The 57,671-nt window shown below is 72.1% G+C and carries 44 protein-coding genes and 7 tRNA genes (1 of these 51 cut by a window edge); 36 read left to right on the top strand and 15 right to left on the bottom strand.

The window, feature by feature from the left end:
• Positions 1–282: the 3' portion of an adenylosuccinate synthase gene (locus tag ACZ37P_RS06850; protein ID WP_391130413.1), read on the top strand. The gene continues 1,002 nt to the left of window position 1, outside the view; only the last 282 of its 1,284 coding nucleotides appear in the window; its start codon lies beyond the left edge, outside the window; it ends in the stop codon at positions 280–282.
• Between the two features lie 83 nt (positions 283–365).
• Here ACZ37P_RS06850 and ACZ37P_RS06845 read toward each other — a convergent pair whose 3' ends face one another.
• Entirely contained in the window at positions 366–2,108 is a 1,743-nt protein-coding gene (locus ACZ37P_RS06845) for a serine/threonine-protein kinase (RefSeq protein WP_467345203.1), read from the bottom strand.
• Positions 2,109–2,352: 244 nt separating this feature from the next.
• On the opposite strand from ACZ37P_RS06845, the gene ACZ37P_RS06840 reads away from it, so the two are divergent.
• Positions 2,353–3,039: a GntR family transcriptional regulator gene (locus ACZ37P_RS06840; RefSeq protein WP_401314282.1), complete on the top strand. Its 687-nt coding sequence runs from the start codon at positions 2,353–2,355 to the stop codon at positions 3,037–3,039.
• A 53-nt stretch (positions 3,040–3,092) separates the two neighbouring features.
• The gene (locus ACZ37P_RS06835) at positions 3,093–3,743 is read left to right on the top strand and encodes a hypothetical protein (RefSeq protein WP_188284155.1); all 651 of its coding nucleotides are present in this window, start codon (positions 3,093–3,095) and stop codon (positions 3,741–3,743) included.
• A 107-nt stretch (positions 3,744–3,850) separates the two neighbouring features.
• Here ACZ37P_RS06835 and ACZ37P_RS06830 read toward each other — a convergent pair whose 3' ends face one another.
• Complete coding sequence (locus tag ACZ37P_RS06830; protein WP_467345202.1) at positions 3,851–4,597, bottom strand: SLATT domain-containing protein; 747 nt, start codon at positions 4,595–4,597, stop codon at positions 3,851–3,853.
• A gap of 236 nt (positions 4,598–4,833) precedes the next feature.
• Between ACZ37P_RS06830 and purD the strand changes: the two genes are divergently transcribed.
• From purD to ACZ37P_RS06810, 4 genes are all read left to right on the top strand, one after another.
• Positions 4,834–6,081 carry a phosphoribosylamine--glycine ligase gene (purD, locus tag ACZ37P_RS06825; protein WP_355336130.1) on the top strand — a complete coding sequence of 416 codons (1,248 nt, stop codon included), beginning with the start codon at positions 4,834–4,836 and terminating at the stop codon, positions 6,079–6,081.
• Between the two features lie 195 nt (positions 6,082–6,276).
• Positions 6,277–8,088, top strand: coding sequence for a hypothetical protein (locus ACZ37P_RS06820; protein WP_355336132.1), 1,812 nt, complete (start codon positions 6,277–6,279; stop codon positions 8,086–8,088).
• A 520-nt stretch (positions 8,089–8,608) separates the two neighbouring features.
• Complete coding sequence (locus ACZ37P_RS06815) at positions 8,609–10,093, top strand: N,N-dimethylformamidase beta subunit family domain-containing protein (protein WP_391042664.1); 1,485 nt, start codon at positions 8,609–8,611, stop codon at positions 10,091–10,093.
• A gap of 155 nt (positions 10,094–10,248) precedes the next feature.
• A complete protein-coding gene (locus ACZ37P_RS06810) occupies positions 10,249–11,151 on the top strand; it encodes a phosphoribosylaminoimidazolesuccinocarboxamide synthase (RefSeq protein ID WP_401850845.1) in 903 nt (300 codons plus the stop codon).
• Positions 11,152–11,217: 66 nt separating this feature from the next.
• On the opposite strand, the gene ACZ37P_RS06805 is transcribed toward ACZ37P_RS06810, so the two are convergent.
• The 4 genes from ACZ37P_RS06805 to ACZ37P_RS06790 all read right to left on the bottom strand — a co-directional run bounded on the left by ACZ37P_RS06805 (position 11,218) and on the right by ACZ37P_RS06790 (position 12,105).
• Positions 11,218–11,293 (bottom strand) — tRNA-Gly (locus ACZ37P_RS06805).
• 156 nt (positions 11,294–11,449) lie between these two features.
• A tRNA-Gly gene (locus ACZ37P_RS06800) sits at positions 11,450–11,525 on the bottom strand.
• Positions 11,526–11,574: 49 nt separating this feature from the next.
• A tRNA-Gly gene (locus ACZ37P_RS06795) sits at positions 11,575–11,646 on the bottom strand.
• A 141-nt stretch (positions 11,647–11,787) separates the two neighbouring features.
• Positions 11,788–12,105, bottom strand: coding sequence for a histone-like nucleoid-structuring protein Lsr2 (locus ACZ37P_RS06790; RefSeq protein ID WP_188284161.1), 318 nt, complete (start codon positions 12,103–12,105; stop codon positions 11,788–11,790).
• A gap of 403 nt (positions 12,106–12,508) precedes the next feature.
• Between ACZ37P_RS06790 and purS the strand changes: the two genes are divergently transcribed.
• The 10 genes from purS (at position 12,509) to ACZ37P_RS06740 (ending at position 25,172) form a co-directional block, all read left to right on the top strand.
• Positions 12,509–12,754: a phosphoribosylformylglycinamidine synthase subunit PurS gene (gene purS, locus ACZ37P_RS06785; RefSeq protein ID WP_093716007.1), complete on the top strand. Its 246-nt coding sequence runs from the start codon at positions 12,509–12,511 to the stop codon at positions 12,752–12,754.
• Complete coding sequence (purQ, locus tag ACZ37P_RS06780) at positions 12,751–13,431, top strand: phosphoribosylformylglycinamidine synthase subunit PurQ (protein ID WP_355336137.1); 681 nt, start codon at positions 12,751–12,753, stop codon at positions 13,429–13,431. Before purS ends, purQ begins: the two co-directional genes overlap by 4 nt.
• Entirely contained in the window at positions 13,428–15,677 is a 2,250-nt protein-coding gene (gene purL / locus ACZ37P_RS06775) for a phosphoribosylformylglycinamidine synthase subunit PurL (protein ID WP_391130439.1), read from the top strand. Before purQ ends, purL begins: the two co-directional genes overlap by 4 nt.
• A gap of 276 nt (positions 15,678–15,953) precedes the next feature.
• On the top strand, positions 15,954–16,349 hold the full coding sequence (locus tag ACZ37P_RS06770; RefSeq protein WP_355336141.1) for a hypothetical protein: 396 nt from the start codon (positions 15,954–15,956) through the stop codon (positions 16,347–16,349).
• Between the two features lie 100 nt (positions 16,350–16,449).
• Positions 16,450–16,977, top strand: a complete 528-nt coding sequence (locus ACZ37P_RS06765) for a DinB family protein (protein ID WP_467345196.1) — start codon at positions 16,450–16,452, stop codon at positions 16,975–16,977.
• A gap of 690 nt (positions 16,978–17,667) precedes the next feature.
• Entirely contained in the window at positions 17,668–18,129 is a 462-nt protein-coding gene (locus tag ACZ37P_RS06760; RefSeq protein WP_355336145.1) for a hypothetical protein, read from the top strand.
• 245 nt (positions 18,130–18,374) lie between these two features.
• A complete protein-coding gene (locus tag ACZ37P_RS06755) occupies positions 18,375–20,309 on the top strand; it encodes a tetratricopeptide repeat protein (RefSeq protein WP_467345195.1) in 1,935 nt (644 codons plus the stop codon).
• Positions 20,310–20,440: 131 nt separating this feature from the next.
• Positions 20,441–22,903, top strand: coding sequence for a protein kinase domain-containing protein (locus ACZ37P_RS06750; RefSeq protein WP_467345194.1), 2,463 nt, complete (start codon positions 20,441–20,443; stop codon positions 22,901–22,903).
• The gene (locus ACZ37P_RS06745; protein WP_467345193.1) at positions 22,890–24,329 is read left to right on the top strand and encodes a serine/threonine-protein kinase; all 1,440 of its coding nucleotides are present in this window, start codon (positions 22,890–22,892) and stop codon (positions 24,327–24,329) included. The genes ACZ37P_RS06750 and ACZ37P_RS06745 overlap by 14 nt, the downstream gene beginning before the upstream one ends.
• Positions 24,330–24,365: 36 nt before the next feature.
• Positions 24,366–25,172, top strand: coding sequence for a hypothetical protein (locus tag ACZ37P_RS06740; protein WP_467345192.1), 807 nt, complete (start codon positions 24,366–24,368; stop codon positions 25,170–25,172).
• 27 nt (positions 25,173–25,199) lie between these two features.
• Here the strand turns inward: ACZ37P_RS06740 and ACZ37P_RS06735 are convergent, their stop codons facing one another.
• Positions 25,200–26,156, bottom strand: coding sequence for a TIGR03564 family F420-dependent LLM class oxidoreductase (locus tag ACZ37P_RS06735; RefSeq protein ID WP_467345241.1), 957 nt, complete (start codon positions 26,154–26,156; stop codon positions 25,200–25,202).
• 253 nt (positions 26,157–26,409) lie between these two features.
• Between ACZ37P_RS06735 and ACZ37P_RS06730 the strand changes: the two genes are divergently transcribed.
• The 5 genes from ACZ37P_RS06730 (at position 26,410) to purM (ending at position 33,182) form a co-directional block, all read left to right on the top strand.
• Positions 26,410–26,778, top strand: coding sequence for an effector-associated constant component EACC1 (locus ACZ37P_RS06730; protein WP_355336154.1), 369 nt, complete (start codon positions 26,410–26,412; stop codon positions 26,776–26,778).
• A gap of 4 nt (positions 26,779–26,782) precedes the next feature.
• Positions 26,783–29,443, top strand: coding sequence for a caspase, EACC1-associated type (locus ACZ37P_RS06725; RefSeq protein WP_467345190.1), 2,661 nt, complete (start codon positions 26,783–26,785; stop codon positions 29,441–29,443).
• 36 nt (positions 29,444–29,479) lie between these two features.
• The gene (locus tag ACZ37P_RS06720; RefSeq protein ID WP_391159390.1) at positions 29,480–30,286 is read left to right on the top strand and encodes a maleylpyruvate isomerase family mycothiol-dependent enzyme; all 807 of its coding nucleotides are present in this window, start codon (positions 29,480–29,482) and stop codon (positions 30,284–30,286) included.
• A gap of 226 nt (positions 30,287–30,512) precedes the next feature.
• Entirely contained in the window at positions 30,513–32,030 is a 1,518-nt protein-coding gene (gene purF / locus ACZ37P_RS06715; protein ID WP_355336160.1) for an amidophosphoribosyltransferase, read from the top strand.
• A gap of 54 nt (positions 32,031–32,084) precedes the next feature.
• On the top strand, positions 32,085–33,182 hold the full coding sequence (gene purM, locus ACZ37P_RS06710) for a phosphoribosylformylglycinamidine cyclo-ligase (RefSeq protein ID WP_355336161.1): 1,098 nt from the start codon (positions 32,085–32,087) through the stop codon (positions 33,180–33,182).
• A gap of 108 nt (positions 33,183–33,290) precedes the next feature.
• On the opposite strand, the gene ACZ37P_RS06705 is transcribed toward purM, so the two are convergent.
• Positions 33,291–33,542, bottom strand: a complete 252-nt coding sequence (locus ACZ37P_RS06705) for a DUF3073 domain-containing protein (protein ID WP_355336163.1) — start codon at positions 33,540–33,542, stop codon at positions 33,291–33,293.
• A 244-nt stretch (positions 33,543–33,786) separates the two neighbouring features.
• Entirely contained in the window at positions 33,787–34,956 is a 1,170-nt protein-coding gene (locus ACZ37P_RS06700) for a Leu/Phe/Val dehydrogenase (RefSeq protein WP_355336165.1), read from the bottom strand.
• 234 nt (positions 34,957–35,190) lie between these two features.
• Here ACZ37P_RS06700 and ACZ37P_RS06695 point away from each other — a divergent pair, with 234 nt between their 5' ends.
• The gene (locus ACZ37P_RS06695; protein ID WP_355336167.1) at positions 35,191–36,036 is read left to right on the top strand and encodes a DUF8083 family protein; all 846 of its coding nucleotides are present in this window, start codon (positions 35,191–35,193) and stop codon (positions 36,034–36,036) included.
• A 577-nt stretch (positions 36,037–36,613) separates the two neighbouring features.
• The gene (gene bldC / locus ACZ37P_RS06690; RefSeq protein ID WP_003949541.1) at positions 36,614–36,820 is read left to right on the top strand and encodes a developmental transcriptional regulator BldC; all 207 of its coding nucleotides are present in this window, start codon (positions 36,614–36,616) and stop codon (positions 36,818–36,820) included.
• A 654-nt stretch (positions 36,821–37,474) separates the two neighbouring features.
• Here bldC and ACZ37P_RS06685 read toward each other — a convergent pair.
• The 5 genes from ACZ37P_RS06685 to ACZ37P_RS06665 form a co-directional block, all read right to left on the bottom strand.
• Positions 37,475–37,549, bottom strand: a tRNA-Asp gene (locus ACZ37P_RS06685).
• A gap of 103 nt (positions 37,550–37,652) precedes the next feature.
• The gene (hrpA, locus tag ACZ37P_RS06680) at positions 37,653–41,606 is read right to left on the bottom strand and encodes an ATP-dependent RNA helicase HrpA (RefSeq protein ID WP_467345188.1); all 3,954 of its coding nucleotides are present in this window, start codon (positions 41,604–41,606) and stop codon (positions 37,653–37,655) included.
• A gap of 136 nt (positions 41,607–41,742) precedes the next feature.
• A tRNA-Phe gene (locus tag ACZ37P_RS06675) sits at positions 41,743–41,816 on the bottom strand.
• A gap of 4 nt (positions 41,817–41,820) precedes the next feature.
• Positions 41,821–41,895 (bottom strand) — tRNA-Asp (locus ACZ37P_RS06670).
• A 200-nt stretch (positions 41,896–42,095) separates the two neighbouring features.
• The gene (locus ACZ37P_RS06665) at positions 42,096–42,728 is read right to left on the bottom strand and encodes an ATP-binding protein (RefSeq protein ID WP_355336171.1); all 633 of its coding nucleotides are present in this window, start codon (positions 42,726–42,728) and stop codon (positions 42,096–42,098) included.
• 24 nt (positions 42,729–42,752) lie between these two features.
• Here ACZ37P_RS06665 and ACZ37P_RS06660 point away from each other — a divergent pair, with 24 nt between their 5' ends.
• The 9 genes from ACZ37P_RS06660 (at position 42,753) to ACZ37P_RS06620 (ending at position 53,638) form a co-directional block, all read left to right on the top strand.
• Positions 42,753–43,625, top strand: a complete 873-nt coding sequence (locus tag ACZ37P_RS06660) for a helix-turn-helix domain-containing protein (RefSeq protein ID WP_355336173.1) — start codon at positions 42,753–42,755, stop codon at positions 43,623–43,625.
• Positions 43,626–43,629: 4 nt separating this feature from the next.
• Positions 43,630–43,860 carry a DUF397 domain-containing protein gene (locus tag ACZ37P_RS06655; RefSeq protein WP_355336175.1) on the top strand — a complete coding sequence of 77 codons (231 nt, stop codon included), beginning with the start codon at positions 43,630–43,632 and terminating at the stop codon, positions 43,858–43,860.
• A 45-nt stretch (positions 43,861–43,905) separates the two neighbouring features.
• Positions 43,906–44,742 (top strand): SAM-dependent methyltransferase, encoded by an 837-nt coding sequence (locus ACZ37P_RS06650; protein ID WP_355336177.1) that lies wholly within the window; start codon positions 43,906–43,908, stop codon positions 44,740–44,742.
• A gap of 368 nt (positions 44,743–45,110) precedes the next feature.
• Positions 45,111–46,235 (top strand): LacI family DNA-binding transcriptional regulator, encoded by a 1,125-nt coding sequence (locus ACZ37P_RS06645; RefSeq protein WP_391159396.1) that lies wholly within the window; start codon positions 45,111–45,113, stop codon positions 46,233–46,235.
• Between the two features lie 333 nt (positions 46,236–46,568).
• A complete protein-coding gene (locus ACZ37P_RS06640; RefSeq protein ID WP_355336180.1) occupies positions 46,569–48,179 on the top strand; it encodes an FAD-dependent oxidoreductase in 1,611 nt (536 codons plus the stop codon).
• Positions 48,180–48,290: 111 nt separating this feature from the next.
• Positions 48,291–50,510, top strand: coding sequence for a hydantoinase/oxoprolinase family protein (locus tag ACZ37P_RS06635; RefSeq protein ID WP_467345186.1), 2,220 nt, complete (start codon positions 48,291–48,293; stop codon positions 50,508–50,510).
• The gene (locus ACZ37P_RS06630; protein ID WP_467345184.1) at positions 50,507–51,208 is read left to right on the top strand and encodes a hypothetical protein; all 702 of its coding nucleotides are present in this window, start codon (positions 50,507–50,509) and stop codon (positions 51,206–51,208) included. Before ACZ37P_RS06635 ends, ACZ37P_RS06630 begins: the two co-directional genes overlap by 4 nt.
• A gap of 4 nt (positions 51,209–51,212) precedes the next feature.
• The gene (locus tag ACZ37P_RS06625) at positions 51,213–52,505 is read left to right on the top strand and encodes a TRAP transporter large permease (RefSeq protein ID WP_355336186.1); all 1,293 of its coding nucleotides are present in this window, start codon (positions 51,213–51,215) and stop codon (positions 52,503–52,505) included.
• A gap of 98 nt (positions 52,506–52,603) precedes the next feature.
• Entirely contained in the window at positions 52,604–53,638 is a 1,035-nt protein-coding gene (locus tag ACZ37P_RS06620) for a glycoside hydrolase family protein (protein WP_391042710.1), read from the top strand.
• Positions 53,639–53,725: 87 nt separating this feature from the next.
• Here the strand turns inward: ACZ37P_RS06620 and ACZ37P_RS06615 are convergent.
• Positions 53,726–53,801, bottom strand: a tRNA-Glu gene (locus ACZ37P_RS06615).
• 113 nt (positions 53,802–53,914) lie between these two features.
• Here ACZ37P_RS06615 and ACZ37P_RS06610 point away from each other — a divergent pair.
• The 3 genes from ACZ37P_RS06610 (at position 53,915) to ACZ37P_RS06600 (ending at position 57,578) form a co-directional block, all read left to right on the top strand.
• The gene (locus ACZ37P_RS06610; protein ID WP_355336196.1) at positions 53,915–54,265 is read left to right on the top strand and encodes a metallopeptidase family protein; all 351 of its coding nucleotides are present in this window, start codon (positions 53,915–53,917) and stop codon (positions 54,263–54,265) included.
• A gap of 209 nt (positions 54,266–54,474) precedes the next feature.
• Positions 54,475–55,029: a hypothetical protein gene (locus ACZ37P_RS06605; protein ID WP_355336197.1), complete on the top strand. Its 555-nt coding sequence runs from the start codon at positions 54,475–54,477 to the stop codon at positions 55,027–55,029.
• Positions 55,030–55,259: 230 nt separating this feature from the next.
• Positions 55,260–57,578, top strand: a complete 2,319-nt coding sequence (locus ACZ37P_RS06600) for a DEAD/DEAH box helicase (RefSeq protein WP_467345183.1) — start codon at positions 55,260–55,262, stop codon at positions 57,576–57,578.
• Positions 57,579–57,671: the final 93 nt, after the last annotated feature.

The following is a 57,671-nucleotide window of genomic DNA, read 5'->3' as shown; positions in this document are numbered from 1 at the left end:
ACCGGCTGGGAGCAGATCCCGGTCTGCGTCGCGTACGAGATCGACGGCCGCCGGGTCGAGGAACTGCCCTACAGCCAGTCCGACTTCCACCACGCCAAGCCGGTCTACGAGTACCTGCCCGGCTGGACGGAGGACATCAGCAAGGCAAAGTCGCTCTCCGACCTGCCGAAGAACGCGCAGGCGTACGTGAAGGCGCTGGAGGAGATGTCGGGCGCCCCGATCTCCGCGATCGGCGTCGGCCCCGGCCGTACCGAGACGATCGAGATCAACTCGTTCCTCTAGAACGGCCCCAGGCCCCAGGCCCCGGTTCCACAGGTAAGCCCCGCCCACCCAGGTGAGCGGGGCTTACCTGTGTCCGTACGCGGTCACTGGTCGACCTTGGTGTACGTCAGCGGCGCCTTGCTCGTGTCGAGGTTGTCGCGGCGCAGATGGGTGTCGTCCACCAGGGTGAGCGTGGTGCCGTCGCCGGGGCTGCACGAGGACGCGGGCGTCCCCGTCACCACCTGCGACGGGCTCAACTCGACCGGCGGGCCCACCGAGACGACGTGCATGGACCAGAAGCAGGCGTAGGAGGCGCTGTCGCCCGACAGTTCCACGGAGCCGTCCGCCTTCACCGTCAGCGTCCGGGTGTTGTCGCCCGCGTCGTCACTGGTGAAGGAGGTCCGCCAGGTGCCGACCATGCCGCTGGGCACCGCCGCGTTCGCGGGGTCCGCCTGGCCCGGCGACGTCCGCGCGGGACCCGAGACCGGCGGGGACGTCGGACCGGTGGGTGTGCTCACACCGGGGTCCGGATCGGCCGTGTTCTTCGTGCCCCCCTGGCCCGCGATGTACGCCGTCACGCCGCCCGCGACGACCACCAGGGCGACGATCGCCGCGATCAGCGGCCCGCGCCGCGTCTTGCGCGGCCCGCCCGCGTCCGGCCCTGCCGCCTGCGGTTGCGTGTACGTCGGCGGGGGCGGCGTCGGACCGGCCGGTGCCGCACCGGCCGGGGGCGCGTACGAGCCGTAGGTCGGTGAGTACGCGGTCGGCGGCGGTTGCCTGACCGGGGTCGCGCCGTCGGTGCGCGCGCCGGTGCCCGAGAGGTGGCCGGGGTCCGCCCGTGTCGGCGTGGGGGCGCCCGGTCCGTCCGCGGCCACGACCCCCACGTCCAGCTCCGTGGGCGTGGGGGACTCCGCCGCCGCCTCCACCTCCAACAGCCGCACCGCGTGCCGTCCGAGCTGCGCCACGATCGCGCCGGACAGCCACGGCTCGGCGGTCGAGTCCTGCGCCGCGCTGTCGTCGCTCCCGCCGTCCGCCTCGCCCAGCCGCTCCAGCACCCGCGCCAGCGAGGGCCGCTCCTCGGGCTCCTTCACCAGACAGGCGGCCACCAACTCGCGCAACCCGTCGGGCACTTCGTCCAGGTCGGGCGGCTCCTGCACGATCCGGAACATCTGGGCGTGCACACCGCTGGCCGCCGCGCCGAACGGCTGGAGACCGGTCGACGCGTAGGCCAGCACCGAGCCGAGGCAGAAGATGTCGCAGGCGGGCGTCACCCGGTCGCCGCGCACCTGCTCGGGCGACATGAAACCGGGGGAGCCCACCATGGCGCCGGTATAGGTGAGGGAGCCGCCGTCGACGACCGTCTCCAGGGCGCGCGCGATCCCGAAGTCGATCACCCGCGGACCGTCGATGGTGATCATCACGTTCGAGGGTTTGAGATCGCGGTGCACCAGACCGGCGGCGTGGATGTCGCGCAGCGCGTGCGCGAGCCCGGAGGCGAGCACCCGCACCGAACGCTCCGGCAGCGGACCGTACTCCTTGACCACCTGGCTGAGCGAGGGCCCCGCCACATAACCGGTCGCCACCCACGGGACCTCGGCCTCGGTGTCGGCGTCCAGCACCGGCGCCGTCCACTTCCCGCCCACCCGGCGCGCGGCCTGCACCTCACGGCGGAAACGGGTGCGGAACTCCTCCTGGGACGCCAGTTCGTCGCGGACCAGCTTCACCGCCACCGTGCGCCCGCGCTCGGAACGCGCCAGGTAGACGATGCCCATCCCGCCCACCCCGAGCCTGCCCAGGAGGCGGTACGCGCCGATCGACCGCGGATCGCCGGACCTCAGCTCGTCCATCGTCGCTCTTCCCCGTCCCGCTCCGCACTGTGCGGCTCCGTCCCGGCACCGCGCTGCCGCCCACCCGTACGGCGAAGAATAAGCGTATGAACGGCAGGGGGTCAGAGGTGTTCCCCGTTCCGCTCGCCGCGCATACGCGTACGGGCTTCGCATATCGTGTGCGGCAGTCACCCGCGCGTACGAACGTACGAATCACCGGAGTACGTGGGCGCGCGCGACGCACAAGGACGACGAAGGAGACGGCATGCCGGACGGCGGCGTATCGCCTGTGCGGCGCAGCAGTCTGCGCCAGCAGATCGCCGACGCCCTGCGCGACGAGGTGCTGACCGGACGGCTCCAGGCCGGCCGCCACTTCACCGTCAAGGAGATCGCCGAGCTGTACGGCGTCTCCGCGACCCCCGTCCGCGAGGCCCTGGTCGACCTCGCGGCACAGGGACTGCTCGAAGTCGAGCAGCACCGCGGCTTCCAGGTCCGCCGTTTCACCGCGCAGGACTTCCGCACCCTCACCGAAGCGCGGCTCTTCGTCGTCGAGGCGTCCTTCCGGCGGATGGCCGAGGTCGGCATGGGCGACGTGCCGCCCGACGCCATCGCGTCCGTGCGGCGCCGCGCCGAAGCCGCCGCCCGCGCCGCCCGCTCCGGTGTCCTCGACATCCTCATCGGCTGCGACCTGCGCTTCTGGCGCGAGTTGACCGCCCTCGGCGGCAACCCGCACATCTGCGAATTCCTCGACCGCATGCGCACCCAGACCTGGATCTACGCCGTCCCCCACCTGCGCGCCCTGCACGACACCGCCGGGGTCTGCTGGTCCGACCACGTCGCCCTCGTGGACGCCGTCGCCGCACGCGACACCGCGACCGCCCGGCAGCTCACCCTGGAGCACAGCGACCACACCAGCGCCCTCATCGAAAAGCTCGTCCCCGCCCGGCCATGACGCGACCGGCACGGGCGTTTTAGGCTGTACGCCCCCGACCGGATGGAGTGTTCGTGGCCTGCGACTTGTGGCTGGTGCCCCTCGTGGACGTGCTCTGCCACAGCCCGGAAAACCCCTTCTCCGAGGAACTCGCCCGATACGACAAGGCGTTGAACGACGCCGGACAGCCGCCCGTCCCCGTCTACAACTACATGCCGGGGCTGTCGGGCGACGTCGGCCCGATCGCGTGCTTCGACTACGACGCCCTGCACTTCCTGCGCCGCGCCTATCTGCTCAGCCTCCAGGGGCTCGAGGTCACCCCGGTCGACGCCCTCGGCGGCGACTACGAACAGCTCCTGGAGATGTTCGAGGCCACCGCCCAGCGGTCGCACCTGGTCTGGCACTACGACCACGCGGGCGCGTACGTCCCCCTCGACTTCCCCCAGCCCGTCGTCAACGACGAACTCCTCGAAGGCGGCGGCCCCCTCGGCTCCAGTCACGGGCTGCTGCGCGAACTCGAATTCGTGGCCCCCGTCATCGGCATCGACCCCGCCAACCCGCCGCTGCCGCCCGCGCCGCCCGAACACCACACCACTCTTGAGGAGCCGGCCGTCTCACCGGTCGTGGGCAACGGGCCGTTCGCGCGGGAACACCACGTGTGGCTCGGCCTGCACGCGGCGGCGACGCGGAGCCTGGGCCAGGGCTCGATGATCGTCTTCAGCTAATCGCACCGGGCTCCTTGGCGAGCCGCACCGGGCTCCTTGGTGAGCCGCACCGCGCTGCCTGGCGAGCCGCACCCGGCCACCCCGGCCACTTGACGAGCCGCCCCCGGCTACCTCGGGCTCTCCGGCGGCCGTTGGCGCGGCATGTTGGGGCGCGTGCTCGGGTGCGCCAGGCGCGGACCCGGCGGCGGCTCCTGGCGGCTCGGCCACCAGGCGGCGGACTGGGTGCGCAGCGGAGCGCCGGAGGTGTGGCCGCCGAATTCGACGATCCAGTCGGACGTCTCCATTCGGACGAGGTCGGCCAGGTCGTCGCAGAAGCGGCGCAGGATGGCCAGACAGCGTTCCGCGGCCTCGGCGGCGGTGCCCTCGGTGGGGCCGAGGACCTCGCGGACGCTCTCGGAGGCCCAGTCGAAGCGCAGGGACTCCAGGCGGCGCTGGACGGCCTGGGCGGTGGCGACGTCGCGCATCCACCCCGAGGTCAGGCCGAAGAGGCGGTCGGTGCCGAGGCAGACACCCGCCAGGAGCAGCGCGAGATAGCCCCAGCTCGCGCTGGTGTCCGCGGTGCCGGTCAGCTCCACCAGCGGCAGGGCGGCGCCGGCGGTGCCGAAGAGCACGGCGCCCAGACGCAGGGCGCGGGCGGCGCGGCGCTTGCGGATACGGTCGTCGAGGTACCAGTCGGCGGTGCGCAGGGCGCCCGTCTCGGCCCAGCGGTACAGCTCCGCCAGGCGTTCCGCGGGCTCGCCCCAGTCGCCGAGCGGGAACGGCAGCGCCCGCAGGTCCTCGTGCTGATGGTGCAGCGCCCGCCGCTGAGGCTCGTCCCGAGGTGCTTCCTCGGGAAACATGTCCGGCTGGCTCACTGCACGCTCCCTCGTATGGCCCCAAGGGCCCCTCGTGGACCTCATATGCGGCTTTCGGCACCGGATGTCCGGCCCGGTGGTGAAGCACTCTTCTTACCGCCGAACGGCTGAGCGCGGGGTAGCGATCTCCGGATATCCGCCCATACGGGCAGCGTGATCAGGTATAGGCCGATGAATGCGGTCGCTCGAAAGAGTGAGGGCGGCCCGCCGCCCCGCGGCCCACTACCCTGGTGCGCGTGAAGGTCCTTGTCATCGGCGGCGGCGCCCGCGAACACGCCCTGTGCCGCTCCCTCTCGCTCGACCCCGACGTCACCTCGCTGCACTGCGCGCCCGGCAACGCCGGAATCGGCGAGGTCGCCGAGCTGCACCAGGTCGACGCCCTCGACGGCGCGGCCGTCGCAGAACTCGCCGTCTCCCTCGGCGCCGACTTCGTGATCGTGGGGCCCGAGGCCCCGCTGGTCGCCGGGGTCGCCGACGCGGTACGGGCCAGCGGCATCGACTGCTTCGGCCCGTCGGCGCGGGCCGCGGAGCTGGAGGGCTCCAAGGCGTTCGCCAAGGACGTGATGGCGGCGGCCGGGGTGCCGACCGCGCGCAGTTACGTCTGCACGACGGCCGACGAGGTCGACGTGGCGCTCGACGCCTTCGGCGCGCCCTATGTCGTCAAGGACGACGGGCTCGCGGCGGGCAAGGGCGTGGTCGTCACCGGCGACCTGGCCACCGCCCGCGCGCACGCGCTGAGCTGCGACCGGGTGGTCATCGAGGAGTTCCTCGACGGCCCCGAGGTGTCGCTGTTCGCGGTCACCGACGGCGAGACGGTCGTACCGCTCCAGCCCGCGCAGGACTTCAAGCGGGCGCTGGACGACGACGAGGGCCCCAACACCGGCGGTATGGGCGCCTATTCGCCGCTGCCGTGGGCCGACCCCAAGCTCGTCGACGAGGTCGAGCGGACCGTGCTCCAGCCGACCGTGGACGAGCTGCGCCGCCGCGGCACGCCCTTCGCGGGCCTGCTCTACGCCGGTCTCGCCATCACCTCGCGCGGTGTGCGGGTCATCGAGTTCAACGCGCGCTTCGGCGACCCCGAGACGCAGGTCGTACTCGCCCGGCTCAAGACGCCGCTGGCCGGACTGCTGCGGGCCGCGGCCACCGGGCAGCTCGCCGCCTTCCCGCGGCTGCGCTGGAGCGACGGCGCGGCGGTGACCGTGGTCATCGCCTCGTACAACTACCCGGACACCCCGCGCACCGGCGACCCGATCTCCGGGCTCGCGGACGTCGCCGAGAAGGACGAGCACGCGTACGTCCTGCACGCGGGCACCCGGGAGGACGACGGGCGGATCGTCAGCGCGGGCGGCCGGGTGCTGTCGGTCACCGCGACCGGTTCCGACCTCGCCAAGGCCCGTGACCGGGCCTACCGCGCGGTCGACCGGATCGGTCTGGACGGTGGCCACCACCGTACGGACATCGCCGCGAAAGCGGCCGGTCTCTGACCAAAGCCACTCCAAGGAGTGATGACTCGGCCATAAGGCTGACTCCTTCCCGGCGCCGAACTAGGGTGCCCCGAAAGCGCACTGCGGGACATTGCGGCAATCAGCCGTACGGCCATTGCGATGTCCGTGGGCGGTGCGACAGTGGGGGGAGGCCGCCATCGGGGCGGTCACCACAGCGCAGGGGGTGAGTCGCCGATGGCCGGAGAAGCAGGTGAGGCGGTCGCGCGCTCCCGTGCCCTGGCGGTGCTCCGGGTCCGGGGCGCCGCGCTCGGCGCGGCCCTGCTGCCCGCCGCCGTCGCCGTCGTCCTGCACGCGGGCGGCGCGACCGGCCGGATCGGCTCGCGCTGGGACGGTGTGCGCTGGGGGATGACCGGTGGCGCGCTCGTGGTGCTGCTGGTCGCGGCGGCCGTCGCGGCGGTGATCGTACGGGCCAGGCCCGCGGTCAGTCCCGCGGTGCCGGTGGCCGAGACCGCCGCGCCCGACCTCTACCGGATGGTCCGCGACCTGGCGGAGCGGATGGAGGTGCCCGCGCCGTCGGCGATAGAGCTGACGCCGGACTGCGACAGCTGGCTGGAGGAGCGCAGGGCCGACCGGCCCGCGGGCCGCAAGGCCAGGAAGGCCGCCAGGGAAGAGGGCAGGCGGACCGCGCCCGTGCTGGTGATCGGCTCGCCCTTCATGTGGTGGATGCGGATCGCGGAACTGCGCGCGCTGCTCGCGCCCGTGGTCGCGGGCACGGGACCCGCCGCCGATCCGGAGATAGCGGCCGCCCGCCGCTTCGTGCGCGGCCTCGACGCGGCGGCCGGAGTCGCCGCGCACGGCCGCGAGGGCACTGTGCTGCTGCGACCGGTCTTCGGCGTCCTCGGCTGGACGGTCCGGCTGCTGCTGAACGGCTGCCGTGTCCATGTCGCCGAGATGGAGCGGGGCGTCGCCGCCTCCGCCTCCGAGCGCGCGCAGGCCGTCGACTACGGGCTGCGGATCGTCGCCCAGGAACAGGTGGGCCTGGCCTACGCGGGCTGGGACCGGCTGCTCACCCGCGTCGCGCTGCCCGCCTGGCGGATGGGCCGCTGGCCGTCCCGGCTGGACGCCGGGGTGGTCGCCGCGCTCACCGAGCTGTCCCGGCGCGACCGGCTCGCCGACGGCTTCGAGACCCGGCTGGGCGAACGCCCGGCCTGCGATCTCCTGGAGGAGCCCGGCGCGATGGACGAGGCCGTCTCGCTGCTGGCCGCCCGGCTCTTCCACGCGGGCCCGCAGCGGCCCGGCCCCGACTGGGCGCCGGTGAGCTGGAACGGCTATCCGGACGAGGTCGTCGACCGCATCTGGCGCACCGAGGCCGCCCGGTTGATACGCGTCCTGGACGAGGTGCCGCCGCCGGAGCCCGGCATCGCCGCCGCGGCCGAGGAAGAGGACGAGGGACCGGCCGCGATCGGCGGCGGGCGCCGCAGCGGCCTGCTCCTCGGCGACCGGGCCATGACCGGGCCGACCGCCGCCGCCCGCACCTCGGCGGCGGAACGGGCCGCCGCCGCGCTCGCCGACGAGCCGGGCCGCGCCACCCTCACCCGCGTCATCGACCGGCTCTCGCGCGGCGGCAGCGAGGAGCTGGCCGCCAGGATCGGCGCGCTCGCCGCCCGCGACGAGGCGGCCCGGCACGCCGCGACGGCCGAGAACGCCAAGGGCGGCGGCGGAACCGGCGGCGGAAACGGGGGCGGAACCGGCGGCGGTACGGAGGAAACCCCCGTGCCCGTCTCCCCGTTGCTGCCGCCCCGCACCGGCCGTGAGCTGCTGACCGATCACGTCACCGCCGTCGTCTGCTGCGCCGCCGTGGACACCGCGGGCGCCGACGCGGGCCTGGACTGGCTGGACGGCCCCACGCTGCTCGTCGGCGGCGCCCGCCGGGCCGATCTGACCTGGCCGGTGCTCCGCCTGGTCGAGAACGGCGACGCGGCACCGCTGCGCTCCTGGCTCAGGGCCGTCGGCGTCCGCCCCGACAAGCCGATCCGGCTGGTGTGATCAACCGACGTATTGCGCCGTCGTGATCGACGGGCGTGACCCGACGTCGTGATCGACCGACGTGACGCGCCGTCGTGACCAACCGACGTGACGCGCCGTCATGATCAACCAATGTGACAAGCGCCACGTCGCCCCCGCGCGAGCGCCGTCCGGGGGCGACGCGTTTCGGCCACGACCGCACACCGCCCGGCACCGCCTCGCGCACCGCCCCGCGGCGCGCCACACGGCGCGGAACCCGCCCGGCTTCTGGCCCGTACCGCCCGCTCCCGACCGCTCGGAGCGCGCGGCGCGACCTCTTGACCTGGGTCATGTGACGTTCACCACACGCCGGTTGACCGAATCTGCTTCACTCGTCGCCCGATCCGTTCCGATAATTCACCACGAACGGTAACCGGTGCGGTGCTTTCTGTGATGTGCTGGGTATGTGCGCCGCACTATTGCACCGCATGGGTGAACCACGGGTGGAGCGGGGAACCGCGGGAGCCGGCGCGGCCGGGGATCGGGTGAGGGAGGGGCTTCGATGAGTACGGACCAGATCCGACGGTGGGAGTCCGGAGCGCATGCCCACGGGGTCTCCGACCCCTTCGGCCAGGGCCCGCTGCCCTGGCTGCGCGGCGCCTCCCAGTACCTGGACGACGACGGCCAGGTCGTCCCCTGGTACGTCGACCTGGCCGTGAGCAGCGGCGACGCCGCGCACCGCCCGCGCTTCCCCGGACCGCGTACCGCCGACGACGTACGCCGTCAGATCAAGGGCTTCGCCTCCGCGGGATCCGTCGTGCCCGGCGAGGCCATCGACTTCCGGATCACCGTGGACCCGCCGCAGGAGTTCACGGTCGACGTCTACCGGATCGGCCACTACGGCGGCGACGGCGCCGCGAAGATGTCCGCGAGCCCCCGGCTGTCCGGCATCGTCCAGCCCGCGCCGCTGGCCGCCGGAAGGACGGTTTCCTGCCACCACTGGTGGCAGTCCTGGCGGTTGCAGATCCCCACGTACTGGAACACCGGCGCGTACGTGGCCGTCCTCACCACCGCCGACGGCTACCGCAGCCACGTCCCCTTCACCGTCCGCGCCACCCACGAGGCGGACCTGCTCCTGCTGATGCCCGACGTGACGTGGCAGGCGTACAACCTCTACCCCGAGGACGGCAGGACCGGCGCCAGCCTGTACCACGCGTGGGACGAGAAGGGGCAGCTCCTCGGCGAGGAACAGGCCGCCACCACCGTCTCCTTCGACCGCCCCTACGCGGGAGCCGGGCTCCCGCTGCACATCGGCCACGCCTACGACTTCGTACGCTTCGCCGAGCGCTACGGCTACGACCTCGCGTACGCCGACGCCCGCGACCTGCACGCGGGCCGTATCGACCCCACGCGCTACCGCGGCCTGGTCTTCCCCGGCCATGACGAGTACTGGTCCAAGCCGATGCGCCGGGCCGCCGAGACCGCGCGCGACGCGGGCACCTCGCTGGTCTTCCTGTCGGCCAACACCATGTACTGGCAGGTCGAGCTGGCCGCGTCCCCGGCCGGGGACGCGGACCGGCTGCTGAGCTGCCGCAAGCGCCGCGGCGACAACAAGGGCCGCACCGCGCTCTGGCGCGACCTCGGCGAGCCGGAACAGCTCGTGCTCGGCGTGCAGTACGCGGGCCGCGTCCCCCAGCCGTCGCCGCTCGTCGTCCGCAACGCCGAGCACTGGCTGTGGGAGGCCACCGGCGCCACCGAGGGCGACGAGATCGACGGCCTGGTCGCGGGCGAGGCCGACCGCTACTACCCGCGCGCCCCGCTGCCCGAGAGCATCGAGCGCATCCTGCTGGCCCACTCGCCGTACGAGTCCACCGACGGCCGCCGCTGCCACCAGGAGACCTCGCTCTACCAGGCCCCCAGCGGCGCGTACGTCTTCGCCTCCGGCACCTTCGCCTGGTCCCCGGCGCTCGACCGCCCCAACCACGTCGACCCGCGCGTCCAGCGCGCCACCGCCAACCTCCTCGACCGCATCTGCAAGCACGACTGAGGGGTGGGTCCGCCGGTGGCCGGCGCGCCGGAGGCGGCGCGCCGGGTCCAAGCCGTCGGAGGCGAGCGGGCGGCGAAAGGAGGAGCCCCCGCGCGCTCCAGCTGTCCCGATAAGCGAGAATCGGGAGCTGAACCGCCGAGTGGGGAGGACGACCCGTGTCCGGATTCGTCGAGAAACCCGAGCCTGTCCAGGTGCCGGGACTGGTACATCTGCACACCGGCAAGGTGCGCGATCTGTACCAGAACGCGGAGGGCGACCTGGTGATGGTCGCCAGCGACCGCACCTCCGTCTACGACTGGGTGCTGCCCACCGAGATCCCCGACAAGGGCCGGATTCTCACGCAGCTCTCGCTGTGGTGGTTCGACCTGCTCGCCGACATCGTGCCCAACCACGTGATCTCCACCGAGCTGCCCGAGGGCGCCCCCGCGCAGTGGGCGGGCCGCACCATGGTGTGCCGTTCGCTGCGCATGGTGCCGGTCGAGTGCGTCGCACGCGGCTATCTGACCGGCTCCGGCCTGGTCGAGTACAACCGGGACCGTACGGTGTGCGGCCTCGCGCTCCCCGAGGGCCTGGTGGACGGCTCCGAGCTGCCCGCGCCGATCTTCACCCCCGCCACCAAGGCCGAGGTCGGTGAGCACGACGAGAACGTGTCGTACGAGGAGGTCGCCCGCGAGGTCGGCGCCGAGACCGCGACGCTGCTCCGGCAGACCACGCTGGCCGTCTACGGCAGGGCCCGCGACATCGCGCGCGAGCGGGGCATCATCCTGGCCGACACGAAGTTCGAGTTCGGTTACGACGAACAGGGCACGCTGGTCATCGCCGACGAGGTGCTGACCCCCGACTCGTCCCGCTTCTGGCCGGCCGACCTGTGGGAGCCGGGCCACGCGCAGCCGTCCTTCGACAAGCAGTTCGTCCGCGACCACCTCACCGACCCGGCGCTGGGCTGGGACCGCAACGGCGAGGAGCCGCCGCCCGGCCTGCCCGCCGAGGTCGTCGAGCAGTCCCGCGCCCGCTACGTGGAGGCGTACGAGCGCCTCACCGGCACCGCCTGGTCGTAGCACCCCGGCGCGGAAGCGGAGAGACGACGAAGGCCCCGGTCGTGGTGACCGGGGCCTTCGCGATGCTGGAGCGGACGACGAGATTCGAACTCGCGACCCTCACCTTGGCAAGGTGATGCTCTACCAACTGAGCCACGTCCGCAGGCCGTGCAGACACTGTACCCGATCGGACGCGGCCATTAGAAACCGATATATCCCGCCGCCCCGTGACGCGCCGAGCGGACGCCCGGCGACGCGCCGAGCGGACGCCCGGGTACGACGAAGGCCCCGGTCGTGGTGACCGGGGCCTTCGTGACGCTGGAGCGGACGACGAGATTCGAACTCGCGACCCTCACCTTGGCAAGGTGATGCTCTACCAACTGAGCCACGTCCGCATTGCTGCGGCCACTCTACCCGATCCATAGGACCGGCCGGAGCGACCAGAGCGGGCGACAGGAATTGCACACTGCCCCTCCCCCCTGGAAGGGGGGCGCTCTGCTACTGAGCTACACCCGCGTGACCTCCGCTGACCTGGCCTTTTCGGCCCTGCCCTCGGCGTGCTCCACACACTAGCGGAAGGGTGGGGGTGGCTGTCCAGTCGGCACCACCGCCCCCGCCCGTTCGCCCGGCGGTTGTCAGTGAGTTGTCGCGGAACCGTCAACTGGCCTTGTTGAACGCTTCGTAGACCTTCTTGGGGATGCGCCCGCGGGCCGGGACCTCGAAGCCGTTCGACTGCGCCCAAGCGCGGACGGTGGCCGGGGTCGGGGCGATCGGCGTGCGCTTGTAGGCGCGGCCCGAAAGGGTGCGGCGGCGGCCGGCCTCCACGTAAGGAGCCAGGTCATTGCGCAGCTTGTCCGCGTTCTGGGACGAGAGGTCGATCTCGTACCACTGACCGTCGACGCCGAATGCGATGGTTTCCGCCGCTTCTCCGCCGTCCAGGTCGTCGGCGAGGGTGACCAGTACGCGTTGCGCCATAGGGATGTGGTCCTTTCGTACGCCATCGGCCTTGCCGGGGCCCGGCGATCGCACGCGGCCCGTGTGTCGTGGCGGTCGCGAGCGGGAACGGTCGCGACCGGACGCAGGGCCCCGGTGTCACGGGTGGGCCGACAAGTCGAGTGTCGACAAGTTTTCATTTGTACGATGCCACGAAATGGGCACCGCGTGATACATCGTGACACCTGTTAATTCCCCCGGGTGCCGCTTCGTAATCGGGACCCTATGTTTCACCTACGGGTTTCCCCAAGCATTTCGGCGGCCGATACATAAACGTGATCAGTGATCTAGGGGTGCGCTAGGGGTCGCGTTCATATCTACTCGCGTAGATTTTCGCACCGGGTACGCTGAGAGAACCTCACGCACCACACCACCGGGAGTGCAAGTGGCACGCGTCGTAGTCGACGTCATGCTCAAGCCGGAGATCCTCGACCCCCAGGGCCAGGCGGTGCAGCGAGCACTGCCGCGCCTGGGCTTCGACGGGATCTCCGACGTCCGCCAGGGAAAGCGCTTTGAACTAGAGGTCGAGGGGCCGGTCGACGACGCCGCCCTCGCCCGCATTCGCGAGATGGCGGAAACCTTTCTCGCGAACACCGTGATCGAGGACTTCGCCGTAAAGGTGGAGTCGTGACTGCGCGCGTTGGCGTCGTCACATTCCCCGGCACGCTCGACGACCGTGACACACAGCGCGCCGTCCGGGTCGCGGGCGCCGAAGCCGTACCGCTGTGGCACCGTGACAAGGATCTCCAGCAGGTCGACGCGGTGGTTCTGCCGGGCGGCTTCTCGTACGGCGACTATCTGCGGGCCGGCGCGATCTCGCGTTTCTCGCCGGTGATGGAAACGATCATCGAACAGGCGAAGGCCGGAATGCCGGTTCTCGGCATCTGCAATGGGTTCCAGGTGCTCACCGAGTCGCATCTGCTGCCAGGCGCGATGCTGCGCAACAACCACCTCCACTTCGTCTGCCGCGACCAGAAGCTGCGGGTCGAGACCAGCGCCACCGCCTGGACGTCGCAGTACGCGGACGGCCAGGAGATCTCCATCCCGCTGAAGAACATCGACGGCCGCTACACCGCCGCCGAGCGGGTGCTGGACGAACTGGAAGCCGAGGGCCGGGTGGTCTTCCGCTATCTGGACGGCAATCCGAACGGGTCGCTCCGTGACATCGCGGGCATCAGCAATGCCGCGGGCAATGTCGTCGGCCTCATGCCGCACCCCGAGCACGCCGTCGAGCCGCTGATCGGCACCGGCCGCACCGACGGCCTCGGATTCTTCACCTCGGTCCTGAAGAAGTTGGTCTCCGCATGACCCTCGATACCGTCAAGCACGCCGCCGAGACGCCCGAGGCCGGGCAGCCGTGGAAGGAACTCGGCCTCAAGGAGGACGAGTACGCCCGGATCCGCGAGATCCTGGGCCGCCGCCCGACCGGCGCGGAACTGGCGATGTACTCGGTCATGTGGTCGGAGCACTGCTCGTACAAGTCGAGCAAGGTGCACCTGAAGCAGTTCGGCGAGAAGGCCCCGCAGACCGACGCGCTGCTCGTCGGCATCGGTGAGAACGCGGGCGTCGTGGACGTCGGCCAGGGCTACGCCGTCACCTTCAAGATCGAGTCGCACAACCACCCGTCGTACATCGAGCCCTACCAGGGCGCGGCCACCGGCGTCGGCGGCATCGTCCGCGACATCCTCGCGATGGGCGCGCGGCCGGTCGCCGTGATGGACCCGCTGCGGTTCGGCGCGGCCGACCACCCCGACACCCGGCGCGTCCTGCCCGGCATCGTCTCGGGCGTCGGCGGCTACGGAAACTGCCTCGGCCTGCCCAACATCGGCGGCGAGGTCGTCTTCGACCCCTGCTACCAGGGCAATCCGCTGGTCAACGCGCTGTGCGTGGGCGTCATGAAGCACGAGGACATCCACCTCGCGCAGGCGTCGGGCCCCGGCAACAAGGTGATCCTGTACGGCGCCAGGACCGGCGGCGACGGCATCGGCGGCGTCTCGGTGCTGGCCAGCGAGACCTTCGACTCGACCGGCCCGTCCCGCCGCCCCGCCGTCCAGGTCGGCGACCCCTTCCAGGAGAAGCTGCTCATCGAGTGCACCCTGGAGATCTTCCGCGAGCAACTGGTCGCGGGCATCCAGGACCTCGGCGGCGCGGGCCTGTCCTGCGCCACCAGCGAGCTGGCCTCGGCCGGCTCCGGCGGCATGCGCGTCGAACTGGACACCGTGCCGCTGCGCGACGCGACGCTCTCGCCCGAGGAAATCCTCATGAGCGAGTCGCAGGAGCGCATGTGCGCGATCGTCGAGCCCGACAAGGTCGAGCGCTTCCTGGCGATCTGCGAGAAGTGGGACGTCATCGCCACCGTCATCGGTGAGGTGACCGAGGGCTCGCAACTGGAGATCTTCTGGCACGGCGAGCAGATCGTGGACGTGCCGCCGCGCTCGGTCGCGCACGACGGGCCGACGTACCACCGCCCGTACGCCCGGCCGGACTGGCAGGACGCGCTCCAGGCCGACGACGCGGGGAAGCTGCCGCGGCCCGGCACCTCCGCCGAACTGCGCGAGCAGGTGCTCAAGCTGGTCGGCTCGCCGAACCAGGCGTCCAAGGCGTGGGTCACCGACCAGTACGACCGCTTCGTGCAGGGCAACACGGTGCTGGCGCAGCCCGAGGACTCCGGCATGATCCGGATCGACGAGGAGACCGACCTCGGCGTGGCCATCGCCACCGACGGCAACGGCCGCTTCGCGAAGCTCGACCCGTACACGGGCGCGCAGTTGGCGCTCGCGGAGGCGTACCGCAATGTCGCCGCCTCCGGGGCCAAGCCGCTGGCCATCTCGGACTGCCTGAACTTCGGCTCGCCCGAGGACCCGGCCGTGATGTGGCAGTTCGCCGAGGCCACCCGCGGTCTCGCCGACGGCTGCCTCCAGCTCGGCACCCCGGTGACCGGCGGCAATGTGTCGCTGTACAACCAGACCGGCGACGTGGCGATCCACCCGACCCCGGTGGTCGCGGTGCTCGGCGTGATCGACGACGTCAACCGGCGTACGCCGATGGCCTTCAAGGACGAGGGCCACCTGATCTACCTGCTCGGTGACACCCGCGAGGAGTTCGGCGGCTCGGCCTGGTCGCAGGTCGTCCACGACCACCTCGGCGGTCTGCCGCCCGCCGTCGACCTGGACCGCGAGCGGCTGCTCGGCGAGATCCTGATCTCCGCGTCGCGCGACGGCATGATCGACGCCGCCCACGACCTCAGTGACGGCGGTCTCGTCCAGGCGGTCACCGAGTCCTGCCTGCGCGGCGGGCACGGCGCGCGGCTGGTCGTCCCGGACGGTCTGGACGCCTTCACGTTCCTGTTCTCCGAGTCCGCGGGCCGCGCCGTCGTCGCGGTGCCGCGCTCCGAGGAACTGCGCTTCACCGACATGTGCGGGGCGCGGGGGCTTCCGGCGGCGCGGATCGGCGTCATCGACGGCGACGAGATCGACGTGCAGGGGGAGTTCAGCATTCCGCTGGGCGAACTGCGCGCCGCGCACGAGGGGACGATTCCGGCGCTGCTCGCCTGAGCGTTCCGCTGATGTGACGGAAAAGTCCACCGGGTGCCCCGGCCGCGATGACGCGGCCGGGGCATCTGTGTGGTGTGGCGTGGACCGGCGATGGTCTTAACGGTGTGACGAACGGCTTGACGTCTTACGGGAATCGGGCGTCGTGGCAATTGCCGGAGGCGTCATAAGACGGCATGTGCCGGATCCACCCGTATGGCGGTGCTCGGGGCTGTGCGCCGTCACCCATGATCGTTTAGCGCGCTCGCACGTTGGCGCACGAAACGAGGGGAATGTGCAGTGATCACACGTAAGAACATCGCCGTGCTGCTGTCCGCCGCCGTGATGACGGCGGGTCTCGCCATGACCGGCGGGGCCTCGGCCACGGCCGCCGCCGCTCCGGCGAAGGAGAAGGTCAGGCCGGCCGCCGAGTGCGGTGTCCGGTCCGACGGCCGTCTGTACTGCGGCAACAAGGTCGGGGCCAGGGGCTTCGCGGACCGCTCCTACCGCTCGGCGACCCGCGGCACCCTGACCACCGGCTTCAACTGGTTCGTCTGCTGGGGCCACGGCGACCCGCACGCGGGCCAGAACGACATCTGGTACTGGACGCAGCTCGACAACGGCGCTTGGGGCAACGTCCCGGCCGTCGACCTCTACACCGGCCAGGACCCGGCGCCCGGCCTGCGGGAGTGCTGAGACCGTTCGCCACTCGGGGATGACCGCCGCCCGGTGCCGCGAGCACCGAGGTGCCGGGGGGCCGGGGGGCCGGGGTGCCGGGGGCCGGTCAGAATGGACCGTGAACTCAGAGCAGACCGAGACCCCCGACCCGCGCACCGGCCCGCCGACCACGGGCGGTGAGCGCGAGACGCTGCGCGGCTTCCTCGACTACCACCGCGAGACCCTCGCCATGAAGTGCGACGGCCTCACCGACGACGAATTGCGCCGCTGTTCCATGCCGCCGTCCACCCTCAGCCTGCTCGGGCTCGTCCGGCACATGGCCGAGGTCGAACGCGCCTGGTTCCGCCGGATCATCGACGGCGAGGACATCCCTCTCGTCTGGTCCGCCACCGGCGACTTCCAGGAGGCGTACGACGCCTCCGGCTCCACCCGCGACGAAGCCTTCTCCGCCTGGCACGCCGAGGTCGCCCACTCCCGCCGCATCGAGGGCGCCGCCCCCACCCTCGACCTCGTCGTCCACAACTCCCGCCACGACGAGGACGTTTCGCTCCGCCTGGTCATGCAGCACGTCATCCTCGAATACGCCCGTCACAACGGCCACGCCGATCTGCTCCGCGAGGCCATCGACGGCACCGTCGGCGCCTGACGGCGCCGTTCCGCGTGGGCGCGCTCACCCACCACGCTCCCGCAGGTCACCAGCCGCCCCGGCGGGGCAGTTCGGTTGTGCCCGGACCACCGACCGGTGGGGGCTCGCCGCGCAGTTCCCCGCGCCCCTGAAATGCCCCGCCTTGCGCAAGGCCAGCGACCCTCGTCCTCATCCGCGAGGGCCTGTGCGGGCGGTGAGCCGATCCTTTTAGAGGTGCGGGGCTGTGTTTGATGTGCGGCTGCCGCCGCGTGGGCGCGCTCACCCGCGACGCTCCCGCAGGTCACCAGCCCCCCCCCGGCGGGGCAGTTCGGTTGTGCCCGGACCACCGGCCGGTGGTGGGTTGCTCGCGCAGTTCCTCCCCCAGCCTTCGGCCGGGAGGTGCCCCCAGCGCCCCTGACGGGGCGGACTGTCTTTCGTCCGGGCGGTGAGCCGATTTTTTAAGGGGCGCGGGGAACTGCGCGACCAGCCACGGGGTTGGTGCGCCTTTGAGAACCGGCCTCCGTGGGGCAGATGCGGTTGTTTTCGGGCTGGCGGCCCGGCGGGGGTGGGTCGCGGCCCCTGGCGGGGCACGTCGTGGGTGAGGGCGGCGGAGGGGGCGGAGTTCACGGGGCCGCCCGCCGCGCCCCGGTGGTGCCGCCGCTTTCGGTGCGGCGGCACGGGAGTTGGGGCTACCGTCGAAGAGTGACCGGTGTGGAGATTGCGATCGGGTACGTGTGCGCGTGGCTGGTGGCCAAGGCGCGGCGGGTGGCGGGGCGGGCGGACGCGGAGGTGGACCGGGGTCTGGACGCCGGAATGGACCGGCTGCACACGCTGGTCTCCGGTGCGCTGGGGGAGGACCCGGCGCTGGAACGGGCGGCACGGGAGGCGGACGCCGGGGAGGTGTCCGCCAGGACGCGCCGTCGTCTGACCGACGCGCTGGACGAAGCGGTCGAGCAGGACGGGGAGTTGGCGGAGGCGCTGCGCCGCGTCGTTGACGAGGTACGGGCGTTGACGCCCGCCACGGCCTCGGCGGAAGGCGACGGCGTCGCCATCGGGGGAAACGTCGAGATCCGCGCGGACGGCGGCTCGGCCGCCGCCGTACGGATGGGTGACGTGACGATCGGAAACCCCCCGGCGCCGGACCCTCAGGTGCCGGGTCCGCCACAGGGCTGAGCGCACCCGGCGCTCCACCCGAAGAGCCCACGAGGACGCCAACGGCCGTCACGATAACGGCCGTTGACGGTTCCGTCGCGGCCCACACCGTCCACGGCGGACTCCACCAGCACCACCACCCGCCCCCGCGCCCGCCCGCCGCCTGGCCCGTACAGATCGGCGTCGTCCCGCGCGAGGCGGACTGCTTCCAGGACCGCGCGGCCGTCGGCGCCCTGGACGCGGCGCTCACCGACGCCGGTACGGCCGTGGTCGGCCAGGTCCTCACCGGCATGGGCGGCGTGGGCAAGACCCAACTCGCCGCGCGGCACGCCCGGGACGCGTGGCGGTCCGGCCGCCTCGACCTGCTGGTGTGGGTCACGGCGACCAGCCGCCAGACGGTGGTGGACGGCCTCGCGGAGGCCGCGCAGACGCTGCTCGGGGCGGACCGCGAGGACCCCGAACGCGCCGCCCGCGCCTTCCTGGCGTGGCTTGAGCCCAAACCCGCCCCGGAAGCGCCGCGTTGGCTCGTCGTCCTGGACGACGTCACCGACCCCGCCGACCTCACCGGCCTGTGGCCGCCCGACAGCCCCACCGGCCGTACGGTCGTCACCACCCGCAGCCGCGACGCCGCCCTCACCGGCCGGGGCCGTAGACAGGTCACCGTCGGCGTCTTCACCGAAGAGGAGAGCGAGGGCTATCTGACCACCGCCCTCGCCGCCCACGACCGCGAGCCGCTGCGCGAACTCATGGCGCTGGGAAGCGCATTGGGCTGGCTGCCGCTCGCCATGTCCCAGGCCACGGCGTACGTCGTGGACGCCGGAATCACCTGCGCGACCTACCGCGCCCGCCTCGCCGACCGCGCCCAGCGCCTCGCCGACCTGCGCCCCACCGCCCTGCCCGACGACCAGACCACCGGCGTCGCCGCCGCCTGGACCCTGTCGCTCGACCGCGCCGACCACCACGCCCCGGTCGGCCTCGCCCGCCCCATGCTCCAACTCGCCTCGATGCTCGACCCCAACGGCATCCCCGAGGCCGTCCTCACCGGCGCCCCGGCGCTCAACTGGCTTGCCCAAGAAGCCCCTTCCCAGGACACGGTCTCCTCCGACGACGCCGTCCGCACCCTCCGCGTCCTCCACCGCCTCAGCCTCCTCGACCACAGCCCCCGTACCCCGCACCGCGCCGTCCGCGTCCACCGCCTCGTCCAGCGCGCGGTGCGCGACACCTTGACCGAGGCGGAACAGGACGCGCTGGCGCGAGTGGCCGCCGACGGGTTGGTGGAAGCCTGGCCCGAGGTCGAGCGGGACACCGAACTGGCGCAGTCGCTGCGGGCGAACACGGCCGCCGTGATCGGGGTCGCGGAGAAGGCGCTGTACGAGCCCGCGTCGCACGTCGTGCTGCACCGCTACGGCAGGTCGCTGGGAATGGCGGGCCAAGTCTCCGATGCCATCGCCTACTACGCGAACGTCGTACGCGTGTCGCACACGCTTTTGGGCCCCGCCCACCGGCACACCTTGTTCAACCGTGCCGTCCTCGCCAACTGGTACGGGCGGGCGGGGGACGCTGCGGGCACCGTCGCCGCGTTGACGGACGTCCTCAACGACATGGAGCACCTGCTGGGACCCGGCCATCCGTACACGCACCTTGTCCGTCCCCTTCTCGCGCTGTGGCAACGCGCGGCAGGAGACGGTACGGCCGCCGCCGCGCTCGGGGAGTGGCTGGAGAGCCCGCATCTGAAGGTGAGCCCCGACGATCCACTCACGTTCGCCGTCCGCAGCGACCTCGCTCACCAGGAAGGCGGCACAGGCGATCCGTCCTCGGCCGTCGCGACGTACGTCGAACTCCTGGCGGACGCCACGCGGGTGCTCGGCCCCGATCACGATCAGACGCTCGCCATCCGTGGGCACCTCGCCGAATGGCAGGGCAGAGCGGGTGCTCCCTCCGGTGCCGTGGCCGCGTACGAGGCGCTGTACGAGGACTACGCGCGGGTCCTCGGCCCCGAGCATCCGCACACCTTCCTCCTCCGTGCCAGGCTTGCCAACTGGCTCGGCGTGGACAGCAGCGCCGCCGCCGCTGTCACCGCTCTCACGTCGGTGCTGGACGACATGGCCAAGGTGCTCGACCCCGAGCATCGCGACCTCCTTCTCGTACGCGAGCGGCTGGCCCACTGGCGAGCGAAGTCCGCCACTGACCGGACGCGTTGAAGCACCCGCTCCCGCCCCCTCTAGAACGTGCTGTGAAGTCCTTGTGAGGACCCCGCGATCCCCGCCCCGCACAAGGCGACAATTGGTGCTCCTGTGACTCCCGCCCCGGCGGCCGAGAAGGAATGAGCGCCGTGGAGCCGCTACAACCGGAGGACCCGGAGCAGATCGGGGGCCATCGGCTGCTGGCGCGACTGGGCGCGGGCGGAATGGGCGTGGTGTACCTGGGGCGTTCGCCGGGCGGACGCGCGGTGGCGGTCAAGGTCGTCAAGGCCGGGTTCGCGCGGGACGCGCGCTATCGGGCGCGCTTTCGCAGGGAGGTGGCGGCGGCCCGTACGGTGACGGGGGCGTTCACCGCGCCGCTGCTGGACGCCGACGCGGACGCCGCCGTGCCGTGGCTGGTGACCGAGTACCTGCCGGGCCTGTCGCTGCGGGAGGCGGTCGGCGCGTACGGCGGTCTGCTGCCCGCCGCCGTACGCCTGTTGGCGGCGGCCCTGGCCGAGGCGCTGGTGGACATCCACCGCGCGGGCCTCGCGCACCGGGACCTCAAGCCGGAGAACATCATGCTCACGGCGGGCGGCCCCCGCGTGATCGACTTCGGGATCGCCCGCCCCGACGGCGCCACGTCGATCACCGCCCCCGGCGCGCTGCTCGGCACGCCGGGCTTCATGTCGCCCGAACAGGCGTCCGGCGGGCTCGCGGGCTCCGACAGCGACATCTTCGCGCTCGGCGCGGTGCTGGTGTTCGCGGCGACCGGGCGGGAGCCCTTCGGCGACGGCGACCGGGCGGCCACGCTGGAACGGGTACGGCGCGCGCGGACGGATCTCACCGGGGTGACGGATCGGGGGCTGCGGGCCCTCGTCGCGTCCTGCCTGCGCCGCGAGCCCGGCGAACGCCCCAGCGCCGCCGCCCTGTTGGAACGGCTCGGCGAGCCCTCCGCCTCCGTGCAGGGCACGCGGTGGCTGCCGCCGCCGATGGCCGAGGCGGTGGACCGGCGGATGACGGGAGCGGAGCCGCCGCCGTACGCCCCGACGCCGGGGCAGGTGCGGCCCGAAGGAGCGCCGGGACCGCAGGCCGTGGCGCCGGGCCAGACGACGGCCGACCCGACGGCCGACCCGCCCGCCGGTCCGCCGCCGCTGCCGCCCGGGCCCCCGAAGCCACCCGGCACCCTCCGCGACCCGAGCCGCCGCACACTGCTGCTGACGGTGGCCGCCGCCGCCGTACCCGTCACGGCAGGGGTCGTACTGGCCGTGAGGGGCACGGGATCGGACAAGGGCTCCCCGTCGTCCGGCAAGGACCGTACGTCCGCCGACTCCGGTCGGCCGAAACCCTCCAGCGCGCCGGCCCCGTCCCCCGCCGCGCCCCCGGAAGCCACCTCGCGGTGGAAGACCAAGGTGCCCGCCAACGGGCAGGGCTACCCCGACATCTACGCCACCGGCGACGTCCTCCTCACGGCGAACGACACGGGCACCGCCGTGGCCCGCGCCCTCGACGCGCGCACCGGAAGGCAACTCTGGTCGCGACCCATTGACTTCGCCACCCAGGCATCCAAGATCACCGTCGGCGACGGCGACGGCGCCGTGTTCGTGATCGACGAGCGCGAGAACGACACCTCCACGCTGCGCGCCCTCGACCCGGCGTCGGGAGCCACCCTGTGGACCTACCGGGTGCCGCTCATGAACTTCGTGTGGGGGGCGGCGGCCACCGGCTCGATGGTCTGCGTCACGGGCGGCGACGCGGTGACGGCGTTCGACGCCAAGAGCGGCAAGGTCATCTGGCGTACGACCGTGGAAGGGCAGTACGCCACGGCGGGCGCCGGGCTCGTCCTGGTCGAGAGCACCGCGCGGGGCACCAACGCGATCACCGCCCTGTCCGCGACCACCGGCCGCGTCCGCTGGACGCACAAGCTGGCGGACCAGCCGATGGACACCGTCATCGGCGGCGACGGCTTCGTGTTCACCCACGACGCGTACGGCAACCTGTTCGCTCTCCACTCCGCCACCGGCAAGGCCGCGTGGAACAAGACGGTGGACACGCGGAGTTCGTACCGCCGCACCGGCGGCGGCCTGCTCTTCGCCGACGACGTCGACGGCCACATCCGCGCGCTGCGGGCCAGTACGGGCGCGGAGGTCTGGTCGCGCCGCATGGGCCAGGACACGGCGAGTCCGTACGGCGAGTCGACGGCGATCGGCCTGTCGGGCGGCACGCTGTGGGTCGGCACGACCGACTCCGTCGTCCACGCCCTCGACGCCGCAGGCGGCAGCGTCCTGTGGACCTACGGCGCCGACGCGATGAACGAACCCGGCGCCTCCGCCGATCCGGCGTGGGGAGCGCTGGCAGTCGGCGGGCTCGTCGTCCTGGGCACACGGGACGGCTACCTCGACGCGGTCAGCCCGCCGGACGGAATCCGGAACGGAACGCAGGACGGAAGCCGGAACGGAACGCCGGGCGCGACGTCAGGCGCCGTGACACCGACCGTCACGCCGAGTGGAGCGCCGAGCGTCGCGCCGGGCGTGACACCGACCGTCACACCGGGCGGAGCGCCGAGCGTCACACCGAGTGGATCACCGAACGGAGCCCCGAATGCTGCGGCTTGAACCCGGCGACCCCGGTACGGTCGGCCCGTACCGGACCCTGGCGCGCATCGGCACGGGCGGCATGGCCACCGTCTACCTGGCCCGCTCCCGGGGCGGCCGGTCCGTCGCCGTCAAGGTCATGCACGCCGACCTCGCCCGCGAACTCCCGTACCGCGAACGGTTCCGACGTGAGATCGCCGCCAACTCCGCCGTGGGCGGCGTCCACAGCCCCTCCGTCCTCGGCGCGGACCCCGACGCCGCCACGCCCTGGATGGCCACCGAATTCCTGCCGTCGCTCTCCCTGCGCGACACCGTCGAGCGCTTCGGCCCGCTCCCGGCCGCCTCCGTCCGCCGCCTCGCCGCCGGTCTCGCCGAAGCCCTCGCCGACCTCCACCGCAACGGGGTCGCCCACCTCGACGTCAAGCCGGCGAACGTCCTGCTGACGGCCGACGGCCCCCGGCTGATCGACTTCGGCATCGCGACGACGGCCCCGCCCGCGCCGCCCGGGACGCCGCCCGAACCCGGCCACGTATTCGTCAACGCGTCCGGCCACGCGGGCTCTTGGGGCTTCATGTCCCCGGAGCAGGTCGCGGGCGCGGCCGGTCCGCCGAGCGACGTCTACTCGTTGGGCGCGACGCTGGCGTACGCGTACGGGAGCGCCGACGGCGGGGTCGAGGACGGCGGCGGTACGGACGCGCTGCGTGCCCTCGTCGCCGACTGCCGACGGCCCGACGCCGCCGCGCGCCCGACCGCCGCCGCGCTGGTCCAACGGCTCGCCCCGGCGCCGGACGAGAGCGCGGTCCCCGCCGTCCACTGGCTCCCGCCGCAGGTCGTCACGGCCATCGACGCGAACGCGAGCGCCGCCGACAACCCGCCCGGCCTCTCGTCGCCGTCAACCGGGCCGGGGCGGCGCCGCGTCCTGCTGGGCGGCGTGGCGGCGGCCGTCGTGGCCGTGGCCGGGGGCACGGCGGCGGTGCTGGCCACGCGCTCGGACGGCTCGTCGTCCGGTGAGGGACCGGGCGGTGACGGGAAGTCGCGTACGACGCCCACGCGTTCGCGCGCGGGTGTCACCCCCACGGCCACGGCGCCCCCCACGACCCCCACGCCCTCGGCGAAGCCGGTCTCCCTGGTCTTCGAGGTCACGGGGACCGGCACCCTGACGACGGTCTCGTACGCCGTCAACGGCAAGGTGACCAGGAGCAGGAAGCCGCAGAAGCTGCCCTGGCGCAGGACGGTCGAGGTGCCGGGGGTCGCGGGCTCCGTCGGCTGGGAGATCAGGCTCACCCTCGGCTCGGGCGCGGCGCACTGCCGCATCCTGCTGGACGGCAGCGCGGTGTTCGACCAACGCGCTCCCACCAAAACGCCGTTCGGTCCGACGTATCCCACCGACATCGCGGGGGGCGGGTCCAGTTCCCTGCCGGGACCCCTCCCGGGGCTCGACGGTTAGCGTGTGCGCCCCCGGCCGAGGAGAAAGGCATTCACCATGGTGAGCAAAGTCAGCTTCCTGCCCAAGGACATCGGTAGCCTCAGCCGGGGAATTCCCGCCGCCGCGCCCGGCACGCTCTTCGTGCTCGGCCCGAGCGGCGGCATGAGTGTCGCCCCGGACGCGGACTTCGCCGTGATGTTCGGCCGCAACGAGCTGGACGTCCACGTCTGCGTCGGCACGGGCGACGCGTGCGTCAGCCGCCGCCAGGGGATCATCGCCTACGCGCACTCCCGCTGGACCCTCGGCAACACGGGCAAGCTGCCGATCCGCTTTCCCGGTTCACGTCTCGTACTCGGCGGTGACCAGGCCGAGTTGAGCACCGGCTACACCCCGCTCTTCATCGTCGCCCCGCGCCAGGAGCACCTGCTGGAGGTCCGGATCGCCTCCGCCGGCCCGCAGCCCGGCGCCGCCGTCCGGGGCTCGGCCTCCGTCGCCCACGAGCGCGAGACCAGCGACCGCGAGACCCGCGACCTCACCGACGAGGAGAAGCTGGTCCTCACCTGCCTCGCCCAGCGCTACCTCCGCAACGACCCCCAGCCCCAGCCCCTCACCTGGTCCCAGGTCGCCTACGAACTCACCGACCTCCACCCCGCCGACCCCTGGAGCGCCAAACGCGCGGCCCACGTCGTCGCCAAGCTCCGCCGCCGTCTCCACCGCGAGACCGACATCCGCGGCCTCCTCGAACACGAGGTGCCCCCGCCGGTCGGCAACGCGCTCAACCACAACCTCATCACCGACCTTCTGCTCACCACCACGATCACCAAGGCCGACCTGACCTCCTGGCCGACAGACGACGGCGAATAACGACGTCCGCCCGGTGAAGCGGCTTGGTCAGACCGCCAGTTCGCCGAGGAGCGTCCAGGTGCGCAGGCGGTCCGCCTCGCCCGCGATGTCGGTGCCCGAGAACACCACCTCGGTCGCGCCGGCGTCCCGGTAGCGCCGTACCTCGGCCGCGACCGTCTCCTCGTCGCCGATGACCGCGACGTCGGAGGCGCGCCGGCCGCCGGAGAGTTCGATGGCGCGCGCGTAGGAGGGGATCTGCTCGTAGAAGGCCAGTTGCTCGGTGGCCTTCGCCCGGACCGCGTCGACGTCGTCCGTCACCACGCCGGACACCAGGGCCACGATCCGGGGCGCGGGGCGGCCCGCCGCCCGCGCCGCCGCGGTGACGGCCGGGACGATGTGCTCGCTCAGGGCGCGCGGCCCGGCCAGGTAGGGCAGGATGCCGTCGGCGAGTTCCCCGCTGACGCGCAGGGCCTGCGGCCCCATCGCGGCGACCAGGAGCGGAACACCGCCCTCGGCGCCCGGCACGCGCGCGGGGACCGGGGTGGCGGCGGTGAGCAGTTCGCCGTGGAAGTCGGCGGCGCCGGTCTGCGTCAACTGCCGCAGGGCGGTGAGGAATTCGCGCAGGCGGGCCACGGGCCGCTCGAAGGGGATGCCGAATCCGGCCTCGGTCAGCAGCTTGGTGCCGAGCGCGAGCCCGAGGTGGTAGCGGCCGTGCGTGGCCGCCTGGGCGGTCTGGGCCTGGCTGGAGACCAGCAGCGGGTGCCGCCCGAAGACCGGGATCGCGGAGGTGCCGACGTGGAGGCCGGGCACCTCACGTCCGACGATCGCGGCGAGCTGCGGCGAGTCGGCGCCGAAGGTCTGCCCGAACCAGGCCGAGCGCAGGCCGTGGGCCGCGGCCTCACGGGCGAGTTCTACGGTGGCGTCGACCTGGTTCGCCGCCTCGGACGCGTGGAGTGTCACTCCTACAGTCATGGTGGTGAGAACCCCGCGCTCCTGACCAGGTATTCCGCCGAGTGTGACGGCGTCGTGTCAGGTGTGTGAACCGGGGGCGGAAGGACACCGGGCCGGGTCGCGGTCGGCCGGCGTCCGGCCCCGCCGGCCCGCCCGCGGCGCGCGTCCGCACCGGCCGACCGGCTCACTTGTGGCGAACCGGTGCCGGGCGCGCGCCCGGCTGTGACACGATCCGGTGAGACCGTGTTCTGGTGGGCGCGGGAACGGACGCCGGGGGGTGGCGGTAGTGCGGTTGAGTATTGCGGCGGTGGACGAGGACGGGGCCGCTGAGCTGCGGGAGCTGTCCGAGTGGCTGCGCACCGACGAGGACGGTCCCGACGAGGTCCGGCTGGCGACGCGGACCGGCGGTAAGGCCGGGGAGATGGGCCCCGTCGAGGTCATCGACCTCGTGCTCACGCACGCCGTGGCCCTCGCCAACCTCGCCGTGGTGTACGCCGGTTGGTGGAAGTCGCGGGCGCCGCGCCCGCCGGGATCGGGCTTCACCTTCACCCGTGAATCCGACGGGCTGACCGTGACCGTGTCGGGGCAGGACGGTTCCGAAGAGGCCGTACGCCGCCTGCTGGCCGTCCTCGCGGAGCCGCAGCAGCCGCCCGCGGGGCCGCCCGAGGTGGAGTAGGGCCGTGGAACTCGCCGACCCGCTCCGCTCGTACGCCGTCCTCATCGGCTCCTCGACCTTCGCCGACCCGGGCCTTGACGACCTGCCGGCCGTCGCGAACAACCTCGCCCGCTTAGGGGAGTTGCTCGAAGACCCCACCGTCTGGGGCCTGCCGCCCGACCGCTGCGTACGGGTCCCGGAACCCGCGTCGCCGGGCGAGGTGCTGGACGCGGTCCACGACGCGGCCCGCAGGACCGAGGACACGCTGCTCGTGTACTACGCGGGCCACGGCCTCAGCGACGCCGACGGCCTGCTGCTGACGCTGCCGTCCACCGACCCCCAACGCCCCTACACCTCGGTCGGTTTCGACTCCGTGCGCCGCGAAGTCCTCACCGCCCGACGGGACGCGAACCGCATCGTGATCCTCGACTGCTGCTACAGCGGCGGCGCGCTCGTCGGCGGCATGAGCGGCGGCGGCGCGGCGAACGCACCGGTCGAGATGGCCGAGCAGACCCGTATCGCCGGGTCGTACCTCCTCACCGCGAGCGCCGCCACCCGCAAGGCGCTCGCCCCGCCCGGCGAGACCTACACCGCCTTCACCGGCGAGCTGATCCGCCTCCTCGACCAGGGCCTGCCCGGCGGCGACTCCCTGATCGAGGTCACCAGCGTCTACGAGCGGCTGCGCGGCGAACTCCTCGCCAAGGGACGGCCGTTGCCGCAGCAGCGGCTGAGCAACACCGGCCGCACGCTGGCCATCGCCCGCAACCGGTACGGGGCGGCGCACGCGGCGCCGCCGCCGTCCGAGACGCTGCCGGGCCCGAAGCCCGCCCCGCCCGCCCTCACGATCCCGGACGACCTGAAGGAGGCGCTGCGAGGAAAGCCCCGCGCCCTCGCGAGGGAGTACGTGCGGTTGGGGCAGACCGAAGGCGGACGCGCGCACGCCCGGGAACTGCTGCGCCTCGCGGGCGCGTTGCGGCCCCCGCAGGAGGTCGCGGCGCTCGTCGCCCTTCTGAACGGGGACAGTTGGGGCATCCCCTTCCAGGAAGTCGCCGCGCGCGGCCCGCAGGCGGTCGTGGAGTGCCTGGAGGCGCTGTACGCGGTGGACGGCGCGGAAGAGGCCCCGCACGGGCTGATCGAGGTGGTGACCACCCAGATCCCCGAAATCGTCGTGGGCACGGTGCGGGCGCTGCGCGCCGCCGGATACCCGGCCGAGGCGGACCGGCTGCTGTCCAGGACGGTCGCGGAGAACGCGTACACCGAGTACGTCCTCGGCCTGCTCGGCGCCCTGTGGTCCGCGGAGCTGGACGCCGACGCCGACCGCGTCCTGACCGAGGCCACCACCGAGTCGGACGAGGAGGCCGTACGGTTCGCGGACGCGCTGCTGACGATGGGCCGTCGGCAGAAGGCGTTCGAGCTGTACGTGCGGGCCGCGGCGGTCGTCGTCCGAAGGTCGCCGGGCGACCTCATCCGTGTCCTCAAGGCGTTGGACGAGGAGCGGGAGGAGGAGCGGACCGGGGGCCGGCCGCCCGAGGCGGCGGACGCGCGGATCGTCCTGCTCCAGGGATTCGCGACCACCCTGCTCGACACCGCCGTCGCGGAGGCCGAAACACCCGCCGGGCTGGCCGAGTTGTGCGAGGCGCTGTGGAGCGCGGGCATGGAGGGCCGCGCGCTGATCGCGCTCGCGGCAGCCGCCGAGTCGTACGACGCCCCCGCCGTCGTGGAGCTGGCCGACGCCCTCCGTGAGAGCGGCCACGCGGACGGCGTACGCCACCTGATGCGCGCCGCCGCTTTCACGCATCCCGTCGAGACGACCCCCTACTTCGTGGAGGCGCTGCGCGACATGGGCTGGCCGGTGGACGCCAACCGGCTGCTCGCCACCGCCCTGACCCGCTCGCCCGAGGAGATCGCGGCGCTGCTCGCGTCGTTCGGGCCGGGCCGGGAGCGGGACCGCGCCCAACTGGTCACGGCCGTCAACAGCCGCCCGGTCGCCGACCGGCTCCGGCTCCTCAGCGGTCTGCTGGCAGCGCCGGGCGACTACGAGGACTTCCTCGCCTCGGTCGCGCTCCTGCCGGACGAGGACTTCCTGGAGGTCCTGGAGGCGCTGCGCGCCGCCGACGACCCGACCGCCCTGGTCACGCTGTTCCGTTTCCAGATCCGCGCCGACCCGATGGGAGCCGCGAGGCGGCTGCTCTTCCTCATCGACAACGCGGAGGCGTTCGGCGTCGAGAGGGCGGTGCTGGCCGCGCTCGCCGCCAAGGAGCGGGACGGCGACAGCGAGCTGTCGGTCGCCGAGGTGAGCCGTCTGGTCGGTCCGACCGCCGCCCTCGAAGCGCGCGTCTACGCCACCGCCGCGTTGTGGGCCGCCGGATACGGCGAGCAGGTCCGCACCGCCCTGTCCCGCCAGCACTACGTGGCGACAGGCACCTACCTGGTGAGGTGGCTCGTCGCCCTGCACGACCACTCCCTGCCGGAGTGCGTCAACGCGGTCATCGCCAGCCGCTCCCTCACCGAGAGCAGCCCGCCCATCCTGGCCGACCTCGTCGCCGGTCTCGCCGAGGCGGACATGAAGGACGCCGCCACCTTCGCCCTCAAGCGGTACGCCTTCGCTCTCGGCCCCCAACAGGTCAGCGCCCTCGCCCGCCGTCTCGCCCTCATGCCCGCCCTCCCGGCCCCGTCCCGCCGATGACCGTCGCTGTCAGTGGGCCCGTATAACCTCGGGCGCATGCCCGTTGAACGGCGCCGACGCGCGCGGACGTATGAGCCCGACCGGACGTGGGGGGCGCTCACCGCGCAGGCGGGGCATCTCCGGTCGGCCGTGAGCGCCCTGACGGGGGAGCGGCTCCAGCGGGAGAGCGGGCTGCCCGGCTGGGACGTACGGACGCTCGTCGCGCATGTCGTACGGCAGACCGTGGTGCTGCCGCGTTACGTGGCCGAAGCCGTGCCCGCCGGGAAAGGGCAGCTGACCGACCTGGACACCTGGGCCGTCTCGACGGCCGGGATCGCCGACCGGCTGGACGCCACGACCAAGGAGGCCGCCGCGGCCATGGGGGACCCGGCCGAGGCGATGGCGGCGGCGGCCGAGGAACTGGCCGGGTGCAGGGAGCGGGCGCTGCGGACGGATCTGGTGGTGCCGGACGTGTTCGGCGGGATGCGGGCGCTGGACTTCACCGTGACGCGGCTCGTGGAGCTGGTGGTGCACAGCGACGACCTGGCGCGGGCGACCGGCGTGGACGTGCCGCTGGACCGGCACGCCGTCGCGGCCGTCGTCCGGCTGCTCGCGGACGCGCTCGCCGCCAAGGCGCCGGGCAATTCCGTGGAGGTCCGCGTCCCGCCGTACGCGGCGGTGCAGTGCGTCGAGGGCCCGCGGCACACCCGGGGCACGCCGCCGAACGTCGTGGAGACCGATCCGCTGACCTGGATCCGGCTGGCGACCGGCCGTACGACCTGGGCGCGGGAAGTGGACGCCGCGACCGTGAGCGCCAGCGGCGAGCGCGCCGACCTGGACGCGTACCTCCCCGTCCTGGGCTGACCTCCCCACCGGACGACGATCCGGCCCCCGGGACCGGCGGCACCCGGAGCCGACCCGGCCCCCCGGGACCGGCGGCGCCCGGAGCTGCCCCGCCCGGACCGGTGGCACCCGAACGGCGGGGCCCACGTCACATGCCCTTGCCCCGCAAGGCACTACGCGCATAGAACCTGGAGATGCAAGGGTCGCCCGTTCGGACGATGGGCAATCCTGCCCTAGACTCGTGAACGTGCCTCGTGGTGATGGACGACTCAGCCACGACCTGCTCCCCGGTGAGAAGGGCCCCCAGGACGCCTGCGGCGTTTTCGGTGTCTGGGCCCCCGGTGAAGAGGTCGCCAAACTCACCTATTTCGGGCTGTATGCCCTGCAGCACCGCGGTCAGGAGTCCGCGGGCATCGCAGTGAGCAACGGCTCCCAGATTCTGGTCTTCAAGGACATGGGCCTGGTCTCCCAGGTCTTCGACGAGACCTCCCTCGGCTCGCTGACCGGCCACATCGCCGTCGGCCACGCCCGCTACTCGACCACCGGCGCCTCCGTGTGGGAGAACGCGCAGCCCACCTTCCGCGCCACCGCCCAGGGCTCCATCGCCCTCGGGCACAACGGCAATCTGGTCAACACGGCCGAGCTGGCCGAACTGGTCGCCTCCCTCCCGCAGGGCCCGGGGCGGGCCACCAAGGTCGCCGCCACCAACGACACCGACCTGGTCACCGCGCTGCTCGCGGGCCAGGTCGACGACGAGGGCAACCCGCTCTCCGTCGAGCAGGCCGCCACGAAGGTGCTGCCGCAGGTCAAGGGCGCCTTCAGCCTCGTCTTCATGGACGAGCACACCCTGTACGCGGCCCGCGACCTCCAGGGCATCCGCCCGCTGGTCCTCGGCCGCCTGGAGCGCGGCTGGGTCGTCGCCTCCGAGACCGCCGCCCTCGACATCTGCGGCGCCAGCTTCGTCCGGGAGATCGAGCCCGGCGAGCTGATCGCCATCGACGAGAACGGCCTGCGCACCTCCCGCTTCGCCGAGGCCGCCCCCAAGGGCTGCGTCTTCGAGTACGTCTACCTCGCCCGCCCCGACACCGACATCGCCGGGCGCAACGTCTACCTCTCCCGCGTCGAGATGGGCCGCCGTCTCGCCAAGGAGGCCCCGGTCGACGCCGACCTGGTGATACCGACTCCGGAGTCCGGCACCCCGGCCGCCGTCGGGTACGCCGAGGCCAGCGGTATCCCGTACGGCTCCGGGCTGGTCAAGAACAGCTACGTCGGCCGTACGTTCATCCAGCCGTCGCAGACCATCAGGCAGCTCGGCATCCGGCTCAAGCTCAATCCGCTCAAGGAAGTCATCCGCGGCAAGCGCCTGGTGGTCGTGGACGACTCGATCGTCCGCGGCAACACCCAGCGCGCCCTGGTCCGGATGCTCCGCGAGGCGGGCGCCGCCGAGGTGCACGTACGGATCTCGTCGCCGCCCGTGAAGTGGCCCTGCTTCTTCGGCATCGACTTCGCCACCCGCGCGGAACTGATCGCCAACGGCATGACCGTGGACGAGATCGGCACCTCGCTGGGCGCGGACTCGCTCGCGTACATCTCCATCGACGCCATGGTCGAGGCGACCACCATCCCCAAGGACAACCTCTGCCGCGCCTGCTTCGACGGCGTGTACCCGATGGACCTGCCCGACCCGGAGCTGCTGGGCAAGCAGTTGCTGGAGACCGAACTGGCCGGTGGCGCGGACGCCGCGGACGCGCTCCGCCGCCCGTAGGCTCCGCGGCAGCCACGCAGCCCTCCGCACGAACGACACGAAGGTTCCCCAGCTATGTCTGAGTCAACCGGCGCCGCCTCCACCGGCGCTGACTTCTCCGGTGCCAGCTACGCCTCCGCGGGCGTCGACATCGAGGCCGGCGACCGTGCCGTCCACCTGATGAAGGAGTGGGTCCGCAAGGCCACCCGCCCCGAGGTGGTCGGCGGGCTCGGCGGCTTCGCCGGACTCTTCGACGCCTCCGCGCTCAAGCGGTACGAGCGCCCGCTGCTCGCCTCCGCGACCGACGGCGTCGGCACCAAGGTGGACATCGCCCGCCGTATGGGCGTCTACGACACGATCGGCCACGACCTGGTCGGCATGGTCGTGGACGACCTCGTGGTGTGCGGCGCGGAACCGCTGTTCATGACCGACTACATCTGCGTCGGCAAGGTCTACCCCGAGCGGGTCGCGGCCATCGTCAAGGGCATCGCCGAGGGCTGTGTGCTCGCGGGCTGCGCGCTGGTCGGCGGCGAGACCGCCGAGCACCCGGGGCTGCTGGCCGCGGACGACTTCGACGTGGCGGGCGCGGGCACCGGAGTGGTCGAGGCCGACCAGGTGCTGGGCGCGGACCTGATCCGGCCCGGTGACGCGGTCGTCGCCATCGAGTCGTCGGGGCTGCACTCCAACGGTTACAGCCTGGTCCGGCACGTGCTGTTCGACCGGGCGGGCTGGTCGCTGGACCGGCAGGTGCCGGAGTTCGGCCGCACGCTCGGCGAGGAGCTGCTGGAGCCGACGAAGATCTACTCGCTGGACTGCCTGGCGCTGACCCGTACCACCGAGGTGCACGCCTTCTCGCACATCACCGGCGGCGGGCTCGCCAACAACCTGGCGCGGGTCGTCCCCGACCACCTGCGGGCCACCGTCGACCGCTCCACCTGGGAGCCCGCGCCGGTCTTCGGACTGGTCGGGGAGCTGGGCGGCGTCGAGCGCCTGGAGCTGGAGAAGACGCTGAACATGGGTGTCGGCATGATCGCCGTCCTGCCGCAGGAGTCCGTGGACGTCGCGCTCGCGACCCTCGCCGACCGGGGCGTCGGGGCCTGGGTGAGCGGCGAGATCACGGCACGCGAAAGCGGCACGGCGGCCGTCGAACTGACCGGCGACTACGCGCGGTAGAGCGGTGGGGTCCTCAGCGCCGACGAGCCGACGACGAAACCCGGTCCGGGGCGGGACCCCGGACCGGGCCGACGTGACATGCGGTGATGTGCGTCTACGTGACAGGTGTCAAGCGTGACGGCGCTGGGGGGATGACTCGGACTCGTCGTCCTCGTCCCCGTCGTTGTTGTAGCGATCCGCGTACTGTGCGTACGGGTCGTCATCCTCGTCGTCATCGTCCTCGACAGGCTCCGGATTGACCGGAAGCGGTGACGATGCGCCCAGCTCGTCGGCCAGACGTGAGAGATCCGTGCCGCCGCTGTTGTACTTCAGCTGGCGGGCGACCTTCGTCTGCTTGGCCTTGGCCCGGCCGCGCCCCATGGCTCGACCCCCTTAACGGCGGGGCTCAGCGGCCCCGAGTCTTGACACGCGTTCATGATTCGGAGCGGCCTCCCCGGAGAGAGACCGGTCCGTAGGCCCACAACGGTACCTGCTTCCGACGCCGCACGGTACGTCGCCCGCACGACACGCGTCGGAACAGGGGTCGTTCACGGCCCTGTTCTGCCTGGTCAGGGCCGATTTTACCTTCTTCTAGCGCGAACTTGCTATCGGGCCGTGCTGTCGGTCACGCGGACCCCTCCGGACGCAGCCATTCCGAAGCCGGTGTACGGTCCGCGATCCGCTGTTCCGCGAGCCTGTCCGCGGCCACGGCCGGGGGGACGCCGTCGGTCCTGGCCCGGTCGAAAATGGCCAGAGTCGTGTCGTAGATCTTCGTGGCCTTGGTCTTCGCGCGGTCAAAATCAAAACCGTGCAGCTCGTCCGCGACCTGGATCACGCCACCGGCGTTCACCACGTAGTCCGGCGCGTAGAGGATGCCGCGATCGGCGAGGTCCTTCTCGACGCCGGGGTGGGCGAGCTGGTTGTTGGCCGCGCCGCAGACCACCGTGGCGGTCAGCGCGGCGACCGTCGCGTCGTCCAGGGCGCCGCCGAGCGCGCAGGGCGCGTACACGTCGAGCGGGGTGCGCACCAGCACCTGCGCGTCGCTCACCGAGGTGACCCGCGGGTGACGGGCGACGATCCGGTCGACGGCGTCCGCGCGGACATCGGTGATCACGACCTCGGCGCCGTCCTCCAGCAGGTGCTCCACCAGGTGGTGGCCGACCTTGCCGACGCCGGCCACGCCGACCCGGCGGCCGCGCAGCGTCGGCTCGCCCCACTGGGTCTTCGCGGCGGCGCGCATGCCCTGGAAGACACCGAAGGCGGTGAGCACGGAGGAGTCGCCGGCGCCGCCGTTCTCCGGCGAGCGGCCGGTCGTCCAGCGGTTCTCGCGGGCCACGACGTCCATGTCCGCGACATACGTGCCGACGTCGCACGCGGTGACGTACCGGCCGCCGAGCGAGGCCACGAACCGGCCGTAGGCGAGCAGCAGTTCCTCGGTCTTGAGCGTGTCGGGGTCGCCGATGACGACGGCCTTGCCGCCGCCGTGGTCGAGCCCGGCGAGCGCGTTCTTGTACGACATGCCGCGGGAGAGGTTGAGCGCGTCCTCGACGGCCTCCTCGTCGGAGGCGTAGGCGTGGAAGCGGGTGCCGCCGAGGGCCGGGCCCAGGGCGGTCGAGTGGAGCGCGATGACGGCCTTGAGGCCGGTTGCGCGGTCCTGGCACAGGACGACCTGCTCGTGCCCGCCCTGTTCCGATCGGAACAGTTTGGCGAGGACGGTCGACGCGGTGGAGCCGGTCGACTCGACTGACGAGGAGCGGTCGGTCTGTCGTACGTCGGTCACGGTGGTGACTCCCATAGTCCAGTTTTTCCGGGCGAACCCGGTTGGCCTTGCTGGCCTCCGGCTCCCCGTGCGGGTGGCGGGAGGCCGGATATGCAGAAGGGTAGGCCCTGGGCGGGCGATCATGGGACCGCGTACATGTGTGGGTTTCCGGTGATCCCGCGACGGTTTTTCACAGTGGCCGGGATCACCTCCGGGGCGGGGGGTCGCGTGGGACGATCGGAGCATCAAGGCCGTGACGAGGGAGCGGGTGTGGGCGGTTCACCGGTACTGGTCCCGTACGCGGCCTATTTGCGGGTCTACGAGCCCCTGGCGGCCTTTCCAGAGCCCGAACGCACCCACTGGTACCGGTATGCGTCGGCCGGGCTGACGCGTACCGCTCAGGACGAGCTACGGCAGTCCCTGGCCGACCTCCTGCCGGTGCCCCCGGTGGCCGTCCCGGTGCACGAGAGCGGCGACGCCTTCGTGGCCGTGGTCTCCGGCGTCACCCACATCTGCCCCTGGCGCACCCGGCTGCGCGGCTGGCTCGCCCTGGAGAACGTGGGGGAGCTGCTGCCCGAGCCGGTGCTGGACGCGATGCTGCCGCCGGTCGTACGCCGGCAGGCCGCCGCCGACCACGAGAGCTGGCGGGAGCGGAATCCGGACGCCCGGCCGTGGATCCGCTCGGCCACCTGGCACGTGCCGGTGCGCTGGTTCGCCCTCGTCGGGGACGACGAGCGGGAGTACGAGCCGTCGGGCGCGGGGGAGTCGAAGGAGCCGCTGCTGCGGTACCGCACGCCCATGGTCCAGGCCAGGCGGCGGGTCGCGCGGGCGCTGCGGGTGCTCAAGGACGCCCTGGACGAGGGCCCGTTGATCGACGGGCTGATCGATGTGGGGCGCTGGCTCGAGGAGTTCCACCCGCGCTCGCTGGTCGAGCTGGACTACGGCGGCCTGGTGCACGTGATGGGCCAGGACACGCTCGCGGAGGACCGCTCGGCGGCCGATGTGGCCGAGGGGCTCGCCGCGCTGCGGGCCGGGGACTCGGCGGCGGCCGGGGTGGCGTACGAGCGGCTGACCGACCGGTGGCGGGCGGTCAGGGAGCTTCAGTTCTCCAGTTGAGGGCAGGCGGGACGTGACGCGGGTCACGGTCGGGGCTCCGGCGGAATGTGCGCCGAAGCTCTGGCCCTGGCATCGACTCCGCGTTCGACGCATGGGCCGATGTGACCTTCGGCGCAGGGTTCGCGGGTCCTCTGTTGTCTCGTTGTGTCTCTTCCGCCTCTCAGCTTGCCTTTTGGCATCGAGAGCGGCGGTAATGGCCCAAGCGTGACGGAGAGCACGTAAGCGGACTCTTGCCTGCATCACCATGTCTCGTGTCAAAATGGGACATCGGGTCCTCCTCGGACTCGTTTCGAAGGTGGGGATGGGGCAGATGATCAGGTTGTGACTGATCGTCACGTTGGTGTGACTGTCCGCTATGGCATGGTCCATCGGCTTCCGCCGAGCTTGAACACCTGAGAGGGCAATTCCATCGGTTTGGCCGACGAGGCTGGACGGATGGTGTAGTTGTAGTGCCGAGGACAAGCCGTTCGTCCTATTACCGACTCGGCCCGCGTCTGCCATTTCGGGCAACGTGGGTCAAGGTGCAGAATTTAGAGGAAAGAACCGCGTTGGTTCGGTTCTCTCGAGGAGGCCGCTCATGACCGCTCGCACCCCTGATGCCGAGCCGTTGCTAACCCCTGCTGAGGTCGCCACCATGTTCCGCGTCGACCCGAAGACGGTCACGCGCTGGGCAAAGGCCGGCAAGCTCACATCCATCCGCACGCTCGGCGGGCACCGCCGCTACCGCGAGGCGGAGGTCCGCGCGCTGTTGGCGGGCATTCCGCAGCAGCGCAGCGAGGCCTGACAGCCCTTTTGGGCGGCCAACGGGGCCCCCACCCCATACGTCGCCCGGCCCGAAGGCCACCTGCCCCCATCAGGGACGCCGGAGGGAGCTACGAGCTCTACCAGCTCCACCCAGCTTCACCAAGACCGCATCGGACTCCGCCGGGTCCGATGCGGTCTTTTTCGTGCCCGCGGCGGCCCGGGGCGGTGCGGGGTCATGTGGGGCCGCGCGGGCGGTTTGTGGGCGTTCCGTGCGCGCCGGGGGCGTGGTCTGTGGGGTCCTGGGGGCGGTTGCGTGCTAGCGCCGGAGTCGTCCCCAGGGGGGTGCAATTGCACATATTAAATCGAGAGCCTTCCGGAGGGCGTCGAGTTCCCCACTCCCGAAACGGGTTTCCGTGACTCCCGTCACACGCTGGGCTCTTGTGGATCTTGATCCCCGTGCGCTAATGAACTCCCCCCGGTGCGGAGGGAGTAGGCCGAGAGCGCTCTCCGCGCCGACGCCGATGCCCCGCCCGCGGCGGTACGAGGAGGCCGTAGCGGGCGCGGCTTCGGGGGACAGCGAAAGGGCCCGCACCTTGAGGAGGCACGGGCCTTGCGACGTACTGTTGTGCGGTCTGCGGGGACAGCGAAAAGACCCGCACCTGAGCAGGTGCGGGTCTAGTGGCAGACGGTACGGCGGTCCTGACGGGATTTGAACCCGCGGCCTCCACCTTGACAGGGTGGCGAGCACTCCAAACTGCTCCACAGGACCTGGTGTCACAGCCTGTTGGGCTCGGCTGCGAGACAGACTGTACAGCAGGTCAGGGGGTGGGGTCGAACTCGTTGCCGGGGGGCGGCCGGGCGGTGCGGGGCGGTCAGGCCCAGGCGTCGTCGAGGGCCTTGAAGACGCGTTTGTCGGAGACCGGGAACGCCGTGCCCAGCGCGTGCGCGAAGTAGCTGACGCGCAGCTCCTCGATCATCCAGCGGATGTCCCGCACCGCGGCCGGCACCGGCCGCCCGGCCGGCTGGGCGGCCAGCAGCTCGCCGTACTCGGCCTGGATCTCCCGGACCTTCTCCATCCGCGTGGTGTCCCGCTGGACCCCCGTCGGCATCTGCTGGAGGCGGCGGTCGACGCCGACCAGATACCGCATCAGGTCGGGCAGCCGCTTGAGCCCCGCCTCGGTCACGAAACCGGCGTGCACCAGGCCCGCGAGCTGCTCCCGTACGTCCTGGAGGTTGGCGACCAGCGCGAGGCTCGTGGTGTCCTTCAGGCGCCGCTCGCAGGACTGCCAGGCGGCCAGCACCTGCTGGACCCGCTGGACGCTGCGCGAGGTCAGCTCGACCAGATCGGCGCGGACCGCGTCGTACAGCTTGCGGAAGGACTCCTCGTCCCACGCGGGCCCGCCGTGGTCGGCGATCAGCCGGTCGGCCGCGGCGGTCGCGCAGTCCTCGAAGAGCGCCTGCACGCTGCCGTGCGGATTGCGCGAGAGCGCCAGCTTCTGCTGGTTGGACAGCTTGTCCGCGGCGAACTTCGCCGGATTCACCGGCACGTTGAGCAGGATCAGCCGCCGTGTGCCCCGCCACATCGCCGCTGCCTGCTCCGGCTCGGTGTCGAAGAGCCGTACGGCCACGGTGGCGCCCTCGTCGACGAGCGCCGGGAACGCCTTGACGGGCTGGCCCGCGCGCCGCGCCTCGAAGGTGCGCGGCAGCGCGCCGATCGTCCAGTCGGTGAGCCCGGTGCGCTGCTGGACCGAGGCCAGCGCGGGGTCGGAGGCCGACTCGAAGGCCCTGGTGATCGCCTCCCGCGTCTTCGGCTTCAGCCGCAGCCGCAGCGCGTCCAGGTCCTTGTCCTCGGCGAGCTTGCGGCGCCGCTCGTCCACCACCCGGAAGGTGATCTTCAGATGCTCGGGCACCTTGCCGAGGTCGAAGTCCTCCCCGGTGACGGGCACCCCGACCATCTTCTGCAACTCCCGCGCCAGCACGGACGGCAGGGGGTCGGGCCCGGCGACCGCGCGCTCCAGGAACTTCTTGGCGTAGTTCGGCGCGGGGACGTAATGCCGGCGGATCGCCTTGGGCAGCGAGCGGATCAGCTCGGTGACGACCTCCTCGCGCAGGCCCGGGATCTGCCAGTCGAAGCCGTCGGCCGAGACCTGGTTGAGGACCTGGAGCGGGATGTGGACGGTGACGCCGTCGGCGTCGGCGCCCGGTTCGAACTGGTACGTGACGCGGAATTTGAGCGCGCCCTGCCGCCAGGAGTCCGGGTAGTCGTCCTTGGTGACGGCCTCCGCGTTCTCGTTGATCAGCATGGAGTGCTCGAAGTTCAGCAACTCCGGTTCTTCGCGCCGCTTCTGCTTCCACCAGGAGTCGAAGTGGGCGCCGGAGACGACGTCCTCCGGCAGCCGCGCGTCGTAGAAGTCGAAGAGCGTCTCGTCGTCCACGAGGATGTCGCGGCGCCGGGCGCGGTGCTCCAACTCCTCGACCTCGCCGAGGAGTTTGCGGTTGTCGTGGAAGAACTGGTGGTGGGTGCGCCAGTCGCCCTCGACCAGCGCGTTGCGGATGAACAGCTCGCGGGAGACCTCGGGGTCGATCCGGCCGTAGGTGACCTTGCGCTGGGCGACCAGCGGGACGCCGTAGAGGGTGACGCGCTCGTACGCCATCACGGCCGCCTGGTCCTTCTCCCAGTGCGGCTCGCTGTAGGTGCGCTTGACCAGGTGCTGGGCCAGCGGCTCCACCCACTCCGGCTCGATCCGCGCGTTGACCCGCGCCCACAGCCGGGAGGTCTCCACCAGCTCGGCCGACATGATCCAGCGCGGCGGCTTCTTGAACAGCGCCGAGCCGGGGAAGACGGCGAATTTCGCGCTGCGGGCGCCCAAGTACTCGTTCTTGTCGGTGTCCTTGAGCCCCAGGTGCGACAACAGGCCCGCCAGCAACGACTGGTGGACCCGTACCGGATCGGCCGCGTCGTCCTCGGACCTGGGCTCGGTGACCGTGATGCCCAGGGACTTGGCGACCGTACGGAGCTGGCTGTAGATGTCCTGCCACTCGCGGATGCGCAGGTAGTTCAGGAACTCCGAGCGGCACATGCGGCGGAAGGCCGACGAGGACAGGTCCTTCTGCCGGTCGCGGACGTAGCCCCACAGGTTGAGGAAGGACAGGAAGTCGCTGGTCTCGTCGCGGAAGCGGGCGTGCTGCTGGTCGGCCTGCGTCTGCTTGTCCGCGGGGCGTTCGCGCGGGTCCTGGATGGACAGCGCCGCCGCGATCACCATGACCTCGCGCGCGCACCCGTTGCGGTCGGCCTCCAGCACCATACGGGCGAGCCGCGGGTCCACCGGGAGCTGCGAGAGCTTGCGGCCCAGCGGGGTCAGCCGCTTGCGCGGGTCCTTCTCCTTGGGGTCCAACGCGCCCAGCTCTTCGAGGAGTTGGACACCGTCCTTGATGTTCCGGCTGTCCGGCGGGTCGATGAAGGGGAAGCGCGCGATGTCGCCGAGCCCGGCCGCCGTCATCTGGAGGATGACCGAGGCCAGGTTGGTGCGCAGGATCTCGGCGTCGGTGAACTCCGGCCGGGACAGGAAGTCGTCCTCGTCGTACAGCCGGATGCAGACGCCGTCCGACGTACGGCCGCAGCGGCCCTTGCGCTGGTTGGCGCTGGCCTGGCTGATCCGCTCGATCGGCAGCCGCTGCACCTTGGTGCGGTGGCTGTAGCGGGAGATCCGGGCGGTGCCGGGGTCGATCACGTACCGGATGCCGGGGACGGTCAGCGACGTCTCGGCGACGTTCGTGGCCAGCACGACGCGGCGCCCGCTGTGCTGCTGGAACACGCGGTGCTGCTCGGCCGACGACAGCCGCGCGTACAGCGGCAGCACCTCGGTCGAGCGGAGGTTCTTCTTGGTCAGCGCGTCCGCGGTGTCTCGGATCTCGCGCTCGCCGGAGAGGAAGACCAGGATGTCGCCCGGCCCCTCGGCCTGGAGTTCGTCGACCGCGTCGCAGATCGCGGTGATCTGGTCGCGGTCGTCGGCCCCCTCGTCACCGTCCGCGCCCTCGTCGGCCAGCGGCCGGTAGCGGACCTCCACCGGATACGTCCGGCCGCTGACCTCGACCACCGGCGCGTCCCCGAAGTGCCGGGAGAAGCGCTGCGGGTCGATCGTCGCCGAGGTGACGATCACCTTCAGGTCCGGGCGGCGCGGCAGGAGTTGGGCCAGGTAGCCGAGGATGAAGTCGATGTTGAGGCTGCGCTCGTGCGCCTCGTCGATGATGATCGTGTCGTACGCGCGCAGCTCGCGGTCGGTCTGGATCTCGGCGAGCATGATGCCGTCGGTCATCAGCTTGACCAGCGTGGAGTCGCCGACCTGGTCGGTGAAGCGGACCTTCCAGCCGACCGCCTCCCCGAGCGGTGTCGCCAGCTCCTCCGCCACGCGCTCGGCGACGGTACGGGCCGCGATCCGGCGCGGCTGGGTGTGGCCGATCAGGCCGCGCACCCCGCGGCCCAGCTCCAGGCAGATCTTCGGGATCTGCGTCGTCTTGCCCGAGCCGGTCTCGCCCGCGACGATCACCACCTGGTGGTCGCGGATCGCCGCCAGGATGTCGTCCTTCTTCTGGCTGACCGGCAGCGCCTCGGGATAGCTGATCCTCGGCACGGCGGCGCGGCGGGCCGCCAGCCGCGCCTCGCCCTTGTCCATCTCGGCGGCGATCTCGGCCAGCACCGCGGCCCGCGCCTCCGGCTTGCGGATACGGCGGGCGCCGTCGAGTCGGCGGCCGAGCCGCTGCTCGTCGCGCAAAGTCAGCGACGGCAGCCGTTCGGCGAGATCAGCGGAGGTGGGTTGGGTAGACATACGCGGTCCAGGATCGCATCTGCGGCGGGCGCGCGGCGAACGCATTTCCCCGCGGCGGTACGCACGGTGACGGTGGGGCGCATGGCGCACGGGAACGACGTAGGCCCCGTCCGGAGACGGGGCCTACGTCGTGCGGTGGCTGGGGCCGGGGTCGAACCGGCGACCTACCGCTTTTCAGGCGGTCGCTCGTACCAACTGAGCTACCCAGCCGCAGCGGTCCTGACGGGATTTGAACCCGCGGCCTCCACCTTGACAGGGTGGCGAGCACTCCAAACTGCTCCACAGGACCAAGCTTGTGCGGGATAATTCTCGCACAGGATCTCGGGTGCTCCGTACCGCTTGTCCGCCGCTGATCCGGGACCAGAAAGTGACCGCAGGATCACGCTGGGACAGGGGCACGTCGCTGGATCAGCGTAGCAGACCCCCGAGGTGGTCCTTTTCGGTGAGCGGGCGGCGCGGGGTGCCGGTGAGCGGGCGAGGGCGAGGCCGTCAGACCGTCTCGTCGCGGAACACCGCGCGCACGATCCGGCCGATGCCGTCGCGGCCCGGAGCCACTTCCCACTCGTCGCACACCGCGTCCACCAGCAGCAGCCCGCGGCCGTTGACCTCATGGGTGCCGCTGTCGCGCATCACCGGGCCCTCGCCGACGTTTCCGTGGTCCTCGACCTCGATACGGACTCGTACGCCGTCCCGCCGGACGGAACAGATGACGGTCGGGCTCGTCGTATGACGCACGGCATTGGTGACGAGTTCACTCACCAACAGAGCGGCCGTATCGCAGGCGTCCAGCCCGCATCCGCGCGCGGTCAGATATGCGCGCGCACGGCGCCGGGCCTCGGAAACCGACGCGCCGCATGCCAGCAGTTCGAATGTGCAGCCGTCGGCACGGGGGCGGGGCGTACGGGAAGCGGAGCCAATGCCGGGAGTAGTCAGACGGGAACTCACGGTATCGGTGGTAGGTGAACCCACAGCGGAGATTCCTCTCCATCGCGTGTGCGTGAACGTGGTCACCTGGCCACTATGCGCCCCGACGCGCTCAGTGGGCAAGGTTAATCTTGATAATTTCACCGAGAAGGCAATCGAGGTGTGGATATCACTGAGGGGGTGGCACACTTCTCCCATGGACTCGGTGAGAGGAGCCGGGGCGTGACCGCTGCGCAGTCGTCGGGCGGCTCGACCGTTCGGCTGATGGTGCTCGGCAGACGATTGCGCGACCTGCGGGTCGCCGCCGGGAAGTCGTTCGAGGACGCCGCCGTCGTCCTCGACGTGGCTCCTCTGACGATCCGACGCATGGAGCTGGCCAAGGGCAAGTGGAAGCTCCCCTACGTCAAGACGCTGCTGGAGGAGTACGGCGTCCCGGGCGACGAGGCCAGGACCTTCCTCGCCCTCGTCCGCGAGGCCAACCAGCCCGGCTGGTGGCACCGTTACCGGGACGCCCTGCCCACCTGGTTCAGCGGTTACGTCAGCCTGGAGGAAGAGGCCAGCCTCATCCGGGCCTACGAACCCCACTACATCCCCGGCCTGCTCCAGACCGAGGAATACGCGCTGACCGTGCTGCGGGCCGGCCTCCACGACGCGGAGGAGAAGGCCGCCCAGGAGGTCGAGCGCCGGGTCGCCGTCCGCAAACAGCGGCAGCAACTGCTCACCTCCGCGAATCCGCCCGAATTGTGGGTGGTCATGGACGAGACCGTGTTCCGCCGTCCCATGGTGCCCGCCGAGATCATGCGGGCCCAGATCGACCGCCTCATCGAAGCGGCCGAACAGCCGAACATCAAGCTTCAGGTGATGCCTTTCGGCATCTGCGCGCACGAGGGCATGTACGGGTCGTTCCACATCTTCCGATTCCCGCACGAGGAGATCTCCGACATCGTCTATGTCGAGAATCTCGTCGGCGCCGTCTATCTCGACGAGTACGACGATGTCACGACGTTCCAGGAAGCCCTGGACCGTATGTGCGCCCACGCCCTGCCAGTACAACGCACCGGAGAATTCCTCGGTGCCATTCGCAAGGAGCTCTAGGCCAGTGAATCGCATACACAACGCTGTTCTCACGCTGGGAGCGGAAGGCTGGCACAAGCCGTGGAGCGGGAGCAACGGCGGCAGTTGCGTGGAGGTCCGCAGGCTTCCCGACGGCCGTTACGCGGTCCGCCAGTCCACTGATCCGGAAGGTCCCGCGCTGATCTTCACGCAGATCGAACTCGACGTCTTCTCCCAGGGCTGGGAGGCTGGACAGGCCAGCCTCCCGGTTTCCTGACGCTCATCACTTACTTAACGCAGGCGTACTCAGGAGGAACAGCGGATGCCCGACGACATGGCCTGGACGCGGCGGCCTGCGAACTACGAGCCGCCCGAGATCGACACGAGCGTCGCGCACTCGGCACGCGTGTACGACTACATTCTCGGCGGCAAGGACAACTACCCGCTGGACCGCGAGGCCGCCGAGCAGATGCTGAGCGGCTGGCCCAGTCTGCGGATATCGATGCGTGAGAACCGTAAATTCATGCACCGGGCCGTCCGCTTCATGGCCGAGCAGGGCATCGACCAGTTCCTTGACATCGGCACCGGCATTCCGACCTCGCCGAATCTCCACGAGGTCGCGCAGGGCGTCACCCCGAGCGCGCGCGTGGTCTACATGGACAACGACCCGATCGTGCTGGCCCACGCGGGCGCCCGGCTGACCAGCACGCCCGAGGGCCGTACCGCCTACATCCACGCGGACATGAAGGACCCGGCGGCGATCCTGGGCTCGGCCGAGCTGGCCGAGACCCTGGACCTGTCCCGGCCGGTCGCCCTGTCGATCATCGCCGTGCTCCAGTTCGTCACGGACGACCAGAAGGCGTACGACCTGGTCAAGCAGTACGTGGACATCCTGCCGTCCGGCAGCTACCTGGCGATCTCCACGGTCACCACCGACTCCAGCCCGAAGCCGATCGGGGGTGTCGTCGCCGAGTACACCAAGCGCGGCATGCCCGCCCGCAACCGGACCCACGCCGAGGTGCTGCCCTTCTTCGCGGGCCTCGACCTGGTCGAGCCCGGTGTCACCCTCGTCCACAACTGGCGCCCGGACCCGGCCGCCGAGGGCACGGTCGACGACTCGCAGGTCGCGATGTACGGGGGAGTGGCGTACAAGCCGTAACGGCTCGTACGTCCTCGGCTCGTACGTCCTCGACTCGTACGTCCTTGGCTCGTACGTCCTCGGCCGGTGCAGGTTCCCGCGCCGATACCCTCCCGCGCCGATACGTTCCGCGCGGATGTGTCCCGCCCGGCCGCTCCCTGAGCGGCCGGGGGGACGGTGACGCCGACGGCCGCCGATGAGGCGCCGCGGCCCCAGCGGGACAAGGTTTCCCGCCACCCAAGACGGCGCTCCCGACGATAACCACAGGTCGGCGGGGCGCGCGGGCGTGGCCGGAAAATGCGGTCCATCCTCTTGACGTGACGCGTGGCAAGGTCCACAGTGCTCGTTAATGCGCATTACTAATGCGCATTAACGAAGGAGGAGCACAGGTGGACGAACCCAGGAAGCGATCCCGGCCGGGCCGGGCGCCCTCGCCGACCGGGCGCACGTCACGGCCGCGCCAGGCGGAGGTCGCGCGGCTCGCGGGCGTCTCGCAGGCCACGGTCTCGCTGGTGCTCGGCGGCAAGCGGGAGGGTGTCGCGATCTCGGAGGAGACCCGGCGCAAGGTGCTCGACGCCGCGCGCAGCCTCGGATACGTCCCCGACCCGGCCGCCCGCAGGCTGGCCGCCGCCCGCAACGACCTGCTGGGCGTCTTCAGCTTCACCGCGACCTTCCCCACCGACGTGCAGCACTCGTACTACCCGTTCCTGGTGGGCGTCGAGCAGGAGGCCGCCGCGCGCGGCTACGACCTGGTGCTCTTCACCGGCTCCAGTTCCGGCGGCGCGGGGGCCGCCGGACCCGAGGCGCTGAGCCGGGTCCGGCTGGCGGACGGCTGTCTCTTCCTCGGCCGTCACGCGCCCGCGCAGGAGCTGAGCCGCCTGGTCGGCGACGGCTTCCCCGTGGTCCACATCGGCCGCAGGGACGAGCTGGAGGGCCTGCCCTGGGTCGGCGCGGACTACGTCAACGCCACCCGTGAGGTCGTGGCCCGGCTCGCGGAGCTCGGCCACCGCCGGATCGTGCTCGTACGCGAGGACGACGAGGCGCCCGCGTCGACCGACCGTGAACACGGCTTCCTCAAGGGCCTGGAGGCGGCCGGGCTGCCCGGCGGCCCCGCGGCCGTCTTCCGCTCGGCGGCGCCCGAGCGCGAGCTGACGCCCGAGCGGCTGCGCGGCTGGCTCGCCGAGGGCGTCACCGCGTTCGTCGCCGAGGAGACCGACACCGGCAGCGCGTGGCGGGCCCTGCGCGGCGCCGCCCGCGCCGCCGGGATCGAGGCCCCGCGCGACGCCTCGCTCGCCCTGCTCGGCAGCCCGCCGCCCGACCTCGCGGGCGAGCCGGTGCCCACCGGATTCGACATCCCCCGGCCGGAGTTGGGCGCCGCGGCCGTCCGCATGCTGGCCGCCCTCGTGGCGGGCGAGGACATCGCGGCGGCCACCGAGCCGCTGGTGGCCTGCCCCTTCCGGCCGGGCGCCAGCGCGGGACCGCCTCCGGCGCGGCCCCGGGACCCACGCCCATGACCCCCCACCCGCCGTGCCCGCCGCCCACGAGCCCTCGCGCCGGGGAGCCGGTGCTCGGCGGCCCGCTCGCCGTGGGCCCTCGCCCCGGTGGCCCGGTGCTCGGCGGCCCGCTCGCCGCGAGCCCACGCCCCGGGGGGCCGGGGCCTTTGGGGGCGGAGCCCTTAACGGGCGGGGGCCCCGCGGCCGGTCGGCGTCAGGGCACGTGGCCGTAGGGCGTCCTCGGCGAACCGGACGCCGGAGGGTCCGGGGTACCGGACAGAGCTGTCATCCGACGCACCGCGCAATCTTTCGACAGCACCGCCGCAGGCGGTACGCACCACCTCAAGGAGACTCGTGAAACCCGGACCGGACATTCTCATCGTCGGCGGCGGCCTCGGCGGCGTGGCGGCGGCACTCGCCGCGTGCCGCGCCGGGCGCGGCGTCGTACTGACCGAGGAGACCGACTGGATCGGCGGCCAGCTCACCTCGCAGGCCGTCCCGCCGGACGAGCACCCGTGGGTGGAACAGTTCGGCACCACCGCCTCATACCGCCACCTGCGGGAATCCATCAGGTCGTACTACCGCCAGTGGTACCCGATGCGCTCGGAGGCGCTGGCCCTCACCGAGCTGAACCCCGGCGCCGGACGGGTCAGCAAGCTCTGCCACGAGCCGCGCGTCGGCCTCGCCGTGCTGGAGTCGATGCTCGCGCCGCACCTCGCGTCCGGCCGCCTCACGCTGCTGACCGAGCACCGCCCGGTCGCGGCGGCGGCCGAGGACGACACCGTACGGTCCGTCACGGTGGAGAGCCTGCGCGACGGCAGCCGCCGCACCATCGCGGCGCGGTACGTGATCGACGCGACCGAGACCGGCGAACTGCTGGAGCTGGCCGGTGTCGAACACGCCGTCGGCGCCGAGTCGCGCGACGAATTCGGCGAGCCGCACGCCCCGGAGACCGCCGACCCGCTCAACCAGCAGGGCATCACGGTGTGCTTCGCGCTCTCGCACCACGAGGGCGAGGACCACACCATCGACAAGCCCGCCGACTACGAGTTCTGGCGGGACTACCGCCCCGACTTCTGGCCGGGCCCGCTGCTCGGCTTCCTCGCCCCCGACCCGCGCACGCTCGAAGCGGTGCCGCGCACCTTCGTCCCCAACCCCGACCTCGACCCGCTCGACGTCAACGCCGACCAGTCGGAGGACGCGGGCGACAAGGAGCTGTGGGGCTTCCGCCGCATTCTGGCCCGCCGGTTGCACCGGCCCGGCGCCTTCGACTCCGACATCACGCTCGTCAACTGGCCGCTCAACGACTACTGGCTCAAGCCGCTGATCGGCGCGGGCCCCGAGACCTCGGCCCAGGCCGTGGCCGAGGCGCGGCAGCTGTCGCTGTCCGTCCTGTACTGGCTCCAGACCGAGGCGCCGCGCGCCGACGGCGGCAAGGGCTTCCCCGGCCTCAGGCTCCGCCCCGACATCACCGGCACCGCGGACGGCCTGGCCAAGGCGCCGTACGTCCGCGAGTCCCGCCGGATCAAGGCCGTCACCACCATCACCGAGCAGGACCTCGCGATCGACCTCGTCGGCCCGCACGGCGGCACCACGTACCGCGACTCGGTCGGCGTCGGCGGCTACCGCATCGACCTGCACCCGTCCACCGGAGGTGACAACTACATCGACATCGGCTCCGTGCCGTTCGAGATCCCGCTCGGCGCGCTCATCCCGCGCAGGGTCCGCAATCTGCTGCCCGCGGGCAAGAACATCGGCACCACCCACATCACCAACGGCTGCTACCGGCTGCACCCGGTGGAGTGGAACATCGGCGAGGTCGCCGGTGCCCTCGCCGCCCACTGCCTCGCCGAAGGCGTGGAACCGCACCGGGTCCAGGCCGAGGACAAGCGGTTCGACGCGTTCGCCGCCGTGCTCGACCGCGCCGGGATTCAGCGCCACTGGCCCGACGTGCGCGGCTACTGAGCGGGACCTGCCGCCCCCAAGGGAGAACGGCCGGACGGAAGCAGCTCCACCTGCCCCGCCCGGCCCACCGCCCGCGTATTCGCCAACACTGCACAAGGAGGTGCCCAGACCATGACCACCCACCGTATCCGCGTCGGCATCGACGTGGGCGGGACCTTCACCGACGCCGTGGCCGTAGACGCCGCGACCCTCGAACTCCGGGGGCAGGTGAAAGTGCCCACCAGCCACCACCACGAGGACGGCGTAGCCCACGGCATCGTCGAAGCGCTCGACCGCCTGCTGGAGCAGACCGGGAACGCCCCTGAGGACGTCGCGTTCCTGGCCCACGGTACGACCCAGGCTACCAACGCCCTCCTGGAGGGTGACGTCGCCACCGTCGGCCTGATCGGCATCGGTACGGGTCCGGGGGCCGCGTTCACCCGTCGGCTCGCGTCCTTCCGCAACCTCGAACTCACCCCCGGCAAGCGGCTCCCGCTGCACTACGCCCATGTCGCCGACCCCGACGACGCGGCCGATGTGCGCAGGGCCGTCGACGAGGTCGTACGGGAAGGCGCCGAAGTCCTCGTCGCCAGCCAGCCGTTCAGCGTCGACCGCCCCGAGGGCGAGGAGGCCGTGCTCGAAGCGGCCCGCGGCAAGGGCCTGCCGATGACGGCGGCCCACGGGATCACCTCGCTGTACGGGCTCCAGAAGCGGACCCGTACCGCCGTGGTCAACGCCGCGATCCTGCCGCGCATGCTCGCCACCGCCGACCTGGTCGACGCGGCCATCACCAAGGCGGGCGTCACGTCCCCGCTCATGGTGATGCGCTGCGACGGCGGCGTGATGTCGCTGGACGAGATGCGGCGCAGGCCGCTGCTGACCGTCCTGTCGGGACCCGCGGCCGGCGTCGCGGGCGCCCTGATGCAGGAGCGGATCAGCGAGGGCCTGTTCCTGGAGACCGGCGGCACCTCGACCGACATCAGCGTCGTACGGCGCGGCAAGGTCGCCGTCCGGCACGCCACGATCCTCGGCAAGACGTCCTATCTGTCCGCGCTCGACGTGCGGACGGTCGGCGTCGGCGGCGGGTCCATGGTCAGGATCAGCGGCGGGACGGGCGGTACGGGCGGTACGGGCGGTACGGGCAGTACGGGCGGTACGGGCGGTACGGGCGGTACGGGCAGGACCGGCGGCTCCGGCCGGAAGGTCACCGCGGTCGGACCGCGCAGCGCCCACATCGCGGGCCTGCCGTACGCCTGCTTCGCCGACCCCGACGACCTGCGCGACGCCGCGCTCGCCACGGTCAGCCCGCTCGCCGACGACCCCGCCGACTACGCGGTCCTCGACGCCGCGGGCGGCCGGTTCGCGATCACCATGACCTGCGCGGCCAACGCGCTCGGCCGGGTCCCCGAGGGCGACTTCGCCCGCTCGGACCAGGAGACGGCCAAGGCCGCGCTGGCGCCGCTGGCCGCCGCGCTCGGCGTGGACGTCGCCACCGCCGCGACCCAGGTGCTCGACGCCGGTACGGCCCAGGTGAAGGCCGTGGTCGACACCCTGATCTCCGAGTACCGCCTGGACAAGGACAACGCCGTCCTGGTCGGCGGGGGCGGCGGCGCCGCGTCCGTGACACCGCACCTGGCCGTCGTCTGCGAACGCGAGGGCAGGATCGCCGCCCACAGCGAGGTCATCAGCCCCATCGGGGTCGCCCTCGCGCTGGTCCGCGAGCAGATCGAGCGGATCATCCCGGGCGCCGGACAGGAACAGATCCTGGCCGTACGGGCCGAGGCGGAACGCGCGGTCGTCGCCCAGGGCGCCGCCGCCGACGGCGTCGAGGTCGAGGTCACCGTCGACCCGCAGACCAGCACCGTACGCGCGGTCGCCACCGGCGCCACCGAACTACGTACCCAGGACCGGGCCCACCGCGCCGACGACGGGGAACGGCTGCGCGCCGCCGCCGCCAGCCTCAAGGCCGACCCCGCCGAGGTGCGGGTGCTCGCGGGCACGCCCTCGCACACCGTGTACGGCACGGAGCTGCGCCGCCGGTACCGCGCCACCCGCCACCCCGTGCGGGTCGTGGACGCCGACGGAGTCGTCCGGCTGCACTCGCCCGACGCCCGCGTCGAGACCACCACGGCGGGTGCCGCGCCCCAAGTCCTCGCCACGCTCGTGGACGAGGTCACCTCGTACGGCGACGGCGGGGTCCGCGCGCCCGCGCTGCGGCTGCTCATCGGGTCCCGGATCTCCGACCTGTCGGGCGTCGTGGAACCCCAGTCGCTGCTCGCGCTCGCCCGCAGCGAACTGAGCAGCCGCGCCGCCGACGAGCCGGTGGTGGCCGTTGTGGAGGCACGGACATGACGGCATCCGTCCTGACCCGTACGCCCGACCTGGCCGCGCTGCGCCGCCTCGCCGACCTGGACGACGTCGAGTTCGGCGTGCGGCTGCTCGCGGGCACCCCGACCCACGAGGGCCGCGACCCCGCGCTGCTGCGTCAATGGGCCCGCGCGGCGGCCGAGTTCGGTGCCGCGCTCGCACCCGTCGCGTGTGCGGCGGACGTCGTGGAGAGCGACGGCGGCCTGGAAATGGGCCTGTTGGCGCGCTACACCTCGCGGCCCGACGCCATCGAGCTGTTCACCGACACGATCGCGGCGGCCGACGGCCTCGCGGAGCGGCTCGGCTGGCGCGACTGGTACCCGGCCGGTTCCGTCCGCGCCGCGGCCGTCGCCCACGAGGCCGCGCACGCGCGGCTCCACCACGGGCCGGCCAAGGCCGAGTTGAGGCGCGCGCTCGGCCATGTCGTGCTGCGGCTCGGCAGCCGCCGCTGGTACGGGCACGTCGCCGGCGCCGACGAGATCGCGGCGCACGCGTACGCCCGTACGGTCTGCGGTCTCGGCCGCAGTCCGCTGCTGCTGACGGCGGCGCTCGCCGAGTGGGTGACCGCGTCGCCGGGGACACGCGCCCCTGGGGCGACCACCCCGCAAACACGGACCCCGCAAACACGTACCCCGCAAACACGGACCCCGCGGAGACGCACACCGCACGGAAGAGAGAAGTGACGCCATGGGTGTCGTCATTCTGCTGATCATGGCGGCGGGTGTCGCCGCGATGCTCACCCGCAAGCTCCCCACGGCCTTCGCACTCATCCTGCTGGCCGTCGCCATCGCCCTGGTCTCCGGGGCGCCGCTGACCGGCAAGAACAGCGTGCTGGACACGGTGCTCCAGGAGGGCGCCCCGGCGCTGGCCGCCACCATGATCGCGATCCTGCTCGGGTCGTGGCTCGGCAAGCTGCTGGACGAGACGGGCATCGCGGGCACCCTCGTCCGCAAGATCGTCGAATTCGGCGGCGACCGGCCCGTGGTGGTCGCGCTCGGCGTGCTGGCCGTCTCCACGCTGGTCGGCACGGTCACCGGCTCGGCGCCCGCCGCGATGCTCGCGGGCATCATCGGCATCCCCGCGATGATCGCCGTCGGCATCCCCAAGGCCACCGCCGCGGGCACGATCCTGATGGGCATCGCCGCCGGCATGCCGTTCGAACTGCCCGTCTGGCAGTTCTTCTCCACGGCGCTCGAACTGCCCGTGCACACCGTGCGCGGCTTCATGATCAAGCTGTTCCCGTTCGCGCTGGTCGCCGCGGTCCTCTTCGTCCTGATCGAGAACCGCCGCAAGGGCGTCGAGCACTCCTGGTCCCTCAAGTCGGTGGCCGAGCGGCCCGGGCCGAACTCCGGCACGCGCCGCAAGCAGCTCGGCGACGCGCCCTGGTACGCGCTGTTCACCCCCGCCGTGCCGCTGATCCTCGCGCTCGGCTTCGACATCGCGATCATCCCGTCGCTGCTGGCGGGCGTGCTCTACGCCCTGGTCACCACCACCCGGCCGCGCGAGATGAACAAGCGGCTGCTGCGTACGCTTTACGCCGGATTCGAGGTCGCGGCGCCGCCGATCACGCTCTTCATCTCCATCGGCATCCTGTTGGCGGCGGTGAAACTGCCCGGCGCGGTCGACGCGCTCGAACCGCTCGTGAAGGCCGTCAGCCCGCAGAACGCCGTGCTGTTCGTCCTGGTCTTCACCGTGCTCGTGCCGCTGTGCCTCTACCGCGGGCCGCTGAACGTGTTCGGTCTCGGCGCGGGCATCGCCGGGGTCCTGATCGCCGCGGGCGTGTACCCGGCGATCGCCGTCCTCGGCCTGACCACCTCGTACAACCAGGTCTTCGGCGTCGCCGACCCGACCAGTACGCAGACGGTCTGGGCCGCTCAGTATGCGGGCGTCACCCCGCAGACGGTGATGGTCCGCACGCTGCCGTACGTCTGGTGCGTCGCGCTCGGCGGCTTCTGCGTCACGGCCGTGCAGTACCTCTGAGCGGCTCGTCCGCGTTCCTTCGTACGTCCCGTACTTCCCGCTTCCCGTACTTCCCGCACTTCTGCCCTTTCCGACATCCCTCCGGGACGGAGTTCCCCATGTCAGAGCAGCAGAACCCGCAGATCCCGCAGAGTCCGCAGAGCCCGAGCCGTCGCGTCATCCTGCGCGGGGCCGTCGCCACCTCCGCCGCCCTCGCCGTGGGCACGACGGCGGGCACGGCGACGGCCTCGGCCGCCACCCCCGGCGGATTCCCCGACTACCGTTACGTCAAGACCCTTCTGACGCCGTCTCAGCTCGCGTACAACCCGACCGGCGAGATCATCTTCCCGTGCATACGCGGCACGGTCGGCCGCCTCACCGCGCCGCTCGGCCGCTACTACCTCTACTACGCGCCGCACGACGCCCCCGGCGGCGTCTGCCTCGCCTACGGCGACCACATCGAGGGCCCGTTCACGGAGTACGCGGGCAACCCGGTCGTCTCCCGCACGTGGTCGCCCCACTACTCGGTCAGCCATGTCTCGTCGCCGCACGTCATATGGGTCGAGGGCGCCAAGGAGATGTGGCTCTACTTCCACGGCGAGAACACCACGACCCGGCTCGCCCGGTCCAAGGACGGCATCCACTTCACGTACGACAAGGTGGTCCTGTCGACCTCGATGCTGCCGTCCGGCACCACCGAGACCTCCTACGCCCGGGTCTTCGCCCACGAACTCCCCGCGAAGAACGCCCACTTCGTCATGCTGTTCATGCTGAACAACACCACCAACCACCGTGACATCGGCTGGGGCTGGTCGGCGGACGCCCGCAACTGGACCTTCTCCCAGACGCCCCTCATCCGCCACACCGACGTCGGCGCGGGCGACGTCGGCGGCCCCCACCTGCTCACCCGCGACGGCAGCGCGTACGTCACCTACAACAAGGACAAGGCGCACGGCGGCGACCTGATGATCACCGAGGTCGGCAACGACTTCAGCCTCCGCAAGCACCTCGGCGTCTTCTTCAACTCCTCCGACGGAGCCCCCGACAACGGCCGCAGCGCCGCCCCCAGCTTCGGCACCGAGAACGGCGTCCCCTACATGGTCTACGAGTCCGGCGAACGCCTGGCCGGCAAAATCGCCGTAGCCCGCGGCTGACCCCCGCCCCTCACCCGCCCCCACCCCGAACCGAGCCCGGCCCCGACGCACATCGCGCCGGGGCCGGACTCGTCGGACCGAGATCTGTGGTGCCCCCAACGGGATTCGAACCCGTGCTACCGCCTTGAAAGGGCGGCGTCCTGGGCCACTAGACGATGAGGGCTGGATGGCCGACCGTGGGCGCCGAGGCGCACGTCGGGGACGGGTGCAGCATATGGGATGGGCCGGGGGTTCGCCAAAACGCTTTTCGCGGCGGGGTGGCGGACAATGGGCAGCGTGCTGGAGATGACGCGTGAGGAGTTCGAAGAGCTGGTCGGGGAGGCGCTCGACCGGATTCCCGGCGAGCTGACCCGGCTGATGGACAACGTGGCGGTCTTCGTGGAGGACGAGCCCGCGCCGGGGGAGCCGGACCTGCTCGGGCTGTACGAGGGGACGCCGCTGACCGAGCGCGGCGAGTGGTACGCCGGGGTGCTGCCGGACCGGATCACCGTCTACCGGGGCCCGACGCTGCGGATGTGCGCCACGCGCGAGGAGGTCGTCGCCGAGACGGAGGTGACCGTCGTGCACGAGATCGCCCACCACTTCGGCATCGACGACGAGCGGCTGCACGCCCTGGGGTACGGGTGACGGTGTCGGGGGCCCTTTCGCGCTGACGGCCGCGGGCGGCGGCGCGGCTGCGCGCCACGGGTGACGCCAGGGACGCGGGGCGTGTCCTGGCGGGAGGCGCGGCGTTGGACACGGCGATCCGACCGCCGACCGGTGCGTACGGACGTGCGGCGGTACGACGACCGTACGACCGTACGCGTCCGCCTGTACCGAGCCCGAGGTGCGTACACGTGCTCCCTGCCCCAGACCGCCCCCGCGACCCCCGCCGCGACCGGGCCCGAGCCGTCCGTACGGGGCTGCGGTCCGCCGTCCTCGTCACGCTGGTGGCCGCCGGGGTCGCGGCGTGCGTGAGCGCGGGGAGCGAGTCCGACCCCAAGGCGCCGAAGCACGCGCCCGGCGTGAGCGCGGGGACCGTCGCGGACGGTTCGCGGGTCCCGCAGGGCGCGGGCGACCCGCACCGCGGCGGCGGCCCGATGTCCCCGTCCCCGTCCGTCACCGGTACGGCCTCGCCCGGCGACACGCGGGCCCCCGCGACGGCCCGGGCGGGCGGCGCGGGCGGCGGCCCGGCAGGACCCGGCGGCGTACCGACCGCGTCCGACGGCACCTCGGCGCCGCAGCCGACCGCCCAGCCCTCGCCGACGGCCTCCCAGCCGACCGGCCAGCCGACGACGGACGCGCCGACCGCGCCGCCGACCACCGACCCGCCGACCGCCAGCCCCAGCTCCGACCCCAGCGGGTCGCCCGACCCGAGCGCCGAACGGCGCGGGGACCGCCGCGACCGCTGACCGCATCGTGGCGGTATCGCCGCTGGTCAGCGCCCCGTCCGGAAGGCGATTGGCAAAGGCGCCGACAGATGCGTATGCTGGTAGATCGTTTGATCCCACTGCCTGGCGCCTGATCCGATGTGCGCCGCGTGGCGCGTTCCTTTTCTCCTGTGGCTGACCGCATCGAGGCGGTTGTAAGCAACCTACGGAGCTGGCGCGTGCCGTAAGTCTCCGAGAGGTTTAGCTTCAGCATGTCCATTGACAGTGCCGACCGTTCCGTCATGCCCGAGAACGACGAGATCCTCGCCGTAGCGGACGTGGTGGACATCACCACCGCCGACACCGCAGAGAACACCGACATCACCGACATCACCGGTGCCGACGACGCGACCGACGTCCTCGACACCGACATCACCACCGGCATCGCCGACGTCATCGACGCGGACACCGAGGCCGATGCCGAGGACGACACCGACGCCGACACCGACGCCGAGCCCACCGTGACCTTCGCCGACCTCGGCCTCGCCGACGGCATCGTCCGCAAGCTCGCGCAGAACGGCGTCACCACCCCCTTCCCGATCCAGGCCGCGACCATCCCGGACGCGCTGGCGGGCCGGGACATCCTGGGCCGCGGCCGTACCGGCTCCGGCAAGACGCTCTCCTTCGGCCTGCCGCTGCTGACCCTGCTGTCCGGCGGCCACACCGAGCGCAAGCGCCCCCGCGGCGTCATCCTCACCCCGACCCGCGAGCTGGCCATGCAGGTGGCCGACGCGCTCCAGCCGTACGGCGACGTCCTCGGCCTGAAGATGAAGGTCGTCTGCGGCGGCACGTCCATGCAGAACCAGATCTACGCGCTGGACCGCGGCGTCGACGTCCTCGTCGCCACCCCCGGCCGGCTGCGCGACCTGATCAACCGCGGCTCCGCCGTGCTCGACCAGGTGCAGATCGCGGTCCTCGACGAGGCCGACCAGATGGCCGACATGGGCTTCCTGCCCGAGGTCACCGAGATCCTCGACCTCATCCCGGCGGGCGGCCAGCGCCTGCTGTTCTCCGCGACGCTGGAGAACGAGATCGACAGCCTCGTCCGCCGCTACCTGGTCGACCCGGTCACCCACGAGGTGGACGCCGCCCAGGGCGCCGTCACCACCATGAGCCACCACGTGCTCGTCGTGAAGCCGAAGGACAAGGCGCCGGTCACCGCCGCCATCGCCGCCCGCAAGGGCCGCACGATCATCTTCGTCCGCACCCAGATGGGCGCCGACCGCGTCGCCGAGCAGCTCATCGAGGCCGGTGTCCGCGCCGACGCGCTGCACGGCGGCATGACCCAGGGCGCCCGTACCCGCACCCTTGAGGACTTCAAGGCCGGTCAGGTCAACGTCCTGGTCGCCACCGACGTCGCCGCCCGCGGCATCCACGTCGACGGCATCGGCCTGGTGCTCAACGTCGACCCGGCCGCCGACCACAAGGACTACCTGCACCGCTCGGGCCGTACCGCCCGCGCGGGCGAGTCCGGCACGGTCGTCTCGCTCGCCCTGCCGCACCAGCGCAAGCAGATCTTCCGGCTGATGGAGGACGCGGGCGTCGACGCCTCGCGCCACATCATCGGCGGCGCGGGCGTCTTCGACGAGGACGTCGCCAAGATCACCGGCGCGCGCTCGCTGACCGACGTCCAGGCCGACGCCGTACAGAACGCCGCTCTCCAGGCGGAGCGCGAAGTCGCCGACGTCACGCGTCAGTTGGAGCGGCTCCAGCGCCGCGCGACCGAACTGCGCGAGGAGGCCGACCGCCTCACCGCCCGTTCGGCCCGTGAGCGCGGCGAGGACCCGGAGGAGGCGGTGGCCGCCAAGGCCGCCGAACTCGCCGCCGAGGCCGCCGCGTTGGCCGCCGCCGCCCCGGCCCCCGTGCCGGAGCAGCGCGAGGACCGCCGCGACGACCGCGGCAACTTCGACCGCCGCAACGACCGTTCGTCCTACGGCAACCGCGACTCCCGTCCCTCGTACGGCAACCGTGACGACCGTCGCGACAGCCGCCCGTCGTACGGCAACCGTGACGACCGCCCCTCGTACGGCAACCGCGACGAGCGCCGTGACAGCCGTCCCTCGTACGGCAACCGCGACGGCAACCGCGACTCCCGTCCGTCGTACGGCAACCGTGACGGCAACCGCGACGACCGCCGTGACAGCCGTCCGTCCTACGGCAACCGTGACGACCGCCGCGGCGACGACCGTCGTGACTCCCGCCCCTCGTACGGCGAGCGCAGCGGCCGTCCGTCCACCCCGTACACCAGCCGCGACAGCCGCGACTCGCGCCCCTCGTACGGCAACCGTGACGACCGCCGTCCCGCGTACAACAGCCGCGACGACCGCGACCGTCCCTTCAACCGCGACCGCCGCGACAGCAGCCGTCCGTCCACGTCGTCCTCGTACGACCGCCGCGACAGCCGCCCCTCCTACGGCGACCGCGACTCGCGTCCCTCGTACGGCAACCGTGACGACCGCCGCGCCCCCGGCGCCGCCCCGGCCGCCGGCTCCTCCTACGACCGCAAGCCCCGCTGGAAGCGCAACGGCTGACCGCTGACCGCTGCCGCAGAACGGGCCCGGGGGGGGGGGGGGGGGGGGGGGGGGGGGGGGGGGGGGGGGGGGGGGGGGGGGGGCTGCGAGGGG

The organism is Streptomyces sp. NPDC024632 (assembly GCF_055559175.1).
Note: the sequence above shows the minus strand (reverse complement) of the source record. Positions and strands in the feature narration are given on the sequence as shown.

Bases quoted from the DNA above. Each gene is read 5' to 3' on its own strand.
- ACZ37P_RS06845 (WP_467345203.1), bottom strand. From the start codon at position 2,108: ATGGACGAGCTGAGGTCCGGCGATCCGCGGTCGATCGGCGCGTACCGC.
- ACZ37P_RS06840 (WP_401314282.1), top strand. From the start codon at position 2,353: ATGCCGGACGGCGGCGTATCGCCTGTGCGGCGCAGCAGTCTGCGCCAG.
- ACZ37P_RS06820 (WP_355336132.1), top strand. From the start codon at position 6,277: ATGGCCGGAGAAGCAGGTGAGGCGGTCGCGCGCTCCCGTGCCCTGGCG.
- ACZ37P_RS06815 (WP_391042664.1), top strand. From the start codon at position 8,609: ATGAGTACGGACCAGATCCGACGGTGGGAGTCCGGAGCGCATGCCCAC.
- ACZ37P_RS06790 (WP_188284161.1), bottom strand. From the start codon at position 12,105: ATGGCGCAACGCGTACTGGTCACCCTCGCCGACGACCTGGACGGCGGA.
- purL (WP_391130439.1), top strand. From the start codon at position 13,428: ATGACCCTCGATACCGTCAAGCACGCCGCCGAGACGCCCGAGGCCGGG.
- ACZ37P_RS06745 (WP_467345193.1), top strand. From the start codon at position 22,890: ATGCTGCGGCTTGAACCCGGCGACCCCGGTACGGTCGGCCCGTACCGG.
- ACZ37P_RS06740 (WP_467345192.1), top strand. From the start codon at position 24,366: ATGGTGAGCAAAGTCAGCTTCCTGCCCAAGGACATCGGTAGCCTCAGC.
- ACZ37P_RS06720 (WP_391159390.1), top strand. From the start codon at position 29,480: ATGCCCGTTGAACGGCGCCGACGCGCGCGGACGTATGAGCCCGACCGG.
- purM (WP_355336161.1), top strand. From the start codon at position 32,085: ATGTCTGAGTCAACCGGCGCCGCCTCCACCGGCGCTGACTTCTCCGGT.
- ACZ37P_RS06705 (WP_355336163.1), bottom strand. From the start codon at position 33,542: ATGGGGCGCGGCCGGGCCAAGGCCAAGCAGACGAAGGTCGCCCGCCAG.
- ACZ37P_RS06700 (WP_355336165.1), bottom strand. From the start codon at position 34,956: ATGGGAGTCACCACCGTGACCGACGTACGACAGACCGACCGCTCCTCG.
- bldC (WP_003949541.1), top strand. From the start codon at position 36,614: ATGACCGCTCGCACCCCTGATGCCGAGCCGTTGCTAACCCCTGCTGAG.
- hrpA (WP_467345188.1), bottom strand. From the start codon at position 41,606: ATGTCTACCCAACCCACCTCCGCTGATCTCGCCGAACGGCTGCCGTCG.
- ACZ37P_RS06665 (WP_355336171.1), bottom strand. From the start codon at position 42,728: ATGGGAGAAGTGTGCCACCCCCTCAGTGATATCCACACCTCGATTGCC.
- ACZ37P_RS06650 (WP_355336177.1), top strand. From the start codon at position 43,906: ATGCCCGACGACATGGCCTGGACGCGGCGGCCTGCGAACTACGAGCCG.
- ACZ37P_RS06635 (WP_467345186.1), top strand. From the start codon at position 48,291: ATGACCACCCACCGTATCCGCGTCGGCATCGACGTGGGCGGGACCTTC.
- ACZ37P_RS06630 (WP_467345184.1), top strand. From the start codon at position 50,507: ATGACGGCATCCGTCCTGACCCGTACGCCCGACCTGGCCGCGCTGCGC.
- ACZ37P_RS06625 (WP_355336186.1), top strand. From the start codon at position 51,213: ATGGGTGTCGTCATTCTGCTGATCATGGCGGCGGGTGTCGCCGCGATG.
- ACZ37P_RS06620 (WP_391042710.1), top strand. From the start codon at position 52,604: ATGTCAGAGCAGCAGAACCCGCAGATCCCGCAGAGTCCGCAGAGCCCG.
- ACZ37P_RS06600 (WP_467345183.1), top strand. From the start codon at position 55,260: ATGTCCATTGACAGTGCCGACCGTTCCGTCATGCCCGAGAACGACGAG.